47 protein-coding genes (1 of these 47 running past the window's edge) are annotated in these 54,896 nt (G+C 54.3%); 22 read left to right on the plus strand and 25 right to left on the minus strand.

Features of this window, described 5'->3' with window-relative positions; translation table 11 throughout:
* The 4 genes from hmgA to JFC11_RS05040 form a co-directional block, all read right to left on the minus strand.
* Positions 1–945, minus strand: the 5' portion of a protein-coding gene (gene hmgA / locus JFC11_RS05025; protein ID WP_038479123.1) for a homogentisate 1,2-dioxygenase. 363 nt of this gene lie to the left of the window's left edge; only the first 945 of its 1,308 coding nucleotides appear in the window; the start codon lies at positions 943–945; the stop codon falls past the left edge of the window.
* 85 nt (positions 946–1,030) lie between these two features.
* Positions 1,031–1,228, minus strand: a complete 198-nt coding sequence (locus JFC11_RS05030) for a DUF2783 domain-containing protein (RefSeq protein WP_038479120.1) — start codon at positions 1,226–1,228, stop codon at positions 1,031–1,033.
* Positions 1,215–2,945 carry an FAD-dependent oxidoreductase gene (locus JFC11_RS05035; protein ID WP_198348878.1) on the minus strand — a complete coding sequence of 577 codons (1,731 nt, stop codon included), beginning with the start codon at positions 2,943–2,945 and terminating at the stop codon, positions 1,215–1,217. Before JFC11_RS05035 ends, JFC11_RS05030 begins: the two co-directional genes overlap by 14 nt.
* Positions 2,946–3,020: 75 nt before the next feature.
* On the minus strand, positions 3,021–3,989 hold the full coding sequence (locus JFC11_RS05040) for an MBL fold metallo-hydrolase (RefSeq protein ID WP_038479115.1): 969 nt from the start codon (positions 3,987–3,989) through the stop codon (positions 3,021–3,023).
* Between the two features lie 479 nt (positions 3,990–4,468).
* Here JFC11_RS05040 and JFC11_RS05045 point away from each other — a divergent pair, with 479 nt between their 5' ends.
* The 4 genes from JFC11_RS05045 to JFC11_RS05060 all read left to right on the plus strand — a co-directional run bounded on the left by JFC11_RS05045 (position 4,469) and on the right by JFC11_RS05060 (position 8,250).
* Positions 4,469–4,957 (plus strand): MarR family winged helix-turn-helix transcriptional regulator, encoded by a 489-nt coding sequence (locus tag JFC11_RS05045; RefSeq protein WP_038479112.1) that lies wholly within the window; start codon positions 4,469–4,471, stop codon positions 4,955–4,957.
* Positions 4,958–5,315: 358 nt separating this feature from the next.
* Positions 5,316–6,389 (plus strand): TRAP transporter substrate-binding protein, encoded by a 1,074-nt coding sequence (locus JFC11_RS05050; RefSeq protein WP_038479109.1) that lies wholly within the window; start codon positions 5,316–5,318, stop codon positions 6,387–6,389.
* Positions 6,390–6,419: 30 nt separating this feature from the next.
* The gene (locus JFC11_RS05055) at positions 6,420–6,962 is read left to right on the plus strand and encodes a TRAP transporter small permease (protein ID WP_038479106.1); all 543 of its coding nucleotides are present in this window, start codon (positions 6,420–6,422) and stop codon (positions 6,960–6,962) included.
* Positions 6,955–8,250 carry a TRAP transporter large permease gene (locus JFC11_RS05060; protein WP_198348879.1) on the plus strand — a complete coding sequence of 432 codons (1,296 nt, stop codon included), beginning with the start codon at positions 6,955–6,957 and terminating at the stop codon, positions 8,248–8,250. Before JFC11_RS05055 ends, JFC11_RS05060 begins: the two co-directional genes overlap by 8 nt.
* Before the next feature lie 100 nt (positions 8,251–8,350).
* On the opposite strand, the gene paaZ is transcribed toward JFC11_RS05060, so the two are convergent.
* The 12 genes from paaZ to paaF all read right to left on the minus strand — a co-directional run bounded on the left by paaZ (position 8,351) and on the right by paaF (position 20,907).
* Positions 8,351–10,393: a phenylacetic acid degradation bifunctional protein PaaZ gene (gene paaZ, locus JFC11_RS05065; RefSeq protein ID WP_198348880.1), complete on the minus strand. Its 2,043-nt coding sequence runs from the start codon at positions 10,391–10,393 to the stop codon at positions 8,351–8,353.
* 69 nt (positions 10,394–10,462) lie between these two features.
* Positions 10,463–11,545, minus strand: coding sequence for a 1,2-phenylacetyl-CoA epoxidase subunit PaaE (gene paaE, locus JFC11_RS05070; protein ID WP_198348881.1), 1,083 nt, complete (start codon positions 11,543–11,545; stop codon positions 10,463–10,465).
* A 19-nt stretch (positions 11,546–11,564) separates the two neighbouring features.
* Entirely contained in the window at positions 11,565–12,209 is a 645-nt protein-coding gene (paaD, locus tag JFC11_RS05075; protein ID WP_232482776.1) for a 1,2-phenylacetyl-CoA epoxidase subunit PaaD, read from the minus strand.
* Entirely contained in the window at positions 12,193–13,017 is an 825-nt protein-coding gene (gene paaC, locus JFC11_RS05080; protein WP_198348882.1) for a 1,2-phenylacetyl-CoA epoxidase subunit PaaC, read from the minus strand. Before paaC ends, paaD begins: the two co-directional genes overlap by 17 nt.
* An 11-nt stretch (positions 13,018–13,028) precedes the next feature.
* A complete protein-coding gene (gene paaB / locus JFC11_RS05085) occupies positions 13,029–13,310 on the minus strand; it encodes a 1,2-phenylacetyl-CoA epoxidase subunit PaaB (protein WP_009723077.1) in 282 nt (93 codons plus the stop codon).
* A gap of 99 nt (positions 13,311–13,409) precedes the next feature.
* Entirely contained in the window at positions 13,410–14,396 is a 987-nt protein-coding gene (gene paaA, locus JFC11_RS05090; protein ID WP_198348883.1) for a 1,2-phenylacetyl-CoA epoxidase subunit PaaA, read from the minus strand.
* A 306-nt stretch (positions 14,397–14,702) separates the two neighbouring features.
* Positions 14,703–16,016 (minus strand): phenylacetate--CoA ligase PaaK, encoded by a 1,314-nt coding sequence (gene paaK, locus JFC11_RS05095; RefSeq protein WP_198348884.1) that lies wholly within the window; start codon positions 16,014–16,016, stop codon positions 14,703–14,705.
* 95 nt (positions 16,017–16,111) lie between these two features.
* Positions 16,112–17,317 (minus strand): 3-oxoadipyl-CoA thiolase, encoded by a 1,206-nt coding sequence (pcaF, locus tag JFC11_RS05100; RefSeq protein WP_198348885.1) that lies wholly within the window; start codon positions 17,315–17,317, stop codon positions 16,112–16,114.
* Positions 17,314–17,796: a hydroxyphenylacetyl-CoA thioesterase PaaI gene (gene paaI / locus JFC11_RS05105; protein WP_198348886.1), complete on the minus strand. Its 483-nt coding sequence runs from the start codon at positions 17,794–17,796 to the stop codon at positions 17,314–17,316. Before paaI ends, pcaF begins: the two co-directional genes overlap by 4 nt.
* Positions 17,789–19,324: a 3-hydroxyacyl-CoA dehydrogenase PaaH gene (paaH, locus tag JFC11_RS05110; protein ID WP_198348887.1), complete on the minus strand. Its 1,536-nt coding sequence runs from the start codon at positions 19,322–19,324 to the stop codon at positions 17,789–17,791. The genes paaI and paaH overlap by 8 nt, the downstream gene beginning before the upstream one ends.
* Position 19,325: 1 nt before the next feature.
* The gene (gene paaG / locus JFC11_RS05115) at positions 19,326–20,117 is read right to left on the minus strand and encodes a 2-(1,2-epoxy-1,2-dihydrophenyl)acetyl-CoA isomerase PaaG (protein WP_009723071.1); all 792 of its coding nucleotides are present in this window, start codon (positions 20,115–20,117) and stop codon (positions 19,326–19,328) included.
* A 16-nt stretch (positions 20,118–20,133) separates the two neighbouring features.
* Positions 20,134–20,907 (minus strand): 2,3-dehydroadipyl-CoA hydratase PaaF, encoded by a 774-nt coding sequence (paaF, locus tag JFC11_RS05120; RefSeq protein ID WP_038479077.1) that lies wholly within the window; start codon positions 20,905–20,907, stop codon positions 20,134–20,136.
* A 368-nt stretch (positions 20,908–21,275) separates the two neighbouring features.
* Between paaF and paaN the strand changes: the two genes are divergently transcribed.
* The 8 genes from paaN to JFC11_RS05160 all read left to right on the plus strand — a co-directional run bounded on the left by paaN (position 21,276) and on the right by JFC11_RS05160 (position 30,954).
* Positions 21,276–22,952 (plus strand): phenylacetic acid degradation protein PaaN, encoded by a 1,677-nt coding sequence (paaN, locus tag JFC11_RS05125; protein ID WP_095603577.1) that lies wholly within the window; start codon positions 21,276–21,278, stop codon positions 22,950–22,952.
* Between the two features lie 11 nt (positions 22,953–22,963).
* Positions 22,964–23,563 carry a phenylacetic acid degradation protein PaaY gene (gene paaY, locus JFC11_RS05130; protein ID WP_038479071.1) on the plus strand — a complete coding sequence of 200 codons (600 nt, stop codon included), beginning with the start codon at positions 22,964–22,966 and terminating at the stop codon, positions 23,561–23,563.
* 442 nt (positions 23,564–24,005) lie between these two features.
* On the plus strand, positions 24,006–25,568 hold the full coding sequence (peaA, locus tag JFC11_RS05135; protein WP_198348888.1) for a quinohemoprotein amine dehydrogenase subunit alpha: 1,563 nt from the start codon (positions 24,006–24,008) through the stop codon (positions 25,566–25,568).
* A gap of 9 nt (positions 25,569–25,577) precedes the next feature.
* Positions 25,578–27,005, plus strand: coding sequence for a quinohemoprotein amine dehydrogenase maturation protein (gene peaB, locus JFC11_RS05140; protein WP_038479065.1), 1,428 nt, complete (start codon positions 25,578–25,580; stop codon positions 27,003–27,005).
* Positions 27,002–27,355: a quinohemoprotein amine dehydrogenase subunit gamma gene (gene qhpC / locus JFC11_RS05145; protein WP_051626386.1), complete on the plus strand. Its 354-nt coding sequence runs from the start codon at positions 27,002–27,004 to the stop codon at positions 27,353–27,355. The genes peaB and qhpC overlap by 4 nt, the downstream gene beginning before the upstream one ends.
* Complete coding sequence (peaD, locus tag JFC11_RS05150; protein ID WP_038479062.1) at positions 27,355–28,470, plus strand: quinohemoprotein amine dehydrogenase subunit beta; 1,116 nt, start codon at positions 27,355–27,357, stop codon at positions 28,468–28,470. The genes qhpC and peaD overlap by 1 nt, the downstream gene beginning before the upstream one ends.
* Before the next feature lie 97 nt (positions 28,471–28,567).
* Positions 28,568–30,268, plus strand: coding sequence for an ATP-binding cassette domain-containing protein (locus JFC11_RS05155; protein WP_198348889.1), 1,701 nt, complete (start codon positions 28,568–28,570; stop codon positions 30,266–30,268).
* On the plus strand, positions 30,259–30,954 hold the full coding sequence (locus tag JFC11_RS05160) for a S8/S53 family peptidase (RefSeq protein WP_198348890.1): 696 nt from the start codon (positions 30,259–30,261) through the stop codon (positions 30,952–30,954). The genes JFC11_RS05155 and JFC11_RS05160 overlap by 10 nt, the downstream gene beginning before the upstream one ends.
* Here JFC11_RS05160 and qhpG read toward each other — a convergent pair.
* Positions 30,873–32,246, minus strand: coding sequence for a flavin-dependent monooxygenase QhpG (gene qhpG, locus JFC11_RS05165; RefSeq protein WP_051626384.1), 1,374 nt, complete (start codon positions 32,244–32,246; stop codon positions 30,873–30,875). The genes JFC11_RS05160 and qhpG overlap by 82 nt on opposite strands.
* Before the next feature lie 46 nt (positions 32,247–32,292).
* Entirely contained in the window at positions 32,293–33,777 is a 1,485-nt protein-coding gene (locus tag JFC11_RS05170) for an aldehyde dehydrogenase family protein (protein ID WP_038479057.1), read from the minus strand.
* Positions 33,778–34,004: 227 nt separating this feature from the next.
* Between JFC11_RS05170 and JFC11_RS05175 the strand changes: the two genes are divergently transcribed.
* Positions 34,005–35,954, plus strand: a complete 1,950-nt coding sequence (locus JFC11_RS05175) for a sigma-54-dependent Fis family transcriptional regulator (RefSeq protein ID WP_198348891.1) — start codon at positions 34,005–34,007, stop codon at positions 35,952–35,954.
* A 105-nt stretch (positions 35,955–36,059) separates the two neighbouring features.
* Here the strand turns inward: JFC11_RS05175 and paaX are convergent, their stop codons facing one another.
* Positions 36,060–36,986 carry a phenylacetic acid degradation operon negative regulatory protein PaaX gene (gene paaX, locus JFC11_RS05180; protein ID WP_089040475.1) on the minus strand — a complete coding sequence of 309 codons (927 nt, stop codon included), beginning with the start codon at positions 36,984–36,986 and terminating at the stop codon, positions 36,060–36,062.
* Positions 36,987–37,519: 533 nt separating this feature from the next.
* On the opposite strand from paaX, the gene JFC11_RS05185 reads away from it, so the two are divergent.
* From JFC11_RS05185 to ovoA, 4 genes are all read left to right on the plus strand, one after another.
* Complete coding sequence (locus tag JFC11_RS05185; protein WP_095603580.1) at positions 37,520–38,038, plus strand: AmiS/UreI family transporter; 519 nt, start codon at positions 37,520–37,522, stop codon at positions 38,036–38,038.
* A gap of 192 nt (positions 38,039–38,230) precedes the next feature.
* On the plus strand, positions 38,231–38,614 hold the full coding sequence (locus tag JFC11_RS05190; protein ID WP_038479048.1) for a histone-like nucleoid-structuring protein, MvaT/MvaU family: 384 nt from the start codon (positions 38,231–38,233) through the stop codon (positions 38,612–38,614).
* A 136-nt stretch (positions 38,615–38,750) separates the two neighbouring features.
* Positions 38,751–39,161: a DUF1090 domain-containing protein gene (locus JFC11_RS05195; RefSeq protein ID WP_120386177.1), complete on the plus strand. Its 411-nt coding sequence runs from the start codon at positions 38,751–38,753 to the stop codon at positions 39,159–39,161.
* Positions 39,162–39,649: 488 nt separating this feature from the next.
* A complete protein-coding gene (gene ovoA / locus JFC11_RS05200; protein WP_198348892.1) occupies positions 39,650–41,797 on the plus strand; it encodes a 5-histidylcysteine sulfoxide synthase in 2,148 nt (715 codons plus the stop codon).
* 6 nt (positions 41,798–41,803) lie between these two features.
* Here ovoA and JFC11_RS05205 read toward each other — a convergent pair whose 3' ends face one another.
* Entirely contained in the window at positions 41,804–42,883 is a 1,080-nt protein-coding gene (locus tag JFC11_RS05205) for an ADP-ribosylglycohydrolase family protein (protein ID WP_198348893.1), read from the minus strand.
* 213 nt (positions 42,884–43,096) lie between these two features.
* Between JFC11_RS05205 and JFC11_RS05210 the strand changes: the two genes are divergently transcribed.
* Positions 43,097–43,450 (plus strand): hypothetical protein, encoded by a 354-nt coding sequence (locus tag JFC11_RS05210; protein WP_038479037.1) that lies wholly within the window; start codon positions 43,097–43,099, stop codon positions 43,448–43,450.
* A gap of 30 nt (positions 43,451–43,480) precedes the next feature.
* Here the strand turns inward: JFC11_RS05210 and JFC11_RS05215 are convergent, their stop codons facing one another.
* Entirely contained in the window at positions 43,481–43,957 is a 477-nt protein-coding gene (locus JFC11_RS05215) for an NYN domain-containing protein (protein ID WP_038479033.1), read from the minus strand.
* Between the two features lie 33 nt (positions 43,958–43,990).
* The gene (locus tag JFC11_RS05220) at positions 43,991–44,872 is read right to left on the minus strand and encodes a LysR family transcriptional regulator (protein ID WP_120386180.1); all 882 of its coding nucleotides are present in this window, start codon (positions 44,870–44,872) and stop codon (positions 43,991–43,993) included.
* 253 nt (positions 44,873–45,125) lie between these two features.
* Here JFC11_RS05220 and JFC11_RS05225 point away from each other — a divergent pair, with 253 nt between their 5' ends.
* From JFC11_RS05225 to JFC11_RS05235, 3 genes are read left to right on the plus strand one after another with little or no spacing between them, the layout of a single operon-like run.
* Positions 45,126–46,289: a M20 metallopeptidase family protein gene (locus JFC11_RS05225; RefSeq protein ID WP_198348894.1), complete on the plus strand. Its 1,164-nt coding sequence runs from the start codon at positions 45,126–45,128 to the stop codon at positions 46,287–46,289.
* 14 nt (positions 46,290–46,303) lie between these two features.
* On the plus strand, positions 46,304–47,728 hold the full coding sequence (locus tag JFC11_RS05230) for a YfcC family protein (RefSeq protein ID WP_095603588.1): 1,425 nt from the start codon (positions 46,304–46,306) through the stop codon (positions 47,726–47,728).
* A gap of 14 nt (positions 47,729–47,742) precedes the next feature.
* Positions 47,743–48,849, plus strand: coding sequence for a mandelate racemase/muconate lactonizing enzyme family protein (locus JFC11_RS05235; protein ID WP_198348895.1), 1,107 nt, complete (start codon positions 47,743–47,745; stop codon positions 48,847–48,849).
* 240 nt (positions 48,850–49,089) lie between these two features.
* Here JFC11_RS05235 and JFC11_RS05240 read toward each other — a convergent pair whose 3' ends face one another.
* The 3 genes from JFC11_RS05240 to JFC11_RS05250 all read right to left on the minus strand — a co-directional run bounded on the left by JFC11_RS05240 (position 49,090) and on the right by JFC11_RS05250 (position 53,090).
* Positions 49,090–49,977, minus strand: a complete 888-nt coding sequence (locus JFC11_RS05240; RefSeq protein WP_038479019.1) for a LysR substrate-binding domain-containing protein — start codon at positions 49,975–49,977, stop codon at positions 49,090–49,092.
* 74 nt (positions 49,978–50,051) lie between these two features.
* A complete protein-coding gene (locus JFC11_RS05245; protein ID WP_266100146.1) occupies positions 50,052–51,911 on the minus strand; it encodes a TRAP transporter permease in 1,860 nt (619 codons plus the stop codon).
* A gap of 153 nt (positions 51,912–52,064) precedes the next feature.
* Positions 52,065–53,090, minus strand: a complete 1,026-nt coding sequence (locus JFC11_RS05250; RefSeq protein ID WP_198348896.1) for a TAXI family TRAP transporter solute-binding subunit — start codon at positions 53,088–53,090, stop codon at positions 52,065–52,067.
* A gap of 450 nt (positions 53,091–53,540) precedes the next feature.
* Between JFC11_RS05250 and JFC11_RS05255 the strand changes: the two genes are divergently transcribed.
* A complete protein-coding gene (locus tag JFC11_RS05255; protein WP_198348897.1) occupies positions 53,541–54,794 on the plus strand; it encodes a 2-aminoadipate transaminase in 1,254 nt (417 codons plus the stop codon).
* Positions 54,795–54,896 lie beyond the last annotated feature (102 nt).

The raw sequence follows: 54,896 nt of genomic DNA on the forward strand, positions 1-54,896 counted from the left end.
GATCACAAAATCAAGATTGGCCATTCCCGGCGTATCGGAGGGTGACGTTAATACGGTGAAGATTGACGGATCCGGATGGTCGAAGCTCACCGTATTAATGGTGTTAAAGTTGGCGAGATTATATTTATACGGCGCGCAGTTACCGTGCCAAGCCACTACATCTAACGGCGAATGGTTAAGCTTTGTTTCCCAGAAACGGCCAGAGAACTTAGCGACTAAACGGTAATCACCTTCCAGGTCTTCATAAGCTGCCACCGGGCTTTGGAAGTCACGCGGGTTGGCTAAACCGTTAGCCCCGATGGGGCCGAGGCCGGGCAGTTCTAGAGGGCTGCCGTAGTTCTCACAAATATACCCCCGCGCAGCGTCAACACCCTGTGCTTTACGCACTTGGAACTTCACACCGCGAGGAATAACGGCAATCTCACCGTTATCGATCTCGAGTTCACCAAACTCGGTGCGTAGACGAATAGCCCCCATCTGCGGAACGAAGAGCAGTTCCCCGTCAGCGTTGTAGAAAAACCGCTCGGTCATGTCTTTATTGAATGTATAGACATGTACGCCCACGCCAGCTTGGGTTCCCGCATCCCCGTTGACTGCAATGGTAAACAAGCCATCGATAAAATCAGTCGGTGCATCCGGTATCGAAACGGGATCCCAGCGCATTTGGTTAGGGTCCGCTGCGGGCTTGTCTAGCGGGGCTGTGTGTACGTTGTTATTTTCCAGTGGCTGATACGCGCTCTGAACAACCGAAGGGCGAATGCGGTAAAGCCAGCTACGAAAGTTTTGATGCCGGGGCGCAGTGAATGCTGAACCAGTGAGTTGTTCTGCGTATAAGCCGTAAGCGCACTTTTGCGGTGAGTTTTGCCCAATCGGCAGTGCACCCGGCAGCGCTTCGCTTGAAAAGTGATTATGAAAGCCATTTTGATACTTCAATTGTTCAGTCATTGTTAAGACCCGCTTTGTTTGAACGTTACTTAAATAAAGCTATCTTTTTATAGACCTATCTTTTTATAGATCTAAGACGCGGCGATTAATCGCCATCACCAACCGCATGAGAAATCGCTTCTTCAAGCACGGTTTGGTCGCCGATATGATTAGCCAGTAACAGGATCAGGCGCGCATTGATGCGCTCGCTCTCTGCCTCGCTGCGGTCGCGATGTAGCGCGGTGAGCGCAGCGTAAAAGGCGTCCGGATCAGTGAAATTGGGGTTCAGTTCAAGCCTTTGCATGGCAACTTTCCTGGAAAGTAGTGTCAGCGGCACCCGCAAGATAAACGCCCAACGCGCGGTATAATGCGTCTTCAACCTGGTGGGCAGTGATAGCGTGCCAGCGAGCAGCAATGTGCTGGTCAGGACGGATAAGGTATCCACCACCAGCTTTCAGGCCGTAGCGTTGCGTCACTAACCCTTCAACATCATCCACGACGGTAGTGCGCGGTAACGTGCTAAGCACATGTGGCGTGGGGCCAACGATCACTAGGTTTACATCAAGGCAGCGGTCTAGCAGGACACCCAGGTCTTTGAATAATGTGGCGGCATGCTCATCCTCAACGCGGCCGTCAAGCAGTAACGTAAAGTCATTACCAAACTGATTGAGTAGCCAGGCGTTCTGTTCGCTCAATCGAATAGGCGCGTCTTTGGTTGGGCTGCCAGGGCGCACCTCGCTTGGGCCACCATCAGCATCGGGCGTATTAAGCGGTGAGCTGTCATAGCGACACGGCATGGAAAGGCGGCCGCTGTTGACTAGGCTGCGTGCGAAGGCATGTTTCTCCGCCAGTTCCAACGTCACATCGCGGAATACTTGGCTGATATGGCTCTTTGGGGTAATAAAGTCAGTGGCACGGGTAGAGTTAAGCAGGTTTTCTGCCGCGCCGTGCTGGCGCTCGGTGTTATACGTGGACAATAGTACTTTCGGCGCCTGGGCTTTGAGAACGCGCGCCAGTTTCCAGGCTAAGTTTTCCACCCCCTGCAGGGCGCCGTTGGCACCTCTGGCACCAAAGGGGGATACCTGATGAGCGGCGTCGCCCATAAATATCACGCTGTGATGAATGAAGTTATCCATCTTACGGCAGCGGAAGGTGTAGACACTGGCCCACTCAAGCTCAAACTCCACATCCTGGCCAAGCATTGCTTGCACGCGTGGGCGAATGTTCTCTTCTTTCTTTTCTTCTTCCGGGTCAGCGTCCCAGCCTAGCTGGAAGTCGATACGCCACACATTGTCTGGTTCTTTGTGCAGCAGCACCGATTGGTTGGGATGGAAGGGCGGATCAAACCAGAACCAGCGCTCTGTCGGGAAGTCAGCCTTCATCACCACATCAGCGATCAGGAAGCGGTCTTGAAATACTTGGCCTTTGCACTCAAGGCCGAGCATGTCGCGGATGCGACTGTTGGCACCATCCGAGACAAGCAGATAGTCACAGGTCAGCGAGTAATCACCATCCTGAGTCGAGACTGTGAGGGCGGTGCTGTCAGGCTGAGCATCGACATCAATGACCTTATGTTTCCAGCGAAGATCAATTTGCTTAGCAAAGTCGTGGGCGCGGTTGACCAGAAACTCTTCAAAGTAATACTGCTGCAAGTTGATAAAGGCGGGAATGCGGTGGCCATCTTCTGGCAGCAGGTTGAAGTCATAGACCTCACGATCCTGAAAGAAAACGCGGCCATGTTGCCAAGTGACGCCTTTTTCAAGCATCGGCTCGACGCACCCTAAGCGGTCAATAATTTCCAGTGATCGCTTGGCAAAACATAGCGCTCGCGACCCCACGCTAACGGTGTTGTTATCGTCCAGGACAATTGAGTGAATGCCCTGCTTAGCCAAATCGATGGCGGCAGCGAGGCCGCTAGGTCCGGCACCGACAATCACCACTGGGTAATGGCGAACGTCTTGAACATCAAGTTCAGACGGGCGTCGGTAAGGATAGACAGGATTTTTATAGGTTGTTGGCATCTATTGCTCCCCTACAGCGTCGGGTGCATTACACCCGACAGCTGGGCATGATCAGTGGGTGTCTCTAGTAAGCACTTACTGATTTTCGACGGCGTCCTGCAGGGAGTGCCACATAGCGGTATCGCGCTCTGCTGTCCAGATACGTGGATCAGGGTATTCGCCACCTGCTTCGTCATAGCAGCGAGTGATATCGAAAGGCACACAGTGATCGAAGATGACCCAGTGGCCATACTTCGGTTTCAGAACCGCGTAGGTCTCTGCGTAGCACTCGGAGAGTGATTTACCCGCCGCCTTACCGGCTTTGACGCTTCCATACATATCATTCAAGAAGTCGCGGGTGCCTTGAATGGCTTCCTGGCACTGTTCGGCAGTTTGCAGCGCATCGCCACGGCCGGGAACGAGCTTCTGGGGCTGCATGGCCTGTAAGCGATCAAGTGTTGTAGGCCAGTCCTCATGGTAAGCATCGCCGGTGTATGGGGTAGCGCCATACTCAACGAGGTCACCGGCAAACATCACTTTTTCTTTCGGTAACCAGACGATGGTGTCGCCCTTGGTGTGTCCGCGGCCCAGGTGGATGATCTGTACCTCGCGCTCACCCATGAAGACGGTCAGTTTTTCCTGGAAGACAGTAGTTGGCCAGGTTAAACCAGGGACAGAATCGACCCCTTTGAACAGGCGCGGGAAGCGGCCGACTTCTGATTCATAGTCTTGCTGGCCACGCTCGACAATTAGGTCATAGGTATTCTGGCTTGCGTAGATATTCTCAGCGTTATATGCAGAAGCCCCAAGTACACGCACCGCATGGTAGTGGCTCATGACCACATGCTTAATCGGTAGGTCAGTTACCTCGCGGATACGGCGGATAACGTCCTGGGCCATGATGGGGGTTGCCTGGGTGTCGATGACCATTACGCTGTCATCGCCAATCACTATGCCCGTATTGGGGTCACCTTCGGCCGTGTAAGCATAGAGCCCCTCTGCCAGCTTGGTGAAACTGATCTGTTTCTCTTCGGTATCGGCATGGGACGCGAATTTCTTACTCATGGTATCTCCGGTGCTAACAGGGTGGTTCAGGTGTTTATTGGAATGTTGTATGTTAGGAGGATAGTTTCTAATGAAACTAAATGTCCAGTACTCCATAGGCGGACCAGGCGTCCTTATGCATGAATTAGACAATAACTCTCAATAAATCAGACGACTATTGCAAACTAATACCTAAGTATAATAATTAAAATCGGTAAATTAGTTGCATGAGAGAGTATCTGTCGGCACTGTTTTGGCTTATTCTGACAGGGCTAGACCTGAGCGTTGGCAACCTAACGCTGATGACATTTTTGTTTGATAAAGGCGAGTAAACGGTGAGTCGTTTTATTCGAAACAGCGTTATTGGATGGAGCTAAGAGGACTCTCTTCCTCAAGGTGGTCAGTATGATAGGCGCGTTGCTGGTGCCCATATTCCCAGCTATGGTGCTGATTTTTATCATCACCACCCCTGATTAAACGGTGGCTCTAGGAGAAACACAATGACGATGGATAAAGCCGCAAGCGATGCGCCTCAGGAGTCTTCAGCCAGGGCAGAGCTGGATCTCAACCAATTTTTACCCTATCAGCTTAACCGCTTAGCTGACCGCATCAGTCAGGCGTTAGAGAAGCTATATGCCGAGTCTTATGAGCTCAACATTGCCCAGTGGCGTGTACTTGCGTGGCTTAGCCACTGTGATGATTTAACCGCTAAGAAGGTGTGTGCCTACACCAACATGGATAAGGCGCGCGTGTCTCGGGCTATTCAGTCGCTGGAAGAACGTGGACTGATAAGCCGCATGCCATCCCAGCAAGACCAGCGACTGCATGACTTACATCTGACAGATGCAGGGCAAGAGCTGCTTAATAAGTTAGTACCTGAAGCTCAGGCGTGGGAAGCCGATCTGGTATCGACCCTAAGCGTTGGCGAATATCGTGACTTGCTCAATACCATGCGCAAGCTTGAGCGCCAGTTGGAGAGAATTGGTTAAAAGCGAGACACAGGAAAGACCAGCCAAGATAGTAGAAAGTGCCCATATTCCGTCAGAGGCGTGTCATTGATATCAATAATGATGTGATTTTTGTAACAAAACATGGGCTCTAAATGATCTTCTAATAGCCGTTGGTAATGACTTAGGAAGGCGGCCATTTTTTATATAACTATTTGTAAATTAATAATTATATCAAGATTAATACTTAAGTATTAACATCTATTAGTCGATGGGTCGTTGCATGATCCACGTATCTGCAGGCATTGTGATAAATAACGTGATTCACTAGATTTGTAAAAGATAAAAATAAAGTATCATGTTTTGCGCTTCCACTTCGTGACGACCAGAGGAAAGAAAAGTGAATAAAACAACAAACCTGATGATTGGCGCTATCGCCGCTGCAACGCTGAGCACCACCGCCTTGGCGCAAACGACCATCACCGTGAGTACCTGGGCGGGCCCTAATCACGGCATCAACACCATTGTATGGCCTACGTGGAAAGCGTGGATTGAAGAGGCAACAGAAGGTCGCGTAACCGTAGACGTGATACATGATATGGGACCCCCAGCGTCACAAATGGAGATGGTCGCCGATGGTATCGCTGATGCTACCTGGGTTTTTCACGGCTATAACACTGGCCGCTTTCAGTTAACCAAGCTGCCGGAGTTTCCTACCTTTCAAGAGTTCTCATCAGAAAATGCCTCCAGTGCCTATTGGCACACGCACCAAGAGTACCTGGCAGCCGCTGGTGAACATCGTGGTGTAGATGTTGTTGCTGCCGGTGTCCACGGGCCTGGCTGGATCTTCAGCAGCGAGCAGTATGAAACCTTAGAAGACCTTAAAGGTAAGCGCATTCGGGTTGGCGGTGGCGTGATGGGCGATCTCTCCAATGCCCTAGAGCTAACCGGTGTCGCATTGCCGCCCACAGGCGTTTATGAAGCAGGTTCTCAGGGCGTCATCGATGGGGCCATGCTTGTTCCTGAAGGGCTGCGCAGCTTCCGTGTCGCAGAGATTTTCCCCTACACCCTCACGGTAGACGGCGGTTTCTACCGCGGCAGCTTCACTATCGTCGTCAACCCGATGATCTGGGATGAAATGTCGCCCGAAGATCGTGAAGCCGTTGAATCCGTCTCTGGTGAGCGCTTGTCGCGTCTGTTCGGTTACATGATGGATGTCGTGGATGTCCGGGGCGTCGACTTTGCCGAAGAGCTTGGCCATACCTTTACCAAACTCGGTGACGAAGATCTCAATACGCTGAAAAGCATGAGTGACAGCATGATTGCTGAGTGGGCTGAGTCTGTTTCAGAGAACCGTAACGTGGATGCGATGGCCGCTATCGAGTTCTATCGTGAGCAACTCGTTGCTGCAGCGGAAGAAGAGAGCGTTAGCAGTCTAGTGCCAGACGAATTAGTACCAGACGACGCAAAGTAAATCCCCACTGGCGCTAGATGGAGAGTGACCATGCAAACCCAAATGGCACGTGCTACGCGCGTTAGTCGGGTTCTGCAGCTGACATTAGAGGGGGTGGCTGGCGCTACCCTCTTTGGCATGATGCTGTTGACCACTGCTGACGTAGGCGGCCGCTACTTTTTTAATTCCCCCATTCTAGGGGCTGTTGAATTAACCCAGCTAATGCTGGCGGCATTGGTATTTCTCTCGCTGCCAGTCGTTTGCTGGCGTCAAGAGCATGTCAGTGTTGATCTGCTCGATGCGGTATTTCCTGCAAAACTTATCTGGCTACGTGAAGTGATCGTTAACCTGATAGTGACGGCAGCTTTGTGGTTGATGGCGCAGCGTGTATGGGCGCTGGCAGAGCGTGCCTTCTCATGGGGAGATGTGACGGAGTTTCTGCGCATACCGCGGGGCTACCTGATCGGACTGATCGCTATCATGCTCGCGCTTTCAGCACTACTGACCCTTATACGAGCCGGTTTCTATTTGCTTGAGGGGCTTAAGGTAATCGAAAAAGGTGGCCCATTGAGTATAGGAGAGCCCCATGACTGAAGCGTTGTACGGTTTCGCAGTATTGTTAATACTTGTGTTCCTGCGTGTGCCACTGGCGTTCGCGATGGGGATCGTTGGTTTCGCCGGGTTCTATCTATTAACGGGTAACTGGAATGCTGCTGAAGCAATGGCGGCGCGCCGGGTAGTAGACACCGCCATGGATTATGGCCTGTCGGTGATTCCATTATTCATTCTAATGGGTAACTTTGTTTCTCATGCAGGCCTGTCCGATGCCTTGTTTCGAGCATCAAATGGTTTTCTAGGTCACCGTAAGGGTGGTCAGGCAATGGCGACAATTGTCGCTTGCGGTGGTTTTAGCGCGATATGCGGATCGAGCTTAGCGACGTGTGCCACCATGGGCCGAGTCGCCATGCCGCAAATGCGCAAATATGGCTATAAGGATTCACTGGCTGCCGCTTCCATCGCGGCGGGTGGCACCTTGGGTATCTTGATACCACCCAGCGTCATGCTGGTGATTTATGGGATCCTGACCGAAACCAGTATCCGCGAGCTTTTTGCCGCTGGCTTTATCCCCGGCATTCTTGGCATCTTTCTTTATATTGGTGCCATCAAGTGGGTGCTTTGGCGTGACCCCACCGCTGGCCCTGCGGCAGAGAAAGTGCCATGGCCAGAACGGATCAAGGCGCTAAAAAGCGTAGGCAGTACGCTAGCACTGTTTGTACTGGTGATTGGCGGTATTTACCTCGGGGTGTTTACGCCCACTGAGGCGGCCGGTATCGGTGCAATGGGCGCTTTCTTAATCGCGCTAATGCGTCGGGCACTGACCCCACAAGTGTTAATGAACGTGTTAATGGACACCGTGCGCACCACCGCGATGCTGTTTGCCGTGGTACTAACGGCGCTGATTTTCGCCAACTTCATCAACCGTGCGGGGCTGCCTGGCGACCTGCTAGCACTGGTTAATGGCCTGAATGTTGCGCCTTTTGTGGTCATCCTGGTGATTATCGCGATCTATGTCGTACTGGGCTGCGTGTTTGAAAGTATGTCGATGCTGCTGCTCACCGTACCGGTATTTTTCCCGGTAGTGGCGGGGTTAGGTTACGACTTGGTGTGGTTTGGCATTCTGGTCGTTATCGTTATCGAGATTAGCCTGATAACACCTCCCGTGGGTATGAACGTGTTCGTATTGCGAGCCGTATTGCCGGACGTATCCACAGGCACAATCTTCCGTGGCGTCACCCCTTTCTGGGTTGCGGGTACCATACGTGCGTTGTTGGTGCTTATCTTCCCCGCCATCGTGCTGTTCCTACCACGACTGCTGTATTAAAACGGTTTTATTAACTTTCGTACGATACAAAAAGATGACAGGGCGTTTGCCCTGTCATTTTTTTTGCCTTGCTTTTATGTCTGGCTATTAGGCTGAGCCGTTACTGCCGCTTCGCGACCAGCGTTAGAATGTCATAGCTTGCGACCAGCTCATCATGTTGATTGGTCACCGCGACGTCCCACATCACCACGCCTTGCGGGTGTCCGTCGGGAGAAGTTCGTCCCTGATCAATCTTGCGCTTACAGGTGAGGCGAGCGCGGATAGTGTCGCCAACCAGCACCGGTGTAATAAAGCGCAGTGTATCCAAGCCGTAGTTAGCTAGTACCGGGCCTTCACCTGGGTAAACGAACAAGCCAGCGGCTGCCGACAGTACAAAGTAGCCGTGGGCAATGCGTTGGCCAAATTGGGTCTCTTTCGCGGCAATATCGTCGAAGTGCATATAAAAGTGGTCGCCGGAAAGGCAGCCAAAATTGACGATATCGGCTTCAGTGACGGTGCGGCGGTGGGTTAACAGTGACTCGCCAACCTGCAGGTCGTCGAAATGGCGGCGGAACGGGTGGATATCGTTCTCGATCACCTTCGCGCCACGCACATACTCCCCTGTGACGGCCGCGAGCATGGTCGGAGAGCCCTGAATGGCGGTGCGTTGTAGGTAATGGTGAACAGCACGAATACCGCCGAGCTCTTCGCCGCCGCCTGCGCGGCCGGGGCCGCCATGCTTGAGCATCGGTAGCGGAGAGCCGTGACCAGTGGACTCCTTGGCTGCCTGGGCATCCAGAATCTGCAAGCGGCCATGCTGGGCGGCCAGCACGGGGATCATTTTAGCAGCAATGGCGGGGTCTTTGGTGGTCAGCGTGGTTACTAGGCTGCCCTTGCCTTTGGCGGCGATGGTTAAAGCTTCGTCGATGCCGTTGTAGGGCATTAGCGTCGCGACGGGACCGAAAGCTTCGATGTCGTGCGCACCACCGTCGTTCAGTGGGTTGCGGTTGATCAGTAAGTGAGGAGAGATGAACGCGCCGTTTTCCACCTCCTGGCCGACAGGTTTGAAGCTGCCGTCTCTGCCAAAGACGCACTCACTAGTTTCCAGCAGCTGTTCGATCGCATGATTCACGTCTCTCAACTGGTCACGGGAAGAGAGTGCGCCCATGCGCACGCCTTCTTGATGAGGATCACCGACGACGATGTTGGCAAGGCGCGCCGTGATTGTGTCTGCCAATGCATCGAGATGCTCGGCAGGCACTAAAATTCGGCGGATCGCGGTGCATTTCTGGCCTGACTTGGCGGTCATCTCCTTGACCACTTCTTTGGCAAAAATCTCGAACTCTTCGTCTTCAGGACTTACATCTGGCGCCATAATGGCGCTGTTGAGCGAGTCCGCCTCGGCGTTAAACGGAATGCTCTTGGCCATGATGTTAGGGTGGCTTTTCAGCATTAGGGCAGTGCTTGCCGAGCCGGTAAAGGTGACAAAGTCCTGCTCTTCCAGGTGGTCGAGTAGGTCACCGGCTCCACCGATCACTAGTTGCAGCGCACCTTCCGGCAGCAGGCCAGAATCGTTGATGACGCGTACGGCTGCTTCGGTTAAGTAGCTCGTCGCCGTTGCCGGTTTGAAGATACACGGCATGCCTGCCAGAAAGGCGGGCGCGAACTTCTCCAACATACCCCAGATAGGGAAGTTGAACGCATTAATATGCACCGAGACGCCGCGGCGGGGTACCAGAATGTGGGTGCCGTTGAAGTGGTTCTCTTTGCCTAATTGGGTCACTGGGCCTTCGTGGGCCACATTGCCTGAGGGCAGTTCCTTGCGGCCCGTGGAAGCGTAGGTAAACAGGGTGCCGAAACCGCCGTCGATGTCGATCCAGGAGTCGGCCTTGGTGCAGCCGGTGTGGTGAGAGATGGCATAGAGCTCACGCTTACGCTCTTGGATATAGGCGGCCAGCGCCTTAAGAATGGCGGCCCGCTGCTGAAAATCCAGCGCCAGAATGTTCTTCACGCCGGTGTTGCGGGCGTACGCCACCGCTTCGCGGAAATTGATCTCTTCTTGGTGAGTATGCGCAACGGTGGTGCCGTTGATGGCGCTGATAAGGGCTTTGGACTCGGTTTGTCCGAGCCACTGGCCTGCGATGTAACTTTGCAAAACTGGCATTGCGTGTTCTCCCGTACAACATAAACAAAGCCGACGCAGTCGCCGGCTTGGAAGTAGGTGGACTAGGGGTTATACCTCGTCAAAATCGAGCACCACTTTGTCACTGATCGGATAGCACTGGCAGGACAGTACGTAGCCGGCATCTATTTCGTAATCTTCCAAGGCGTAATTGGCGTCCATTTCCACCTCACCTTCGATGACTTTTGATTTGCAGGTGGAACACACGCCCGCCTTGCATGAGAACGGCAGGTCGGCGCCGTGCTCGTTACCCGCGTCCAAAATGTTTTGGGTATTGCGGGACAGGTTATATTCGATGGTGCGGCCGTCGATAATCACCTTGATATGCGAAGTTTCAGCCTCAAGTTGACCAGCTCTGGCTGCCTGGCGGCGCTTGGCGCCCGCTGTCGGCAGCCCAGTGGTGAACAGCTCGAAGTGCACCTTCTCCTTTGGCATTCCATGTTGAGTCAGGACATCACGCACGATCTCGGTCATCTCTTGCGGGCCACAGATAAACGCAGCATCGAGCTTGGGTACGTCTACCCAACGGTCAAACAGGGCATTGCACTTATCGGCATCGATACGACCATTGTAAAGATCGATTTCCTGCTGCTCGCGGCTGAACACGTAAATGATATTAAGGCGTTCGAGATAACGATCCTTGAGATCCTGCAGACGTTCGCGAAACAGCGTGCCCGTGGTAGAGCGGTTGCCATAAATCACGGTAAAACGACTTTTCGGCTCGCTTTCCAACGTAGTGGAAACAATCGACATGATGGGGGTGACGCCACTGCCTGCGGTCACCGCCAGATAGTGCCCTTCACGACTGGGGTCGAGAGGCACGAAGAACTTGCCCTGTGGTGGCATCACTTCCAATTGCTCCCCAGGCTGCAATTGCTGGTTGGCAAAGGTGGAGAAGCTACCACCTGGGACTAGCTTGACGGCGACTCTTAGCTCGTGTTCGTGGACGCCGGTGCAGATTGAATATGAGCGGCGGACATCCTCACCTTCGATGTCGCGGCGCAGTGTCAGGTACTGGCCTTGGGTAAAGCGAAAGGCGTCCAGCAGATCGTCGGGAATATCGAAAGCAATGGAAACGGCATCATGGGTTTCCTTGCGTACATCCTTGACGGTCAAGGCGTGAAATCGGCTCATGGGAAATGGTCTCGTCGTTTTACAGACACTTGAAATAGTCGAAAGGCTCCAGGCAATCGCGGCAGCGGTAGAGCGCCTTGCAAGCCGTAGAGCCGAATTCGCTGACGCGTTCGGTTGTGTTGCTGCCACATAAAGGGCAGGGCACTACCGGGTCAGACTGGCCCGTCAGGCTGCGTTTGCTAGCACTTCCCACCGGCGGCGCGATGCCGTAAGCGCGCAATTTTTCACGCCCGGTGTCGGTCAACCAATCGGTGGTCCAGGCAGGTGAAAGGCGGCGCTGAATCAGCGGGTCTGAGTAACCAGCGGCCACCAACGCTTCATGAATATGCTGTTCGATAACTTCCGTCGCCGGGCAGCCGGAGTAGGTGGGGGTCACATTGACCGCCAGCCGATCGTCCACCCAGTCGATATCGCGCACAATTCCCAGTTCAACCACGCTGACCACCGGCACTTCTGGGTCTGGCACTTGCTCTAAAACTGCCAGCACGGCGTCGATATCGCCTTTTTCACCGGCGGGTGGCAGCCCGCGACGGTCGCTGCCGATCAAGTCACTTGAAGGCCAGTTATCGGTAGGCCTGTTATCGATAGGTCTGTTATCGATAGGTCTGTTATCGATAGGTCCATCAATGACAGGCGCAGGCGGTGGGTTACCAGACGGTCGCATCGGGATATGCCCTCGGCAGGTATTGCATTTCCGCCAACAGAAAGCCCAGGTGCTCGGTGTGATGTCCGACTTTGCCGCCGGTATACATCCAGGCGTCGTAGGAAGGCCGCTCCAGCGTGGCTTCCTCAAGCACCTCTTCCACCGTTGCTTTCCAGCGAGCGGCAATGGTCTCAGGATCAGGCGCGATGCCGGCCTCTATCATGGCCTGATCAATCTCGTCGACCTGCAAGAGCTCGCCGGTGAACTGCCAAAGGTTGTCGAGCGCGCGCTGCATACGCGTGTGGCTTTCTTCGGTGCCATCGCCCAGGCGAATCACCCATTCAGAGGAGCGGCGAAGGTGGTACGTTGCTTCTTTAAGCGATTTAGCAGCCACTTCGGCAATTCGCGGGTCGCTGGACCCAGCCAAGCCATCAAGTAGATGAACGTGCCAAGCATCGAACAGGAACTGACGTCCTATGGTGTCTGCAAAGTCACCGTTGGGCTGCTCGGTGATCAACAGATTACGAAAGTCCTGGGCATCGCGGCGAAAGGCCAGATGATCGGCATCGATATTGTCAGTTACCAGGTCAGCAACCATCAGTTCAGCCGCATAGCCAAGCCAGTTGCGTGCCTGTCCGAAGAGGTCGAGCCCTACATTCATTAAGGCCAGCTCTTCTTCCAACGCTGGAGCTTTGCCACACAGCTGTGCGTGCCGCTGGCCAAGCACCAAGGCGTTGTCGCCAAGGCGTAGCAGGTAATCGGTCAGCGGTGCTTGTGTTTTTTGAGCCATGTTTTTCAGAGCAGTGTTTTTCAGAGCCATGTTTTGCATCACAGCCTCCCTTACATGTGGCCGACTTCTTTCGGCAGTTTGTAGAAGGATGCGTGGCGATAGACCTTATCGTTAGACGGGTCAAACAGCGGCTCTTTCTCATCAGGAGAAGACGCAGTGATTTCGCTGGCCGGAACCACCCAGATGCTCACTCCTTCATTACGACGGGTGTAAAGCTCGCGGGCATTTTCGATTGCCATGCTGCGATCAGCGGCGTGTACGCTGCCGACGTGCTTGTGGTTAAGGCCGTGCTTGCTGCGTATAAAAACTTCGAAGAGGGGCCAGTCAGCCATGAGAGATGCCTCAGTGGTCATAGGAGTCTCGCGAGACTCCCTATTGTTCTAAAAAATAGTGTTTTAAAAGTCGGGTTTTAAAAATAAGACGTTGCCAGCTTAGGCTGCTCGGTGTTGACGCTTGGCGGCATAAGCCACGGCGGCTTCACGCACCCAGGCACCGTTATCAATGGCGCTACGACGTGCTTCAATGCGCTCGCGGTTGCAGGGGCCGTTGCCTTTCACGACGTCGAAAAATTCCTGCCAGTCGATTTCACCGAACTCGTAGTGGCCGGTCTCTTGGTTATATTTGAGATCCGGGTCGGGAGCGGTGCAGCCCAGCAGCTCCAGCTGCGGTACGGTTTGGTCGAGGAAGCGCTGGCGCAACTCATCGTTGCTGTGGCGTTTGATCTTCCAGGCCATCGACTGAGCACTGTTGGGTGAGTTTTCGTCGGATGGCCCGAACATCATTAGCGATGGCCACCAGAAACGGTTGATGGAGTCCTGCACCATGGCTTTCTGGTCGTCAGTGCCCTCTTGCATCATGGTCAACAGAATTTGATAACCCTGGCGCTGATGGAAGCTCTCTTCCTTGCACACGCGAATCATGGCGCGCGCGTAGGGGCCGTAAGAGGTGCGCTGTAGCGGTACCTGATTGACGATGGCTGCGCCGTCGACCAGCCAGCCGATGGTGCCCATGTCAGCCCAGTTTAGCGTTGGGTAGTTGAAGATACTGGAGTACTTGGCGCGGCCATCGTGAAGCTTGTCGATCTCTTCGTCGCGGTCGGCACCCAGAGTTTCCATGGCGCTATAGAGGTACAGGCCATGACCCGCCTCATCCTGAATCTTGGCCATTAGCTGCAGCTTGCGCTTAAGGGTCGGCGCACGTGTCAGCCAGTTACCTTCCGGCAGCATACCGACGATCTCGGAGTGTGCGTGTTGCGAGATCTGACGGATCAACGTCTTGCGATAGGCGTCCGGCATCCAATTCTTAGGTTCTATTTTGATTTCATCATTGATGCGCTCCTGGAACTGGCGTTCCTCAGGACCCATCTCATCAAGCGTTTTAAGTTTTTTAGAACCGGTTTCAACGAGCTGCGCGTACATAGAGACCTCCGCGGCGTCGGACTATCAGGGGGTTGACTTATCTTGCTTAAAGTATAGTGATACAAAATATTTTATCAATAACTATTTTTGTGTGTCGCTTTAAGACTTTATGATTACGGATAAAGCCAGTGTGGTTGGTTTGTAAAGGAAAATGGGGGTAAATTAAGTGATTCTTAATGTTCTATCTTTTTTCATCAAAGCTGGCTGTTTGGGAATAAAAAAGCCCTTGCAAGGGTGCCTGCAAGGGCGTCGTTCTAACGTCTCAGTGTATGGCTAAACCAACCGATTAAGGCGCTAAGGAGTGAATCAGCGAAGGTCCTTGACGCGTCTGGCCTTACCCAGCGAACGCATCACGCTCTCTACCTGACACACTTCAACCTGGGTGCTAATGCCAATGTACGTCTTAATGGCATGCTGAAGCTGTTTTGCTGCTTGCTCACAGGCTACTGGATCGCGGGCGATGTCATGATGGCTCGCCTCGACCCGCACAAGCACCATATCCATATTGCCTTGGCGGCTGACTTCGATCTCGTAGTGGGGCGAAAGCGTCGCAATCTTGAGCAGTTGCTCTTCGATCTGAGTGGGGAACACATTCACGCCGCGGATGATCAGCATGTCGTCGCTGCGACCAGTGATTTTGTCGATGCGGCGCATGGGGCGGGCGGTGCCCGGCAGTAAGCGGGTCAGGTCGCGGGTGCGGTAGCGAATCACCGGCAGGCCTTCTTTGGTTAGGGTGGTGAACACCAACTCGCCGTATTCGCCGTCTGGCAGGACGTCACCGCTGATTGGGTCGATGATCTCGGGGTAGAAATGATCTTCCCAGATGGTCGGGCCATCTTTAGTTTCCAGGCACTCCATGCCCACGCCGGGCCCCATTACTTCAGAGAGGCCGTAAATATCGAGGGCGTCAATGCCCAGGCGCTGCTCTAAGGCCGTGCGCATGCTATCGGTCCAGGGTTCGGCACCGAAAATGCCAGTGCGCAGGGGCAGTGTGCGCGGGTCGATCCCTTGTCGCTCCATCTCGTCTGCGATGTTGAGCATATACGAGGGGGTGACCATGATGATGTCCGGCTGGAAATCACGAATTAACTGAACCTGTTTCTCAGTCTGGCCGCCCGACATGGGGATGACCGCGCAGCCCAGGCGCTCGGCACCGTAATGCGCGCCCAGTCCGCCGGTGAACAGGCCGTAGCCATACGCCACATGTACTTTGTCGTTGCGGCTGCCGCCAGCGGCACGGATCGAGCGCGCCACCACATCGGACCACACATCAATGTCCTTCTGGGTGTAGCCCACCACCGTCGGTTGTCCGGTGGTGCCGCTGGAGGCATGGATGCGAACGATCTCGCTCATCGGGGTGGCCAACATGCCAAATGGGTAGTTGTCGCGCAAATCAGCCTTGGTGGTGAACGGCAGTTTGGCGAGATCTGCCAGCGTCTGAATATCGCCGGGATGTACCCCAGCCTTGTCAAAAGACTGACGGTAGAACGGCACATTGTCGTAAGCGTGCTTCAGACTCCACTTCAGGCGCTTGACCTGAGTGGCGCGCAGCTCGTCGACGCTGGCGGTTTCCAAGGGGTCGAGAGTCGCAGTGTCGATACGCGTAGCGGGCTGATTCATCAGGGTCTCCGGTCAAGCAAATTGTTATTGGGCTAACGTTTTATGAGTGAGCCATGGTTAGGGTAACGATTTGATTAATGGTTTGAATAATGGGCCTATAAGCGCTCGATGATCAGAGCAATGCCCTGTCCGACACCGATACACATGGTGCATAGTGCAAAGCGTCCTTGCCGACGTTCGAGCTCATGCAGTGCCGTGGTGACCAACCGAGCGCCGCTCATACCCAGCGGATGTCCGAGTGCAATGGCGCCCCCATTGGGATTAACATGTTCGGCATCATCGCTAAGGCCCAAGTCGCGCATGACTGCCAACGCCTGAGCAGCAAAGGCTTCATTGAGTTCGATCACGTCCATTTGGTCGAGGGTAAGCCCGGTCTGGGCAAGCACCTTGCGAGTGGCGGGAGAGGGGCCGAACCCCATAATGCGCGGTTCCACACCAGCGGTGGCCATACCCACCACACGAGCGCGTGGCGTGAGGCTGAAACGTTCAGCCTGCTCGGCAGATGCCAACAGCAGCGCACAGGCGCCATCGTTAACCCCCGATGCATTACCTGCTGTTACGCTGCCGCCTTCGCGGAAAGGCGTGGGTAGCTTGGCAAGCTGCTCGGCGGTTGTGGTAGCGCGCGGGTGCTCATCGGTATCCACCACCAGCGGGTCTTGTTTGCGGCGGGGGATTTCGACCGGAACAATCTCTTCGGCCAAGCGGCCAGCCTCGATAGCGGCGGCGGTACGCTGCTGGCTGCGCAGGGCGAAGGCGTCCTGGTCTTCCCGGGAAATGCCAAATTGTTCAGCCACGTTTTCAGCGGTTTCGGGCATTGAGTCCACGCCAAACTGAGCTTTCATGGCGCGATTGATAAAGCGCCAGCCGATGGTGGTGTCGAAAATATCGGCTTGGCGTGAGAAGGCTTGTTCGGCCTTGCCCATCACGAAGGGTGCCCGGGACATCGACTCCACCCCTCCGGCGATCATCAACCCTGCTTCGCCGGTCTTAATTGTGCGGGCGGCATTGCCTATTGCATCCATACCAGACCCGCAAAGCCGGTTAATGGTGGTGCCGGGCACCTCGGCCGGCAGCCCGGCCAGCAGCGCGGACATGCGCGCCACGTTACGGTTATCTTCACCCGCCTGGTTGGCGCAGCCGTAAAAGATATCGTCAATCAGCGACCAATCGACACCTGGGTTGCGTTCCCTCAGGGTGCGCATGGGAATGGCCCCCAGGTCATCGGCACGCATACCCGAAAGCGCGCCGCCGTAGCGACCTATTGGGGTGCGAATGGCATCAATAATCAGCGCGTCTTTCATCGGTTATCTCCAGCAGCAGTATTTTCTGCGTCAGTGTCTTCCAAGCGGCGTACGCTGCCGCGAATTTTGTAGGAACGCCCGCGGAACAAGGCAACGGTATCGCCGTGCTGATTGCGCAGCGTGATGTCATAAATGCCGGTGCGCCCACGGCGGCTGCGCTCTTCGGCGGTGGCGGTCAGTTCGTCACCTAGCTGGCCAGGGCCGAGATAGTCGATGCTGCAGCCTGAGGCTACCGTGGCCTCATCGTAGCTGTTGCAGGCAAACGCAAAGGCGGAATCGGCCAGGGCAAACAGAAACCCGCCATGGCAGTTGCCGTGACCCTGCACCATATCCTGGCGCACGGTCATGGTCAGTTCTGCAAAGCCGGGGGCGACACGGGTAATGCGCATGCCCAACCCTTGGCTGGCATGGTCACGGGCAAACATTGCCTCGGCACAGGCTTCCGCCAGTTGCTGTGGGGTCAGTTGGGAATCACTCATGAAAGCTTTCCTCGCTCAGGGCGTTGCGACGCAGCAGGAACGAGCTGCGATAACGCTCTTCGCCGTAACTCTGCTGTAGATGCGTAAGGGTGCGGTGAACGAAGGGCAGACCCAGTGAGTCTGCCCAGGCCAAGGGGCCGCGGGGATAGTTGACGCCAGCCTGCATGGCCAGGTCGCCATCCTTGGCACTGCAGACACCCTGAAGTACGGCATCGGCAGCTTCATTGGCGAGCATGGCTACGGTGCGCAGTACCACCAGTCCCGGGGTGTCGGTTAGCCAGGCCACGTCCATTCCCATGTGCTGGAAGAATGCCGTTGCTAGTTGGCGGGCCTCGGGCGATGCCGTGTGACTGGCAGCAAGCGCGATGGCGCTAGCGTTGCGGTAGTCCAGGCATAGATCGAACAGTACCAGAGCATCGAGCCCTTCATTGACCGCACGTTCAGCGGCGCAACGACCGTCGCTGAGGGCCAGTACTAGGTCGCCTAGGTATAGGCGAGGGGAGCCGTCTTGCTGTAGCGATTCACGGTACACCACGTTGAGACCAGCTTTTTGAGCGCGTTCCAGCAGTGGCGCGAGAGTGCTGTTGGCACCCTGTACGACAAGTGCTGGTAGCTCCGTATTTGCTGGTTCGGCAAAGGTAGGCTGTGGCTTAGCAGCGCTTTCAGCGTAGTCAAAGAAGCCCTTGCCAGACTTACGTCCCAGGCGCCCGGCTTCCACCAACGCTTGCTGTACTAAGGAGGGCTCGAAACGGGTATCGCCGTAGTAAGCGTCAAACACCGAGCGGGTCACCGCGTAGTTAACGTCATGACCGATCAGATCCATCAGCTCGAAAGGCCCCATGCGGAACCCACCAGCTTGACGCAGCAATGCATCGATAGTGGCGGCATCGCTGGCACCTTCCTGCAGCAGGCGTAGGCCTTCGGCATAAAATGGCCGTGCCACGCGATTAACAATGAACCCAGGAGTGGAGCTGGCGTGCACCGCGACCTTGCCCCAGGCAACGGCGGTGTCATAAAGGGTGTCGGCAACCTCGGTGGTGGTGGCTAGGCCAGACACCACTTCCACCAGTTTCATGATCGGTGCGGGGTTAAAGAAGTGCAGCCCCGCCATGCGCTCAGGACGCTCAAGATTCGCAGCAATAGAAGTGATCGACAGTGACGAAGTGTTGCTGGCGAGCAAGGTGTCCGGCGAACACAAAGCTTCTAGCTGGGCGAACACCTGACGTTTGATCTCAAGGTTTTCGACAATAGCTTCGATAACCAAATGACTGTCGGCCAAGGCATCGATAGCATCGGCAGGCTGTAGGCGAGCAATAATGTTATCCACGTCCCCTTGGATCATCTTACCCTTGGCAACACGCTTTTCCAGCTGACGGCGAATGTTATCGATGCCTGCTTTGGCGGCACCCGGCTGGTTGTCGTGCAGAATGACCGAGTGGCCAGCCTGGGCGGCAACCTGAGCAATACCGGCGCCCATGGCACCTGCGCCAATCACACCAATAACGGCAGACGTGGGAAGGGCTGGCATATCACTCTCCCTTGAAGGTGGGGCGACGTTTCTCGATAAAAGCGCTGACGCCTTCGCGGTAATCTTCCGTGCGTCCGGCAAGGCGCTGCAGGTCGCGTTCCAGGTCGAGCTGCTCGTTGAAACTGTTATCGCTGCTGGCGTGCAGGGCACGTTTGATAAGCGCCAAGCCGCGCGTTGGTTGAGTGGCCAAGTGGCGAGCCATGTTCATGGCTTCTTCCTGAAGCGCCTCATCATCGACGCAGCGCCAGATCATGCCCCACTGTTCGGCAGTCTCGGCGGGCAGCTTGTCGCCAAGCATGGCTAGACCCTTGGCACGCGCCATACCCACCAGATTAGGCAGTGTCCAGGTGCCGCCAGAGTCGGGAATTAATCCAATCTTGCAGAAGGCCTGAATGAAGCTTGCCGAACGAGCAGCCAATACGATGTCGCAGGCCAGGGCGATGTTGGCACCGGCTCCTGCCGCCACACCATTCACCGCACAAATGGTTGGGAACGGCATGTCTTTAAGAGCGCGCAACATAGGGTTGTAGCGTTTTTCAAGCGACTCGCCGAGGTCGGGGGCTTGTTCGCCGGGCGCAACGCTGCGGTCGGAAAGATCCTGACCAGCGCAGAAGCCGCGGCCGTTACCGGTCAATAACAAAGCGCGAACGCTTGAGTCCTGGCGCACGGCTTTTAGCGCCTTGCGCATCTCGGCATGCATCTCTGTATTGAAGCTGTTCAGGCTGTCGGGGCGGTTTAGCGTAATACAGGCAACGCCATCTTCCACGGTGTACAGCAGGGGCGCTTGGCTCATGGGTAATATCCTTGTGTCAGTGCCCTTGAAAAGTGGCAGGTCGTTTTTCTTGGAAGGCGCGAATGCCCTCTTCGCGGTCGGCGGTGCCCGCCAATAAGGTGAACGCATGGCGTTCAAAGCGCAGGCCAGTGGCTAGGTCGGTATCCATCGCCTTGTGTAACGACTCCCTTGCTAAGCGCACGGCCAGCGGTGCCTTGGCGGCAATGCGCGTTGCAATGGCCATGGCGCGCTCAAGGGTTAATTCGGGCTGGGTAATCTCGCTAATCAGGCCTGCTTCAAGGGCGCGGCGAGCAGAAATTGGCTCGCCAGTTAGCACCATTTGGGTAGCCAGTGATTTACCCACCGCTCTAAGCAGACGCTGGGTACCACCAGCACCGGGCATGATGCCCAGATTGATTTCAGGCTGGCCGAACAGGGCACTTTCACCGGCAATAATGATGTCGGCATGCATTGCTAGCTCACAGCCACCGCCCAAGGCGTAGCCGTTAACGGCAGCAATGATTGGTTTGCGGAAACGCGTAATGGTGGCCCAGTGGTGCTGGCGAGGATCTTCCAGCATGCCGACTAGGTCACGTTCAGCCATTTCATTAATATCCGCACCGGCGGCGAATGCTTTCGCACTTCCGGTGATCACCACGGCGCGAACGTTGTCGTCACTATCGGCGCTGTTCAGGGTGTCGGCGAGTTCGCCAAGCAGCTGGGTATTCAGCGCATTCAGTGCTTCAGGGCGATTCAGCGTGATGCATAAAACGCCTTCCAGGGGCGGAGTTATTTTTAGAGTAGTGGGCATTGTTACCTCAGTTCGGCCTGTGGCGCACAGGATGAATATCTGCCGAGTATAGGTTTATTTTGATACACATCAATATTGTTTGACTGTTTTTAGTGTGTCACTTGTTGGTGTTTTTGATAATTTATGTCTTGTTAACAATGACTTGTATGTATTTATAGCGAGTAAGTGATAGTTATTAGACCATGGTATGAAAGGTGGAAAGTTGGCCCGAAAAGTGATCTTTAGCCCGTATATATCGAGTTTATTGATCGTGGTGGGCTAATTCTTAAGCAAGCGGTGCCAGGGAAAGCGTTTGATGTTTTGTTACGGGAAAGATAGTCTTTGTTCTTATAACGTATCAAAAAAATAAGTGAGTGCAGGAGCGCCCCATGACGCAATCAGCGCAGCAGATGTTTGACCTTCACCGTGACATTCTTGACCAGGCTGTCGGCGCCATCTCTAGCCGTAATTTTTGGACGCCCTACCCAGAAAGTATGCGCAAATACCCCGAAGATGCCGTTAAAGCGGCACCATCGAGATTTGAGTCACTGCTTAATCAACCATTTACGCTGAATAGTGTTGGCAGCACTCACCACGTGGGCGGCGAAGTCTCACCTTATGGTTTTGAACTCGGCATTACTTATAACCAGCCAAGCCCCGACGAGCTGATAGTGGCCATGCAAGTAGCAATGCGTGACTGGCGAGATGCTGGGGCGCAAGCGCGCGTGGGGGTGTGTTTGGAAGTCCTGTCGCGCCTTAATGCCATGAGCCCGGAGATCGCCCAGGCGGTGATGCATACTAGTGGTCAGGGGCCGTTGATGGCGTTTCAGGCAGGTGGGCCGCATGCTCAGGATCGCGGCCTTGAAGCCGTGGCCTATGCTTGGCAAGCGATGGCGCAGATTCCTGCTACCGCACAGTGGGTTAAGCCCCAGGGCAAGCATGATCCCATTGTCATGGATAAGCGTTTTCACATCGTGCCACGTGGCATCTCGTTGGTGGTGGCCTGCTCTACTTTTCCCACCTGGAATACTTATCCTGGCTTGTTTGCCAGTCTGGCGACGGGCAACCCCGTCATTCTTAAGCCGCATCCTGGCGCTATTTTGCCTGTGGCGATGACCGCACGGGTTGTTCAACAGGTACTGGAGGAAGCGGGCTTTGACCCTTGTCTGGTTAGCTTGGTACCCGACACTGTCGATGCGCCGCTGACGAAAACGCTGGCGCTTGACCCTGCGGTAAAGCTGATCGATTTCACTGGCTCCAATACCTTTGGCGATTGGCTAATAGATAACGCCACTCAGGCTCAGGTGTTTGCTGAGAAAGCCGGTGTCAACACGGTCATTATCGACAGCGTGGATAACCTTAAAGCGGTCACGGCGAATCTTGCCTTCTCGCTGAGCCTTTATTCCGGGCAGATGTGCACGACCCCTCAGGCTATTTATGTACCCAAAAACGGTATTGAAACAGCGGATGGCCATTTGAGTTTTGACGACGTGGCGGCAGCGCTTGCGAAAGCTGTACAGGCATTTCTGAGTGACAATGACCGCGCCTGCACGGTGTTAGGTGCCCTGCAGTCAGTAGACACGCAAGCACGGATTGATGCGTGCCGTGGCTTGGGCGAAATAGTCCTGGATAGCGAGTCACGAAAACACGCCCAATACTCTGACGCCCGCATTCACACGCCGCTTATCCTCAAGGTAGATGCAGCACAGAAGGCTACCTATGGTGAGGAACGCTTCGGCCCCATCAGCTTTGTTATCGCGACTGAGAACACCGCGCATAGCATTGAACTGGCCCGTGACGTGATCCGGGAAAAGGGCGCGATAACCCTAGGTGGCTATACGACTGATGAGGCAGTGGCCGAGCAGTTCGAAGAGCTGGCGATGGAAGTGGCGACGCCGCTTTCGTTGAACCTGGATGGGGGGATATTCGTCAACCAGTCGGCTGCTTTCAGTGACTTTCACGCCACAGGCGGTAATCCGGCAGCTAATGCCTCGCTATGTAATCAAGCCTTTGTTGCCAGTCGCTTTGTGGTGGTGCAAAGCCGTCGCCACGGCCAACCGAACTAACGGAGAACGTGATGCCTTACTATCGACTTGAAGGGGTGACGCCAGTGGTGCACCCGACCGCTTATGTCCACCCGACCGCAGTGCTCATCGGGGATGTGATTGTTGGCCCCAATTGTTACGTTGGCCCCGGCGCGGTGATGCGCGGTGACTTCGGCCGACTGGTGCTGGAAGAGGGTGCGAACCTGCAGGATACCTGCGTCATGCACGGCTTTCCGGGCTGTGTCACTAAGGTTGAGAAAGATGGCCATATCGGCCACGGCGCGGTTTTGCATGGCTGCGTGGTTGGGCGTGATGCCATGGTCGGCATGAACGCTGTAGTGATGGATGGTGCTCACATAGCGGAGCGCTCTATTGTTGCGGCAGCAGCATTCGTCAAGGCAGGCTTCGAGTGTGAGCCACAGTCGCTGGTGATGGGGGCTCCTGCAAAGGTTAAACGCCCGCTGAGTGATGAGGAGTTTGCTTGGAAGCAGCAGGGTACTCAAGAGTATCAGCGTTTAGTGACCCGTTGCCGTGACAGCTTGGAACCTTGTGAACCGCTGGCAGAGCTCGATGCTGACCGGCCAACCTTGCTAGCCGGTGATACACAACCTAAGCAGCAGAGCATAGCGTAGCAAGGCGATACTTATAGTATGGCTCGCTACCACCGCGCCCCCTGGCGAGCCATCCCCCACCCAACCACAGGTTGGTAGCCTCAAGTGGTCTTTGTAGTCGCCCCATCCCCCCCCTTCCTTCCTGAGCGCCAAGTCTCAAACCTGAGTCGACCGAAACTCCAGGTGCCGTCACGGTCAATGATGATCAAATTTGAAGAGGCAAAGTGTTTCAAGTCCATACGCAACTGTTGCAAGTTGGGGCACCGATTGCTGCCGGTTGATTGAAAATCTAAAAAAACTCAGATAAGTAAATAACTTTAACTACATGAATAAAAAGAAATAGTTGATAGTCGGCGCGGTCAATGCAAGTTGAATGGTACTGGCACACACCTTCTATGTTCGTCCGCGAAGAGAACCGCAGGTGAACATAACGACAACAATAATGCGTGGAGAACCCTCCGTGATGAGACATGCACTTCCTACAGGGCTCTGTAGCCTAGCCCTGCTGCTGCCTACCGGCGCCGTCTTGGCCTCTGCTGGCAGCGAGGCTATCGACAGGCACTGTTCAGCCTGCCATCAGGCCCAAAGTGGCCCCCAGAGCTGGAGTCGCATTAGTGCGCAGCGTAAGACCCCGGAAGGCTGGGACATGACGATCGCGCGCATGCAGACCATGCACGGCCTGGAGCTGCCCCAGGAGGCTCGCCGGGATATCGTCAAGTTCCTCGCTGATACCCGCGGCCTAGCGCCCGAGGAGAGCGCGTCTCAGCGTGAACTGATCGAGCGACGCCTCAACCGTATCGAGTCCTTTGATCATCCTAGCTATCAGGAAATGTGTGCCCGCTGTCATACTGGCGGCCGCGCCCAACTACAGCGCCGTCCCCAGGAAGAGTGGGAGAGACTGGTGCACTTCCATGTGGGCCAGTTCCAGACCACTGAGTACCAGTCCATGGCACGGGATCGTGACTGGTTCGATCTCGCCCTGAACGAGATCGCTCCCTGGCTGGCCGAGTCTCAAAGTCTCGAAAATGAAGCTTGGGAGTCATGGCAGCAGGCCGAACAGACCTCTCCTGAGGGTGACTGGCAGCTCTGGGGGCACTGGCCCGGAGAAGGCGACTTTTATGCCGACGTTACTATTAACACCGATGAAGGCGAGGATGCCTACTCCCTTAGCCTGGACGGCGCTTTCACCAGTGGTCGTCCGCTCAGTGGCGAAGGCCAGGCCATCGTTTATACCGGCTATGAGTGGCGCGCCAACCTGAACCTCAACGGTCGTGATCTCAAGCAGGTACTGGATCTCTCCGGTGCGCATCCCAGCGGGCGCATCTTCGATGATCATGACGATGCTTTTGGAATGATGGTGGAAATGGTGCCTCACGAAGCGGCCGAGTCTGCGGTGTTAGCCAGCCTGCCCGCCTCACTCAAGGCCGGTGAGCGTAGCCGGCTGGTGCTACTGGGCCACGGCCTTGGGGAAGGGGAAATCAGTCTTGGGGAGGGCGTCACCGTGCGTAAGGTGATCGAACGTAGCGACATGCGCCTGGTGCTGGACGTTGAGGCCAGCAACGATCTCACACCCGGCTGGCTGGCTATGCAGATCGGCGAGATCAGTGCCGAGAGGCTGCTGGCTGGCTATCGCACGGTAGATCGTTTGGAGGTAAGTCCAACGCTGGGAGTTGCTCGCATCGGTAACGATAAGACTCCGCCGGTGAGTGGCGTCTTCACCGCCGCCGGATATCTGGACGGGGCTGATGAGACCATCCCGCTGGGGCAGGTACCGGTACGTTGGAGCGTTTCCCCCTGGGACAAGATCGCCGAGCGCGACGAGGATGTCAGGTTTGCGGGCATACTGGACGCCGCCACAGGGATCTTCTCACCTGCCGGGGCTGGGCCCAACCCGCTGCGTCAGTACAACGCCAACAGCGTGGGCAACCTACGGGTGACCGCCAGTGTGGTAGGACAGGAGGCGATACAGGACGAAGCCCAACTGATCGTTACCGTACAACGCTGGAACAACCCGCCGCTTCGCTAGGAGATCACCATGGGAATCTTACAAGCCATACCCGAGAACCTGCATCGGATGGAAGTAGAAGGCCAGCCGTTGTGGTTTCATATCCCCACCACGAGTTTGTTCGCCCCGGACGCACTCAGCGAGGAGCTGCTGGCACTGGCCGGGCGAAAGGAGGGGCTCAATAGCCGGGCGCTGCCGGGCCATCTGATACATCAGGCCAGCGGCGACGATATCCAGGAGCGGCTGCTACAGCTTAAGGCACTGAAGCTGATCACCGATGGTGTTGTCCAGGCCTATAATCCCAGCGTAAAGGTGGAGCAGTTCCCGCTCTCTACTGTGGTGCTCAATGTCAACACTGGCTGCAACCTTAGCTGCAGTTACTGCTACAAGGAAGACCTGGATAACCCCCGGGACGGTAAGAAGATGGATCTGGCCACCGCCCAGGCCTCTATCGAGATGATGATGCGCGAAGCCCCGCAGCGGGATCGCTACAACATCGTCTTCTTTGGCGGCGAGCCGCTCAGCAACATGCCCTTGATCCGCCAGGTGGTGGACTGGGCCGAGGCGCGCATTCATGGGCTTGGTAAGGCAGTAGATTTCACGCTGACCACCAACGCCACGCTACTGAACGAGGAAAAGATCGCTTTCTTCGACGCCCATCGCTTTGGGCTCACGGTGAGCATGGACGGCCCCAAAGCGGTCCACGACAAAAACCGTATTGCGGTCAACGGCCAGGGCACCTATGACCTGGTGGCCAAACGCATTAAGCCGCTGTTGGCCAGCTATCGCTCACGACCGGTGGGAGCCAGGGTGACCCTGACTCGTGGCATCACCGACGTTATCGGTATTCACGATCACCTGGTCAACGAACTGGGCTTCGCCGAGGCGGGCTTCGCCCCAGTCACCTCCGGTGATATGGCTGACTACAATCTTACCAGCGATGAGCTTAAGCGGGTCTTCGACGGTATGGTCGAGCTCGGTGAGCGAGCCGTGGCAGCCGCCATTCAGGGGCGCGATATCGGCTTCGGTAACTTCAACCAACTGCTCACCGATCTTTGGGAAGGGCGCAGCAAGGCGGTGCCCTGTGGGGCTGGCTTAGGGCTGGTTTCGGTGGATCATGCGGGCGATGTGCACCTCTGTCACCGTTTCACCGGCTCCGAGATGCCCACCTTTGGCAGCGTCCAGGAGGGGCTCGATCACGCAGGCCTCAAGCAGTTTATCGAGGCCAGGAGTGATCGCTCCGAGCGTGGCTGCAGCAACTGTCGGATCCGCAACCTTTGCTCCGGCGGTTGCTACCACGAGAGCTACGCCCGCTATGGCGACCCTATGACTCCCACCTACCACTATTGTGACCTGATGCGCGACTGGGTCGATTTCGGCATTCAAGCCTACGCTCGAATCCTGCGTCATAACCCCGATTTTCTCGACGGCCCCCTGGCCGGGAGGCAGACAGCATGACAAATAACAAGAAGAACTTGACCGCACTGGGGTTGGCACCCCTCAACCGCAAGGCCCGCGAAATGGAGCGGGCCGCTAGCCCAGAGGCCCTGGAAGAAGTGCAGGCCATGCAGACCATTGCCGGGTGCACGTCTAGCTTTGACCCGGGCTGGGAAGTGGACCCCTTCGGCGGCGTGGCTTCGCTGTGCCAACCTATGGAAGCGGATCTCTATGGCTGCGCTGACCCCTGCTGGTGGCCTGCTCAGGTGCCGGACACTATGAACACCTACCCCAACTGGGGGGATGGAGCCGACCGCGCTGAGGATGATTGGCGCAAGTTCGATAGTGTCTATCCGGGAGACGATAAGTGATGAATAGCTCAGAAATTAAGCTGCTCAATTTGACCCTAATGGGGCTGCTGGCCTTCGCTGCCCAGCCTCTGGTGGTTAATGCTGCTGTCGCCGATGAAGCCAGCGCTGACGAAGTACGCGAGTATCTGGTGACCATGGTTCGTCCCAACCAGCTCTACGTGATCGATCCGGAGGCCCAGGAGGTGGTGCGTACCTGTGACGTAGAAGGCGCCTTTGGCTCCGGCACCCTGCAGCTATCGCCGGATGAGCGGATCGCCTATGTGCTGCACAACCGCTGGGAAGACGTAGTGGGCATCGACCTCACTAGTTGTGAGGAAGTCTTTCGCGCCAGCGGCTCAGGCAATTCAATACGCGCTAAATCCATCGCTTCCCTTGCCGTGAGCCCCGACGGCAGCCGTCTCTATAGCATTTGGGATCGGGCGCGGCTAGGCCTCGACCACTACGAAGTATTGGAGCCACAGCTAGCGGTCTATGACACCGCAGCAGGTCTAGCTGCCGAGCCCCTGGCTACCTTCCCAGCACCGCGCCAGGTGACGACCATGGGGGCCGCCGAGGACGGTAATCTCTATCTGGCTGGTGCTGATATCTATCGGGTCGACCCGGAAAACGGCGAGACCGAGATCGCCATTGCCAACCGAAATTGGGATCGCCCCAGCTTTAGCCCGCCAGACTCCTTAGCCATGTGGTCGATGGGCGAGGTAGCCAACGAGTTCCTGCGTCCCTACACGGTAGCTGAGCATCCCGGCGAGAAGAACGAAGCTTGGCACTGGGGCATCAGCCGCGTCGACCTAGCCACCGGCGAGACCGAGAACAAGGAGATAGCCCCTTTTGAGTTCATCATCTTTTCCATGGTTTCTGATCCCCGGGAGCGGGACGTCTTTTATGGCGTCTACACTCAGCTCAGCAAGCTGGATGCCCGCACCCAAGAGATAGTGAAGGTGATCGATCTTGATCATACTTACTACAGTGTTAATACTTCCTATGACGGCTCGCGGATCTACCTGGGCGGCGCTTCCAGTGATATCGCCATCTATGATGATGACTTCAATGATCTGGGGCGCATTCGCTTGCCCGGTGATATGAGCACCGCAACGCTGAAGGTGGCACGCTTCTAGATTGCCGCTGCATGATCCTTCTGGCCGGCGCTTGTGAAAGCGGTCGGCCATTTTTGCTGGGGGCAGCCCTTATGGTTGATGAATGAAGAGAGCGTCGATGCGCGAGCCTGACTTCACCCGTGACACAGGGGCGCTGCCCTGGGGCTGGCTCTACCGCCCCCTCAAGGCGCGGCGCATAGCGCTGGCCCGGCTGCTGACGCTGAGCCTAGTGGCGACCCTGCTGGCGCTGTTACCTCCGTTGCTCACCCAGCGTTTGATCGATCACGGCCTTATGCAGGGGGACTTCAGCACCGTCGCTGCCTACGTCGCCGCCTTGGTGGTGTTGGGGCTCTCTACCCTGGCCCTACAGGGGCTAACCCGGCTGCAGCATGTGGCGCTCTCTGCCCGACTATTGCTCTCGCTGCGCCGCTCCTTGCTTCGCCATCTGCTGCGCCTGGCACCGGCCCGTTGGCAGGCGCGAGGGCGAGGCGATCTGATGAGCCGTCTAGATGGCGACCTGTCTATCCTCCAGGGCTTCGCCCTGGACGGCTTGCTTAGCGGACTCTCCAATCTGTTAGGGCTGGTGGGGGCGCTGGCTATGATTGGCCTATTCAGTCCCATGCTAATGGCCCTGGTGGCCGTGCTAGTACCCATCCAATGGCTGTGGCTGCGCGCTTGGCGCCCGGCGCTGACTCTCCGTCAGCAGGCACTCCGTGAACAGAGCGGCGAACTCTCTGGCTTCTGGCAGGATACCCTGGCCCATGGCCCCTGGTTTCAAGGTCAGGCGCTGGAGTCGTCGCGACTCAATCGTCTCCAGGGACTTGGCCACGAGCAGTTGCGACGCCTGTTGGCGGTGCGTCGGGTGGGCTTTCTCAGCGACGTGGGGCCCCAACTGATCCTCTCTCTGGCCCGGGCCGGGGTGCTGCTGTTGGGCGGCTATCTGGTGATTCAGGGGCAGTTGCAACTCGGTGAGCTGGTAGCCCTGTTGGCGTACCTCGGTATGGTGATGGCCCCCATCGGTGGCCTGCTGGGTCTCTATGGGGGGTGGCAGCGGGCCCGGGTCAGCGCTTGCCGCTTGGCCGAGCTCTTCAATGAGCCCGCCATGCGTGATCCCTACCAGGGCGGCCGTCCTGTCGGGCCTGGTGGGCTTTGCTTGGAGGGTGTGCGTTTCCGCCATCCCGGCCAATCCGGTTGGCTTCTGGATGATATTGATCTCGCGCTTCCGCCGAGCAGCAAGGTGCTGATTGCCGGTCCCTCCGGGGCAGGCAAGAGCAGCCTAATCCGTCTGTTGCTAGGGCTGGAGACGCTCGAGTCGGGTGAAATCCGTGTCGATGGCGTGCCGCTTGATGCGCTCTCCCGCCATCATTGGCTCAAGCAGGTTGCTTGGGTGGAACAGCACCCCAGCCTGCTACGCGGCAGCTTGGCCGAGACCCTGCGCGCCCTGGCACCTGAGGCAAGCGATGCCGAGTTGATTGACGCGCTTTCCCGCGTTGGGCTCGCCGACTGGCTGACCGCCCTGCCGGAAGGGTTAGAGAGCGAGTTGGGTGACTTGGGTGGCAAGGTCTCTGGCGGCCAGCGTTCACGCTTGGCCCTGGCTCGGGCACTGCTAAAAAAGCCTCGCTTGGTGCTGCTGGACGAGCCAACTGCGGCGCTGGATCCAGCGGCTGCCCGAACTTTCGATGCCTTGCTTGATGAGGTGCTGGGAGATAGCACTCGGCTGATTATCAGCCACCAAAGCGACCACTTTGGCAATCTGGATGCCTACTATCGGCTCCAGCAAGGGCAACTGGTTGCAGTGGAGGCGTCGTCATGTCTCTAATTCCGGCCAGCAGCCCGACTCTGGGGGTTATCGATAGTGGTGTGCCTCCTGGTTTGCCTCTGACGCGCTTCCACTCGCTCAGTGGTGCTGACCCCGAAGATCACCTTGGTCATGGCCGGGCGATCCTCGCCACCCTGGGCCACTATTTGCCGCTCACGCGGCTTGAAATCGCCTACTACAAGCTATTTGAGGAGCGTCTCACCGCCAATGCTGCTGCCCTGACTGCGGCCTTCGAGTGGCAAGCAGAGGTGCCACCGGTTTGGCTGCTGTGTAGTTTGGGGTTGCCCCGAGCCGACACGCGACTGCAGGAGGCGGTGGAGAGGCTACAGGCCGCAGGCACCCGCATCGTTGCTGCCAGCCCGCGCTTCGGGGCGCCGGTCTACCCAGCCGCTTGGCCCAGGGTGATAGCAGTGAGTGGCGCCGCGGGACTGATGCCGGGCTCGCCACGGCGTGATTGGAATGGCCACTGGTACGCCTGCGTCTGGGCGGGCCGAGATCTCCCCGAGGAAGGCCGAGTTTGGCAGCCCTGGCAGGTGGGGCCACCACCGGTGGAAACTCCTCCTGCACTGGGCGGAGCCAGCTTCGCTGCGGCCCATGCGCTGGGCTATTGGCTGGCGGAGTCAATCGGTGAAAGGGGGGCACCGCCAAGAGAGTGGGGCTCGGGCAGCGCTGGCCAGTCAGGGTGATCGGCCCACCAGCGGATGATCGCCATGGCCGCGGGGCCAGCGGCGGCCAATAGTGCCCGAGCCGCTGCGTGGTCGCCATCCTGCATAGCCTTGACCAGAGGCGCTAGGGAGATTCCCGCCACTGCCTGAATTCCCATTGGCTGGTCCTGGGTAAACACCAGCTCCCGCTCGGCCAAGTGGTTACCAATGATAGCCAGGCCGCGTCTCACTCGTACTTGAGCCCAGGGCTCTGGTAGATGTAGCGGTTGATGATCGGGCCAGTGACAGCGCTCCGTCCAGTAGGGTGCCGGATCGGCGTCTATCGACTCTTGATAGGCAGCCTGACGGTAGAAGTCACGGCCAGCCCGGGCGAAACGCCAGTACTGGGCATCCTGGCGGCGTTGGTGGAAGCGCTCTAGGGGCGCCGCGATGCTGGTTTCCTCAAAGAGACTATTGAGAACTGGTGCTAGGCCGTGGGCTGAGGAGAGCGCATTGAAAATGCCCTGTCCGGAGAGGGGATCGATGGCCATAGCGGCATCCCCGAGGCGCCAGAGGCGCCCCTCTCTCACTTGGGTGCGCCCCAGTAGGCTAGGGCGCTGGTAGTGATGGCAAATCTTGGCTTGGCCCCAGAGCTGTGCCAGGTCGGGCTGGGCGGCTAGCCAGATGTTGGGGTCATGCCGTGCCCGGCGTAGCGTTGCTTCCGGTAGGGCCAACTGCAGATACTGCTGGCCTTTAAGCCGTGACCACCAGGCCCAGCCTCCGCCGGGCAACGACAGGGCAGCGCTGGCAGGGTCTGAGTCGGCGGCCTCGCCGCGTAGGATCCAAGCAGGGGTTGACCAGGGAGCTGCGTCGCGGAACTGGCGCCGCGCCGCCGCCCGGCCCCGGGCCTCCACGCCCCAGGGAGCGGTCAGTATGCGACCATCTGCCAGGCCCAGACGAACTTCACTTTTCTGGCTCTCCAGGAACGTGATCCTCGCTTTGATCATGGGGATACCAGCCTCGTGAAGATCTTCCAGCAGGGCAGCATCGAAGGATGGACGCGGCAGCAGCCATTCGGCGTTGGGTGCCCGAGCCTTACCACCCCAGATAACTCGTCGCGGCAAAGGACCCACCGCGCAAGCGGCAGCCCGGTGCAGCCCCAGGCTTTGTAAGGCCTGGAGGCTGCGCCGGGCAATGCCCTCAATGGCCTGGTAATCGCGGACACGCCCCACCAGGGTGACTCGTCGACCAGCGCGATGCAGCAGCATGGCCAGAGCGGCACCAGCGGGGCCGCTTCCGGCGATCAATATCTCGCTATCCATGTCTTGGCGCATTAGATGAATCCCCTTGGGGCTGGTACGGTGCCAGGACTTGGTTATATCAAACGATCATCACAACCGATTTCTGCTCTGTGTAATGCTCGATCAGTGAATCGCCGAGCTCGCGGCCAATGCCTGACTGTTTGAAGCCGCCGAAGGGCATGCAGGCATCCAACAGGTTGTGGCCGTTGACCCAAATACTACCGGCCTCTATTTCTGGTACCAGGCGATTGACCGCGGCAAGATCGTTGGACCAGATGCTGGCGGCCAGTCCATAAGGAGAGTCGTTGGCCAGTAACACCAGTTCGTTAAGATCGCGGAAGGTCTGGACCACGACCACCGGACCGAAGATCTCCTCTTGCACACAGCGGCTTTCCTGGGCCAAGCCGGTGATCACCGTCGGCTCGACGAAGTAGCCGATTTCACTGCCTTTACCACCGCCGGTGACGATGGTGCCGCCGTCGCTGCGCGCTTGTTCGATATACGCCAGCACCCGGTGCTGCTGTTTAGAGGAGACCAGCGGGCCGAGGGTGCTGGTGGGTTCCCAGCCCGGCGCTAGCGTCAGCTTCTGGGCCTGTTCGGCGAGTTTGGTGACGAAGGTATCGTGGATCGACTCATGTACATAGATCCTCGACCCAGCGGTACACACCTGCCCCTGGTTAAAGAAGATTGCCTGAGCCGCGCCGGTAGCGGCTGCCTCGATATCCGCATCGGCCAGCACCATCACCGGCGATTTGCCGCCCAGTTCCAGGGTGGTACGGGTCAGGTTCTCCATGGCGGAATGCCCGATTTGCTTACCCACGGGGGTCGATCCGGTGAAGGCTATCTTGTTGATTCCTGGGTGGCTGGCCAGCGCTGCTCCAGCGGTGTGCCCCAGACCGGTGACGACGTTGAGAGTGCCAGCCGGGAAGCCTACTTGCTCGGCCAGTTCTGCCAATAATATGGCGGTTAGCGGGGTGTCCTCGGCGGGCTTGAGTACGATACTGCAGCCAGCAGCTAGGGCCGGAGCGACCTTCCAAGTTGCCATCAGCAGTGGGAAATTCCAGGGGATGATGGCACCCACCACGCCTATGGGCTCGCGGCGGGTGTAGGCGATAATGTGCTTGTCTTCGGGCACGAAAGGCATCGAGGGTGTCATGCTACGCCCCTCGATTTTGGTGGCCCAGCCCGCAGTATAACGGATAAAGTCGATGGCGAGAGCTACGTCCATATGCCGCGAAAAGGTCACTGGCTTGCCGTTGTCTAGTGTCTCGAGTAGGGCAAAGTCATCGGCGCGGGCCTCCAGAGCATCGGCAAGATCCAGCAGCAGCTTTTCACGCTGGGCTGGCCGCGACTTGCGCCAGTCACGGAAGGCCTCTCGGGCAGCACCGACTGCAGCATCAATATCGGCGGCATCACCCGCCGGAACCTGACTGATCACTTCCGCGGTGGCGGGATTATAGACATCCAGCATCTGGCCGCTGGCGGCGGTGCGCCACTGGCCGCCAATAAAAAGAGCGTGGCTCTTGTCCAGCCAAGCTTGAATGGCAGTTGAGGGCTGCGTCATGGTTGTGCTCCTGTCAGGCTGATTTATGATTGTTTTGAGTGCGTGCTAAGCATTGCACGCCTCCAATACTCCCTAGCAAGCCCCGTGCCAGCTCAGGGAAATAATATAATCACAACAATATCAGTGAGTTGAAGGTTGGTTATGACGATATTCTTCCGCCGTTTTGTCGCCGGATACGACGGCTGTCGCATTCTGGGACAGCTCGCTAACCTCGCTGGGAGAAGCCCATGATCTCCAAAACAGTCCTGAGAACCCCCGACGTGATTCTCCAGGCCCGTGAACATCTGCTCCGTGGCCAGCAACTACCGATGGGCATGCTCGATGCCAGTATCGACCGTTCTTGGCAGCGCTGCATTGAGCATGGACTGCAGCTTGGTAGCCTACCCGAGTTGCCGCGGCTCGACAGTGGCGAACTCCGCGCTCAGCGCGAGATGCATCGTCGCCTTATTGAACTGGCTGACCCGCTGATCAGGCGAGTGACTGAGGACCTGCGTGGCTGCCAATTGCTGCTGGCCACCCCGGATGCCACCGTGCTCAAGAGCTACGGCCAGCGATTCGTGCTTAATGATCGCTTTCACATCGGGGCTGGCATCAACCTGGATGAACGCTGGTTCGGGACCAATGCACCTGCCCTAGCGCTCATCGAGCGGGCACCGGTGCTGGTCAAGTCCTGCGAGCATCTGCTGTTCCCCGACAACCCTGTTTCCTGTGTAGCCGCCCCGTTGTTTGATCTCAACGGCGACTGTTTAGGATTGATCGACCTTACCTTCGAGGCCAATCACCCTCGACCAGAAATTTTCCTGCGCCGAGTGCAGCAGCTCACGGGGGCGTTGGAGCAACGGCTGTTTTTCCACCACTACCAGCAGCGTTGGGTGCTCCAGGTGCACGCATCGCTGGCTGAGTTGGACGGCGTGAGTTGTGGTCTAGTGGCAATGAACGACTCGGGGCTGATCTTGGCGGTTGATTCTCAGGCCGCCCAATGGCTGGGCGAGGCCTCTGTCTCACTAATTGGTCGCCATATTGAAGAATTATTGGGCAATTCCTGGAAGGAAATCTGTCGTCAATGCGAACGGTGTTCGGTCTTGCTGGGGCTGCCGCTTACCGGCGCCCAACTGGTGGGGCGGCTCAATCCCCCGGATCAGTGGCAGCCGGCAATTTTTAGCGGAGAAGCCACGGTGATGCCGGCGTCACCCGAACCATTCCTCTCTCGTGGGCTTGAGGCGCTGGTGGAGGACTGGCCCATGGCGCTGGCCCGGGAGGCTCGCCGAGCTAGCCGGGCACTGGAAGCGGGTTTGCCTGTACTGCTGCAGGGCAAAACTGGCACCGGAAAAGAGCAGTTGGCTCGAGCACTGCATAGCAGTCTCGGTGAGCAGCGGCCCTTCGTGGCACTTAACTGCGCAGCGCTGCCCGAAAGCCTTATCGAGGCGGAGCTATTCGGCTATGTGGAAGGCGCCTTTACCGGCGCCCGTAAGGGCGGATACAGCGGGCGTCTGGTACAAGCTAATGGTGGCACTTTGATGCTCGACGAGATCGGTGACATGCCGCTGGCGCTGCAGGCCCGTCTGCTGCGGGTGTTGCAGGAGAGAGTGGTGACGCCTCTGGGCGATCACCGCGAGGTACCCATCGACTGCCGAGTAATAGCCGCTAGCCATCGCGATTTGGAAAGTCTGGTGACAACCGGTGACTTCCGCGAAGATCTTTTTTATCGTCTGGCTGGGGTGGTAGTAGAGCTTCCCACGCTGAACGAGCAGGCTGATCTCGCGGGACAGATTCGTCAACACTGGGCCGCGCTATGTCGCCAACATGGCCGCTCTCTGGCGCTGGATGAATCCTTATTAGAGTGTTTGACTGCCTACCTTTGGCCCGGCAACTGGCGGGAACTAATACACTGTTTAGAAGCGGCTCTGGTGGGAGCTGAGCCAGAGTGCCAACGGCTAACCATAGAAAGGCTTTCGCCGCGTTGGCAGCGTAAGCTTGCTCAGCCCATAGAAAGTGGCGTTCGTAATACGGTCACATCGGAGGACCCTGGCAACGGTTGCCAAGAACTGCGAGAAATGGAGCGAACCCATATGGTACGTACGCTCGAAGCCCATGGGGGAAACATGACTGCCGCGGCCCGGACGCTAGGTATCAGCCGCTCGACGCTTTATCGACGGCTGGGGGAAGCGTCACCTTGAGCCGGTGAAGTGCAACCAAGCTGGACGGTCTCTTCCAGCTTGGCCTTATAGGCTGTCTAGCTCAACGGAGGGTAGGTGCCCCCCGCCATAAGACACGTAAGGCGTTCATTCCAATCCACCGAAGCGTTGGTAGAAGCTGGGGCCGGGGGCTGGTAATGGGCCTTCGGCAGTTTCTAGGTGCCTGTCTAGCCAGCGCTCTGCGCGCTCATAGAGCAACCGATAGAGGTTGCGGCAGAGCTGATGGGCGTAGCGGCCTTCCCACGCCGTAGGGAGCAGTTCGTCAGGCAGTAGGGGGTCACGTAGCTGAACCTTGCGATACTCGTGAATCAGCAAGGTACGAGCAATGAAGCACTCTTCCTGCCCTAAATGGTTCTCTGCGTTGAGCGCATTCCACAGTGGGCGAAACTTAACCAGAAAACGCTGGTAAAGCTCGGCGAGTTCGTCGAGGTTCCAGCTGTCTCTGACCTGCAGGCGCAGCGGCTTACTGGTCATAGGCTCCATGGTCTGTGTCTGCATTACGATTGTGTCGTCTGCCGCATCAAGCTCTTGCAAGGCCACCATAGTTTCCGCGCATGACAGCGTGGGATGTGCCAGAACGCCCTGAGCAAAACTACCAAAGCCGAGCCATTCAAGCTCATCACGAATCTGCTGGCGACGGTCGGCTGGCAGCTGCGTCAGCAGCGCCAATGTCCACTGGCCCGACCAGGGTGGCTGGGCACCGTGATAGACACGCTTGAAAGCTTGTTCAAAACGGCGCCGCCCAGGGCCACTTAACCGATAGTAGCTGCGACGACCGACCTTTTCACCGCGAAGCCAGGTTTCATGGGTCAGCCGATAAACCGATGTACGCACCAGACGCTCATTGATGCCGATGGGCTCCACCAGTTTCGATAGACTGCCGAGCCACACAGTACCGCCCCGTGGAACGATAGAGTCGCCATAGACAGTAATAATCAGTGAGCCGGCGCGAATAGGCCGACGCTTCTGGAAGTCATCAATAAGCGTAGCGACGCAGTCTGTAGCTGACGACATGGTGTGTGTTGATTCCCTTGACGATGAAGTTGTCGCAAAACGACAGAAAATATAGCTTTTATAGAAGATTATCGTATCACGTTTTTTTGCGATTTGGCCTGCAGGGTTATCAGTGAATCATGGAGAATGATTTAGTATCGCAAAGGTCGTGGACGCTAGCATTTCGTTGCGGCTTCTTATGAAGATATGACACTAATTTCAATGGTTGCTTACGTAACCCCTGCTATACTCCCCCGGTTTTAAAAATAGAGTTTCTTGGTGCCATTTCGGTCTTTCTTAGCTCGCATGATGTGCTGCTAGACCTTGGTTGTCGTTTGAATAAAAGTGAATCGTTCTATGAAAATAAAATAAAAAGAAGCAGTTACAGGATCACACGTCGACGACCATGTTAATTGGAAGTTACTTTCTTTTTTAAAACGCTGATGTGTCTGGCGAGGAGGTATGTAGATATTTATTAAATATGCAGTGGAGCAGTAGAAAAAGAAAACTAAAAACGCCAGAAAAATTAAAAAATAACTACAGGAATGGTTGTGATGATTTTAGGACTTACCTTGCTATATGTCGGAGCAGTACTGTTTGTGAACGGAATATGGCTGCTAGGAAAGATTGGTGACAAAGAGGTATCTGTTATCAACATCATGGTTGGTGTGTTGAGCTTCATTATTGCTGTCTATTTGATTTTCCGAGAACCGGATAATTCTGCTGCAATTAGCACGGGGGCATTTACCTTGTTATTTGCTTTTACTTATCTTTGGGTTGGAGCTAACCAGTTTTTAAAGGCGGATGGAGCAGGTCTTGGATGGTTCTGCTTTTTTGTTAGTATTACAGCGGCGTTTGTTGGAGCAAGCTCTATCGCCGATATAGGAATTAACTTTGAGCTGTGGAATACATTTAGCTGGTTTGCATGGTCTGCTTTGTGGTTCAGCTTCTTTTGCTTGCTAGCATTAGCGAAAAAAATACAGCATTCAGTTGCAATTTATACACTATTTTGCGCAGTTTTTACGGGTTGGATTCCTGGCGTTCTGATATTATTAGGGATTATTAATGCATAGCTGTTCGTTACTAAACGTAAATAATACTTAAAATTTTTTGAGAACACCTATATTATGAAATCACACGGTATATAATCGTTTAATAATCACACCTGCTCGTGAGTACGCCTGCCATGCTGAAGTAGCACTCTTAACATGTTTTACTGTGCTATCAGTATATGGCAAAGAAATTAAAACTAAGGAGATGAATACATGGCATCAGTATTAAGCGACTACATCAAGAAAGAGCAGATGTTAAAGCAGCTACAGGAAGAGTTGCAAGCGCTTGAAAACAATAGTGAATTGAAAAAAGAGCTGGAGTTCAACGAGAAATTGCAAGCGCTTATGACAGAGCATGGCAAGCTAGCCCGCGATGTATGCGAAATGCTTGACCCATCATATCGCTCCGCATCTGTTAAAGGCACCAAAATAAGCAGTACCGATGGCCGCAAGAAGCGCCCTCTAAAAGTGTACAAGAACCCACACACGGGGGAGGTCGTTGAAACGCGTGGTGGCAACCATAACGTCATTAAAGAGTGGAAAGCTGAATTCGGCAATGAAGAAGTGGTTAGTTGGGTGGTAGAAGAACGCGCCTAATCTGTTCATTCGTCGCTCGCACGGTTCCACCGCGAGCGGCGTATATTTACTAGCTGGAAATGATCTCTATATCTTTATAAGGTCGATATTTTTTTACGCTTACCTTGTAAAGCACGTAGAGCGCTAGGAGCGAGTAATGAAAAAAACATGGCTTTGTTGTTTAAGTTTAGCTGCAACAGCAGGAGTTTTACTGCTGCCAGCAGCGCACGCAACAGAAAGGTTGTGTGAAGATAAAGCGACTGTCCTACGACAACAGCTGGAATACGCTCAAGCACACGATAATCAGCATCGTGTTAGAGGATTGCAGCGTGCATTGCACTCCATCGAAGAGAATTGCACAAATGAGCAAGTGATTACAGAGGCTGCCGAAGAGGTTCGAGAGAGCCAGGAAGAGGTACGTGAGCGTGAGTTAGCACTTGAGGAGGCTCTCAGAGAGGGCGACGAAGACGATATTCAGAAACGGCGTGAAAAATTAGCAGAAGAAGTACGTGAGCTTGAAGAGCACACACAAGAACTGAATTTGCTGCAGCAACGTATTAACGAATAGTCTGCATCAAGACTGAGTGTAAGCTGCAGCGATGCGCTTATTCCAAGCAGCCTCTTTTTACTACCGATGAAAGGAGGCTAACGTTTTTTCATCTGTAACATTACCTTGTATTTATCCCTCCTTCTCTCTCCCTGCATTTTGAATTCTGCATCAATGGCTCAGATCTCTGCATATTGATGCTGGATCAGACCTTGTCATTACTCTTCACGTTCTTAAACAAGCATCTGTTGAAGGCAGTGATGCTTCATTGATAGATGTGTCGCCACCCAGTGTAAAGCCTTCTTTTTATTGAAATGTAAATGTACAAAATGCGCTATGGCTAACTTTTTGTATAGCTAGACTAGCTTTTGTACAAGTTTATGGTTTTTAATGATCATAGGTATCTGCCTCGTGCAAATGCAATTCAGCGGTGGTGATAGAGAGTCCACCATACCTGGGCGGGGTGCGAGAAAACTTATGTTTTTAAAGATAAAAAGGTGCTCCAAGAGATGACTTCCACCAATTCCCAAGCTGGGCTGAAGGAATCGACATCATTCGGCCTTTTCCCCCGCACTGTGACGCTGGCTGGTAATGATCCTGACGCGACACGTCGGGATATTGAGACCTGTTTTACCGCGACGTTTGACCGCTATGAGTCACTTTTTACTACATTAGTGAGCGAGGAAGCGTACGTTCGGAAGTCCATCCCTCTTAGGCATCCACTGATTTTCTACCTCGGACATACCGCGACGTTTTTCGTCAACAAGCTAGTGCTGGCTAAACTCCTGCCCACTCGTATCGATCCCAACATGGAGTCTATTTTTGCTGTTGGCGTCGATGAGATGAGTTGGGATGACCTGAATGATGACCACTATGAGTGGCCGTCAGTCAGTGATGTTATGAGCTACCGCAACAAGGTTCGTGCGGCGGTACTCACCTTGATTCGAGAACTACCGCTTTCGTTGCCAATTGATTGGGACAGCCCGTTTTGGCCCATTGTCATGGGCATTGAGCATGAGCGGATTCACCTGGAAACGTCGTCAGTATTAATCCGTCAGCAGCAGCTTCATCTGGTGACTCCCCAGAGAGAATGGGAGCCAGTGAGCATTAGCGGAGAGCCACCGGAAAACAGCCTGATCACAGTGCCAGGGGGAGGGGTAACCTTAGGCAAGTCCTTTGACGACCCTTGGTACGGCTGGGATAACGAGTACGGCCATCATAAGGCTGAAGTGGATGAGTTCAAGGCTAGCCAGTTCTTGGTGAGTAACAGTGAGTTTCTTGAGTTTGTAGAAGCTGGCGGCTATTTGAGCGATACGTTTTGGTCTGAAGAAGGGTTGAGCTGGCGCAAATTTGCTAAAGCGATGCACCCCACTTTTTGGGTGTGGAAAAACGAATGGTGTCTACGCTTGATGACAGAAGAAGTGGAGATGCCTTGGGATTGGCCTGTTGAAGTCAACTTCCATGAAGCCAAAGCCTTCTGCAACTGGAAAAGTGAGCAGATCGGCCAGCCTGTACGCATGCCAACAGAGGATGAATGGCATCGCTTGGTTGAAGAAGCCGGTGTCACCGAGCTAAATAGTGGTTCGCCCGCTAATGCCAACCTGCATCTGGATCATGGCGCTTCCTCCTGCCCAGTGACTCGTTTTCAGCACGGTCAGTGGTTTGATGTCGTGGGCAACGTCTGGCAATGGGTGGAGACCCCGACCTATCCATTCCCTGGGTTTGATGTTCATCCGCTGTACGATGATTTCACAACACCGACTTTCGACAATCAGCATAATCTGATTAAGGGCGGCTCATGGATATCGTGTGGTAACGAAACGCGCCTTAGTGCACGCTATGCGTTCCGGCGCCATTTTTTTCAGCATGCAGGTTTCCGCTATGTGGTGTCGGATGCAGAGGTTACGCTGCCCAGCGCCTATTATGAAAGCGATGCTCGCATGGCTGAGTATGCAGAGTTTCATTACGGCGATGACTGGTTTGGCGTTGCCAACTTCCCACAAGCATTGGCCAACCGGGCGTTGGACAGCCTGTCGGGCAAGCAGAAGAAGCGCGCCCTCGATCTAGGGTGTGCCAGTGGGCGCTCCAGTTTTGAGCTGGCCCGCGAGTTTGAACACGTTGATGGCGTGGACTTCTCGGCTAACTTTATTCGCCAGGGCGTGGAGATGGCCGAGCAAAAAGTGTTGCGTTATACCCGTGTGGAAGAGGGCGAATTAGTCAGCTACCAGGAGCGTACGTTAGCGAGTCTGGGGCTGGAAGAGTCGGCGAGCCGCGTTAGCTTTCATCAAGGTGATGCTTGCAATCTCAAGCCGCAGTTCAGCAATTATGATCTTGTGCTGGCCGCCAACCTGATCGACCGACTCTACAAGCCTGCACAGTTTCTGCAAACGATCCATCAGCGCATCAATGTAGGCGGTATTTTGATGATCGCCTCGCCTTATACTTGGCTGGAAGAGTACACGCCCAAGGAAGAGTGGATTGGTGGGTTCAAGAAAGATGGTGAAAACGTTAGCACGTTGGATGGCCTTAAAGCGCTGCTTGAACCCAATTTCCGGATGATTAGCGCCCCTGAAAAAGTGCCCTTTGTGATCCGTGAGACCATGCATAAATACCAGCACAGCCTCTCGGAAGTCACGCTATGGGAGCGTCGTGCCTAGCGAGGTTTAAAAAAGACCCTCAATGGCCCGGTTAATCGACGCATGTTCGGTTAACCGGGCAAACAAATCTTCGTCGGCTTCGCCGTTGATCAGCCCCAGTAATACACCTAGTACGGCACCTCTGTGCACGTTGTCACCGCCAATTTCTGCATTGATTTGTAAGGCCTTAAGGGGGTTCTGTTGGTGTTTGCAGGCAAGATATAGCACCGCAGGCCAGGCGTCAGTAATATAACAGGCTGTGGATAAAATACTTCCGACGACTTCGCGTTCGCTATATTGGCTAGCAACGAGTTTTGTCAGATCACGTTTTGATAAGCCACGTGTGCCCTGTAGTAGCATTTCCTGAACCGAGCTTTCGCGTTCGCGGAATAGTAAACCGTCGATCAGTTCAACGTAGGCGTCGCAAACCTCGGCGAGAAAGTTGTCCGGGTGTGTCAGAGCGAGATGCTGTCGGCAAAGCTTACGTGTATCTGTCAGAGAGGTGCCCTTCATACGTTCGCCAATTACCAGCGGGGCAATTGTCACTAAGCCTCCAATGGAAGGCGTATCGTGAGTCACCGCACCACACTGTTTGGGCGGCAATCCCTTTTCAAGATTTGCAAAAAAGCCGCGGTGGTAAGATTCGGCATAGGTATCCGGGTGGGCTGGTGTCTCTGCCGTCATCATGCGGATATAAGCTTGAAGGAAGGTGTCACTATTATAGTGCTGCTCTGGCGCCGTCATGGTTTTCATTAGCGCTAACGCACAGTGTGCATTGAGCGTGTTATCTCCAGGAGCCATGCCCTGGTGATAATGTACATTTGGGCGATCCCAGTACGACTGCTTTCCTTTCAGAATGACACCGCCAACAATCTCAGGCTGTTGACTAATCGCTGCACGTTTGCGACCACCGCCACTGGTAGAGTGCATCGACATAATCGAGGAAGGGTGGAATTTAGGAGGCGCTTCAAATGTTTTTATCCCACCTGGAAAAGCGCTATCGATATCGTGAACGTTATAGAACCAGTGAACGGGCATGGCCAGTGCATCGCCAATAAATAGGTTTTTAAGCGCGGCAGTCGCTCTTGCTAACACAGTGTGGGTCATGGGCTGGCTCTTTAGCGTTATGTTTCGCTGTGAAAATGCAGTATTAAGCAACGCAAGACATAAATTGAGCGTTAACATTACCGCGAGCCATCGCGAATATAAAGTATGTACAAGAAATAGAGAGGATGGCGGGAGTACAGTCCGCCTGCGAAGCTAATACTGGCCACGCCTATAGAGATCAAAAAGACAAACAACAGTGAAGGGAGCATCGCAATGAAATCACTTCAAAAACGCCTTGGCCTTATGGTAGCTATGCTGCTGATGGTAACTCTTGTCAGCGGATGTCGCGGGCAACTAACCGTAACGGTGCCATTGCCCATGCTGGTGAACAACCCAGCTGCCTTTGATGATAGGCAAATCGTGACCCAGGGCGTCGTGCGGCATTTCAACGACCCCCTTCATTATTGGATCGAAGACGAACAGCTTAATCGGGTTGAGATATTTCTCCACCAGGAAATAGCGCCCTATTTAGATGAAAGTGTGGAGGTAGAAGGCCAGTTTCACTTCTCTCCGAATGAGGGGCGGCGGCTTACCCTCACGCGGGTCGATCAGTTACCAGGCGAATAACCTCTGTAGTTAAGCGACGCTATTAGCAACCTAACGTAGCAAGAGCGAACGATCTATCGCTATAAACTCATTGGCCTCATTTATTAATGATGCTGCCGTAAGTTGGGGAACACCATAAACCTCAACTTTTTTACCATGCTTAACGCGTATTTTGTTGACTAAAAGATCAAAGTCTCCATCGCCGGACACTAATACAATAACATCTGCTTGTTCTGCATATTCCATTGCATCGAGAGCAATGCCAACATCCCAGTCACCTTTCGCAGAACCGTCTGAACGTTGGATGAACGGTTTCAGTTTTACATTAAAACCAATTGCTCTGAGTATATTTTGAAACTCCCGTTGCTTTTGGTCACCTCTGTCGATGGCATAGCAAAAAGCAGCCACAACGTCTCTTCCTGCGGTTACTTGTGCCCAAAATTTGTTGTAATCAAAGTTCTTACCATACGCTTCTCGCACGGTGTAATATACGTTTTGGATATCAACAAATATCGCAACTTTGGTCATTAGATATAATCTTTTTTGTCGTTAATGATGAAATCAATGTGATTCTTCGGCGAGCAGGCATAGTGTTTTTACTGCCGCTGGCTGACGCCCCTTTTGCCAAGCAAGCATGAGATCCGTGGCTATTGGCAAGTCGTCTAATTCATAGGCGACAATGTCTTCGTCCCCTAGTGCCATGATGCTCGGCATAATCGCATACCCCATTCCCGTTGCGACCAAACTGCGAATAGTGATGTCATCGCGACACTCCTGAACAGTATTGGGTACGAAGCCTACCTTCTGAAAGCACCTGTCTAACCGGTCGAAGCTGCCAGGTGTTGAGGTTCGACTAAACCGAATGAATGGCGCGTCGTGAAAATCCTTAAGCGAGGTCGGGGTAGTCGCTATGAGAGGGTGGCATCGACTGGTGAAGACCGCCATACGAAAACTGGCTAATGGATAGTAATCTAGCCGTGGCTCATCTTCTCGTTCAATGAATAGAATGCCTGCATCGAGCCGACCCGCCAGAATCGCCTCTGCCTGAGGACCTGACAACATTGATTCCAGCGTTAACTGCGTTGATGGATAGCGTGAGCGAAATCTGCTGATAAGTGCTGTGATGCTAGGAATATAGGGATGTATGGTGCTAATCCCGAGCGAGAGGCTTTCGCGGTAGCCATTGGCAATATCGCGTGTTTTTTTCGCGACACTTTCGAGTTCTGACAGTAGACGCTGCCCGTTGGCATATAGGTAATGCCCCGCTTGGGTCAGAGATACCCCTTTGCGGTCACGATAAAACAGGACTGCTCCGATATCGGCTTCAAGCTGATGTATCTGTCGCGTCAAGGCGGGCTGAGCGATCGGTATCTGCTTGGCTGCAGACGATATCGAACCCGCTTCGACCACCGCCAGGAAGTACCTTAGTTTTTTTGTGTCCATGTCCGCTCCCGGAGACGTCACGATGCGCGTCTCATTTCATACAGAAAATACAACTAAAGCCTCATCTCATAAAGGTATGACGCTATCGGGAAGAAGTATTTTATTCGTACCAAGCGTTACAACATACTCAAAAACAATCTGGCTAAGCGTATAGCGGCGTACGCGGCTCATGTTGCATAAGCATGTGTTATCGCAGACGCCAGATGGCGCATTTCTCCCAGGTTTACCACTTTACAACAAGGTTTTACCTCTCATGACGTTATCAGCCATTGAGCTTGAGAAAATGATCACGTTTCGTAGGGAGCTCCATCAGCACCCAGAGTTATCTGGTCAGGAGTCTATAACCGCTGAGCGTATTGCAATGATGCTACGTGACTTGGGGGTAGATGAGGTGCATGAGAAGATAGGTGGCCACGGTGTGGTCGGCGTCATCCAAGGCACCAGCAAGGGGGCAACCGTTGGGCTTCGAGCCGACTTCGATGCCTTGCCACTCGAGGAAGCTAATCAGTTTTCGCATCGTTCCAGCCAGTCAAATGTAATGCATGCATGTGGGCATGACGGACATACGGCAATGCTGATGGCCGCTGCTGCACAGTTGGTTAACCAGCGCCCAGCTCAGGGAAATATTGTGTTGATTTTTCAACCCGCCGAGGAAATTGGTACTGGTGCTGAAGCGATGCTTGCGGAGGGGCTTCAGGAGAGATTCTCTCTTGATGCAATATTTGGACTGCACAATTGGCCAGGTGTAGATGCCGGGCGTTTTGTTATCCATGACGTCCCTCACATGGCATCAAGCGACGACTTTGAGGTGACGTTCCACTCTACGGGTGGACATGGAGCGATGCCTCATCTCACAACAGACCCCATCGTCGCGGCCAGCCTATTTACAACCGCCATTCAACAGATTGTCAGTCGTAATATTGACCCCCAGGACATCGCTGTTATCAGTCTCGGCAGTCTGCAAAGCGGCCATGCTAGCAATATTATTCCGGCGACTGCTCGGCTGACGGGTACCGCGCGCTGCTTTAAACCCGAGCTACGCAAACGCCTTGAGAAGCGGATTAGCGACGTGGCAGAAGGGGTTTCCAAGGCAACAGGATGCGACGTCACACTCGATTACGTTCCTTCAACACCAGCGGTTGCCAATGACCGCGGTTGTGCCCAACTGTGCCGCGATGTGGTGGTGCAGCGTTGGGGGCATGAACAGCTGGTAGAGCACCCAGTCAGCATGGGAGCTGATGATATGGGAGCTTTTCTTACCCATATTCCTGGTGCCTATGCATGGATTGGCAATGGTTCAGGGCCACAAATACCGAAACTTCACCAGCCTGACTATGACTTTAACGATGCCATTCTGTCGATTGGAAGCGACTTCCTGACAAATGTGGCAATGCAGTTTCTCGATAACCATCAATAAACTGGGGACACCCCATGACACCTCTCGAAAAAACAATGACACACGAGAAGAGTTCACGACCAACATTTCGCTTCCCGCATATTTTTGTCGTGTTATTTAGCTTTATCTGTCTCGCTGCTTTATCAACCCACTTTCTTCAGGCGGGTAGCTATGAGCGTGTAACCAATGAGCAAGGGCGTACGGTTGTAGTGCCAGACAGTTATGCGGCGGTGGAAGCGCAAGAAGCTGGCTGGTTAAGTCCTTTCATGGCGGTCTTTGAGGGTATGGGGGAAGGCAGTAGCATCATCTTCTTTATTTTTATCTCGGGGGGCGCGTTTGGCGTTCTAAAAGCAACCGGGGTCTTACAAAAAGTTGTTGCCAGTATCAGTAATGCGCTTACTGGACGTGATCTCATTCTTATACCTTTACTGATGCTTTTATTTGCGATGGGAGGAGCAACCTTCGGGCTCGCAGAAGAAACAATTGCCTTTATCATTATCCTCGCACCGTTACTGCGTATGCTGGGGTATGACTCTATTACGGCCGCAGCGGTACCACTGGTAGGTGCTGGTGCTGGTTTCTCTGCAGCGTTTATGAATCCTTTTACCGTTGGCGTTGCTCAGGATATCGCTGAACTCCCGATGTTTTCTGGAATGACCCTGCGGGCCTGTTACTGGCTAATATTCGTCAGCGTCAGTATTGCTTTCGTCACTCGCTATGCGGCCAAAGTGAAAGCTCACCCCGAAGCGAGCCCTGTCTTTAATAGCGACCGCCGCCAATTTGGCAAACCGCAAGCCAATGAGGATCCAGGCGCGTTATCGGTTGCCGATAAACTCGTCCTCGCTACTTTTGTAGGCACTATTCTCGTTATTGCCTATGGGGTGATACGCCATGGCTGGTATATCGGTGAGATGTCCGGCGCCTTTCTCTTGATGGCTATTTTAATCGGCGCATTTGCGCGTATGAATCCGAATAAAATTGCCGACCACTTTGTTGAGGGCATTCAGGAGATTGCGATGGGGGCACTGGTAGTGGGCTTTGCCTTTGGCATCCTGGTGATTCTGAGAAATGGGGATATCCTGGATACGATTCTTTATCATCTCGAAGGGCTGCTGAGCGGAATGCCCGCAGTGGTTACTGCGGTATGTATGTTTTTTGTTCAACTTGTCCTGAACTTCTTAGTCCCTTCTGGCAGTGGCCAAGCAGCACTGACAATGCCTCTAATGGTACCTCTTGCAGATCTTGTGGGAGTGACCCGTCAGACAGCTGTTCTTGCGTTTCAGTTTGGTGATGGCATCTCCAATATACTTACTCCAACGTCAGGATATTTCATGGCAGGGCTTGCGGTGGCAGGTGTGTCGTGGAGTAAGTGGATCAAATGGATACTGCCATTAGCGATTCTTCAGCTGGGTATGGCAAGTCTGATGATTACTTTGGCTCAGATCTTTTCCTGGACATAAATAAGGCATCAATAATGCGTATTAACAAAATCACGGTATATGGTGTACGTCTTCCACTTAAGCAACCGTTTAAAATTGCCTATGACACTTATCACGATATCGCCAGCCTGATTGTCAGCATCGAAACTGCTTCTGGCCAGGTTGGCTGGGGTGAAGCCGTGGTAGATCAGCATGTGTCTGGAGAGACGTATCTTGGCGCCCGAGAAATCATCACCCGTGAGCTAGCGCCGTTACTAATGGGCGCCGACGCCAGTGATATTGCGCAATTCCATCATGTCGCCAACCGTAAAATTCGCCATAATCCCTCGGCTAAAGCAGCTCTCGATATTGCGCTTCACGACCTAGTGGCGCGTGAATGCGGAAAGCCGCTTTATGCGCTGCTAGGTGGGCGTAGCCATGCTAGATTGGAACTTCCATACGTTATCAGCATGTTAGCGCCGGAGGAGATGGCGCGTCAGGCGAAAGAGGCTGCTCGACGCGGTTATCAGTCCATCAAAATCAAACTGGGCGATACGCCGGAACATGATGTTGAGCGGATTGCACGGGTTAGAGAAGCACTAGATCGATCGATTGCGCTGCGTGTAGATGCCAATCAAGGATGGAGTGCAAAGCAAGCACTTCAGGTCATTCGGCATGCAGCGCCCTATCAAGTGGATTGGTTTGAACAGCCCGTCGCTATGGAGAACCTCGCCGCCATGGCACGTGTGACTCAGTCAACTGATGCGATGATTATGGCTGATGAGCCTATTCATGGTGTTAAAGAAATGCTGGAGGTGATTCAACTAAACGCCGCTGACATGGTTAACATTAAGTTAATGAAATCCTCTGGCTTACGCCCTGCTATGGCGATGGCAGAGGTCGGAATGGCGGCTGATATACCCTGCCAGATCGGCTCTATGGTGGAGTCCTCGATCGCGACGCTCGCGGGTGCCCACCTAGCGCTGGCGCACCCCAATATTATTGCGAATGACTTGGTGGGGCCCGCCATGATTGGCGAAGATGTTGCGCAGATGCCGGGAGATGAAACGCATATTGTGTTGGACGACTCACCTGGACTTGGCGTGACTATCGACAGGAGTCGAGTGCGGGATCTCAGCGAATTTGTCGATACCATTGACTGAACCAAGATGTACTCTCGGGCAGGAGTGAAGTAAGAAGATGTTCTCTTCTTTGGTGCTTCTGCCCGATAGTTATCAATGCTGTTATAAAATCTCAAGCGTATGAATATATAAACATATTAATAGCGTTAAGCTTTTTATAGGCGTTAAGCTTTTAATAGGGATTAAATGAGGTAATTGTTTGGCAAAAAGCAATGGCTAGTTGTTTAGCTAAACATAGCAGTGCGTAGTATTGTGCCAGTATCAATCACTAAACTGGGTAACATGCTCTACAAAGCGTCGCACTTTGGCGAGTTCCCCCAAGTGTTCAGGGTAAACAAGATAATAAGCACTCTCACTGAGCAATCGATATGGCCAAGCGACTGCCAGTCGGCCACCTTCCAACTCTTCATCGACGGTAAAGTGAGGAACCAGGGCGACCCCACCGCCTGCCATTGCCGTTCGCACCAGCATAGGAAAGGTCTCGAAGCGGGTGCCATGATAGCTACGGTCAGTGATGATCTCTTGGTTTGCAAACCAATGGTGCCATGCGTCAGGGCGTGTCGAGAGATGCAGCAGCGGTAGTTGTGTTAAGTCATCCACTGACTGGATGGGGTGCCGAGCGAGTAATTCAGGGGAGGCAACCGCGACCATATCCTCATCAATAAGCTTATGACAAGCAAGGCTTGGCCAACTGCCATGCCCATAAAACAGAGCAATATCGATATCTTGCTGCTCAAGATCGAAATCTTTTACGCGGTCATGAAACTCCAAACTAATGCCTGGATTGGCGGCTAAAAAGGTGGGCAACTTATTGGCCAACCAGCGGCTACCGAAGCTAGGTAAGGTGGCGATTTTAAGAACCTCGCTATTACCGCTGTAGGTCATTATCGCTTGCGTCGACATCTCAATTTGAGTGAGCACTTTGCGTACGTCACTTAAAAAAATGGCCCCTTCTGGGGTTAGCAGCAAGCTACGTCGCACGCGACGAAATAGCTTGTGTTGCAAGGTGGCTTCGAGGTGCGCGACTTGTTTGCTGACAGCACTTTGGGTGAGGTTTAGCTCGTCTGCTGCGCGAGTAAAGCTCATATGGCGTGCGGCTGCTTCAAAGCATTGCATAGCCGCTGTAGAAGGAAGATTGCGTGATGCCAAACCTGGCGCTCCTGATGACCTGAAAGCCGCCCCGGCGACTAAGCGCCGGGGGGAAGCTAGGCTTTTATAATGGCTCATTGGGCGAGCGTTGCAGCCTCCTGGGATTTATCAGGTCGGCGCGACTGAAGCCAGCCCACTGTCACCATGGCAAGCAAGCCTAAGCCGCTGGTTAGCAACTCGGGAACCACCATGGCAAGCCCTGCGACTAACAGTACCAGACGCTCCCCGAAGAAGGAATCACGCACAAAGTAACCGAGTAGTGCGCTGCTGACGCCCATAATCCCTACGAGTGAAAAGAACAGCGCGCTTAAAAGACCTAGCAGCGTAGGTTCGACTAATACCAGCACAGGATTATAAATGAAGGCATAAGGAATAATAAACGCACCAATCGCCAATTTAACCGCCGTAAAGCCGGTCTTCATTGGGTTGGCTTGTGCAATGCCTGCACCCGCAAACGCGGCTAAACACACGGGAGGCGTAATATCGGCGATGATGCCGAAATAAAAGACAAACAAATGTACTGCCATTGGCGGAAGGCCGAACTCATTAATCAGTGCTGGTGCGGCAATGGTGGCAGTGACCACATAGTTTGCTGTTGTGGGTAATCCCATGCCCAAGACAATACAGGCAATCATTGTGAACAACAGCGCAAGTATCAAAACGCCGTCAGCTAAGCTAATAATGCCAGCAGCAAATTTTGACCCCATTCCTGTCATGCCTACCACGCCAGCGATAATGCCTGCGCAAGCGACCGCTGCGATCACTGGCAGTGCCACGCGCGCCCCTTTTTCAAAAATAACCAATATATCTTTTAACGAAGGGCGTGTTTCTTTGCGAGCCAAACTGACAGCAAACGCACATGCGATACCCAGTAGCGCTGCCCGTTGAGCGGTAAAGCCAACGCTAATAGTCGTAATAATGACGAGTAAAGGCAGCAACATGTAGCCTTTTGACAGTATCAGCTTACGCTTGCTGGGCAATTGATCTTTAGGAAGGCCGAGAATGCGATGACGTTTGGCTTCGAAATGCACCCCGATAAAAATACCCGCAAAATAGAGAATGGCGGGAATCAGCGCCGAAAACATGATTTCGCGGTAAGAGACGCCCACGTACTCCACCATGATAAAAGCCGCAGCACCCATTAAGGGCGGCATGATCTGCCCGCCGGTAGAGGCTGACGCTTCGACTGCTCCTGCTACTTCGGGCTTGAAGCGGGCATTTTTCATCATAGGAATGGTGAAAGAGCCAGAAGCCACGGTGTTGCCGATAGAGCTTCCCGAAATCATACCCTGAAGCGAGCTTGCTATAACGGCGGCTTTGCCAGCCCCACCCGTAAAGCGCCCGGTTAACGCAAAGGCTAAGTCATTAAAGAATCGGCCGACGCCGGTATGCATCAGAACAACGCCGAAAAACAAGAACAAGAAGATAAAGCGCGCCGATATTTGCAGGGGCGTACCAAAAACGCCGCTTTCCCTAAACCATAAGTAGGGAGACACCTGCTCAAGAGAGAAGCCCGGATGAGAAAGCAAAGGGCTAGGGATCAAGTTGCCAAACAGCGCATAGAGAATTGCCAACGTAGCCATGACAACAATTGGCATACCAACAGTACGGCGAGTTGCTTCTAGTACAAACAGTACGCCGAGTGCGGCAATCGTTAGGTCAACGGCTGAATAGCCCGTAACCCTTGCACGCAGGACTTCTTCATAAAATAGGATTTTATAGTAGGCGGCAAAGGTGGCTACGAAGGCGAGTATTACGTCGTACCACGGCACGCCATTACGCCTGCCCGCACCGCGCGTTGCAGGGAATAAGATAAAGATCATCCCCAAGGCAAGCCCTAAGTGGACGGCACCTTGCTGCTGTGACGGTAGCGTACCAAAATAACCGGTATAGAGATGAAAGCAAGTCAGTGATACACCCATTAGGGTGATCAGCCAACCCCACTTGCCTAGCTGTAGTGCAGAACGTACTTGTGACTCACGATCATACTTTTCTAAAAGCGCCGCTTCGTCAGGAGTTTTTTTTTATCCACGATTAAACCTCATACATATAACGCCGCTGGCTTAGCCAGCGGCGAAAGGGAAACATCAATCGGTTAGATCACTTAGGCTGTCAATATTGGAGCGTTCACGGGTCACAATCTGAATGACTTCAGGGTAAATGTGTCCGATAAAGGCAACGTTATCAATCGCGCCACTTTCGAACTCTCCGCGTCCGGCAACGGCATCTTGTGCCGGTGCGTGTACGGTCATCCCGAGATCCATACCGTTATCACGAATGCTCACTAAGTTTTCGATTGAAGCGCCAGTTTCAATATTGGTGAAGTTATAGCTTTCCAGGTAACGGTTCCAAATGGTGGCCATCTCACCGCCTAGAGGGTAGTAAGTGCCGCCTTGGCTACCGGTACCTAAAATAAACTCTTCTTTGGCTTCAGTTTCGCCAAGCTCCGCAACCGGGTTATTTACGGTGAGGCCTTGCTCTTCGTAATATTTTTTAGCACCGGGGTGAATGGGTAGACCTTCTGAACCATTGAGTGCATTTTCAAGGGTAATGAACGCAGACTGGGAGTGCGTGTTTTCTTCAGCATGTTCATGCATTAAACGCGCTAGTTCATAACCCAGGTCTTCATCAATAGTATTTGTGTTACCAACTAAAATGGCATAAGCCGTAATAGTGTTTACATCTTCACTTTGAAAAGCATAGCTATTAGCGGGAATCGTAAAGCGCTTATAGGCACTGTTCTCTTCAATATAGTCAATAGCGTCATCGCTTAAACTAATTAGGCGCGCATCGCCGCTCGAGGCTTGTAAGTTCTCGATACTGCCAGAAGGTAAACCAAGAATACCGATAGAAATATCGATGTTGCCATCTTGCACACCATCGAGTGCAGCACCAAACCCTTCTTGATAGGTATTGTACTTATCGCTACCAATACCGTAGGCATCAAAAAGTAGTTGGGAAACGCCTTGAGTGGTACTGGCAGGGGGGCCAATAGCGATATTAGGTTTGCTGTCGCCACCACAACCCGCCAACAGAAGAGTCGCACCTACGCCGCATAGCACTTTTGTGGATAGCACTTTTGGTGATAGCACTTTAGAAGTAATGTTTTTCATGTTAACTCCTGCTAATTAAATTATTTATAATAAAATTGCTGCTTAGCAATTCTCGCAATCCGACCGTCTGGGGATCGATCAGTGAAAATGGCGCGAAAAAATAGCTGGCTATTGTTCACGTATGCAGCCCGACAGACAAAAGAAATTAAGTTGCGTACGCATTCCATTTTGTCATACCAAAGGCTTTTAAGAAATCCCTTAAGTAACCAGTGGTTTGTGCTTTTTATCTGCATGACCGGCGCGACGTTTTCTTTTTATAGTCTTCCTAGTGGAATATGTGCTAGCAATGAGTGGGCTATGCTGAGCGGCGGATGATTATGCTTCTGATCATGTGTTCACACCTAATGCATTCCTGCTTGGCATGTATTTAGCGTTTTTTTTCGTTTGTGATCTGCCATATGAACCTGTTTGATAAGGGAACACATAGTCATTTCAGGAGCGTTTTCGACGATGGACCTTCCCAACGTCAGCAGTGCATTAGGCATCCTCCATCCCGTTTGCATTACTAAAGGGCGTAATGCAGAGGTATGGGATGAAGCGGGACAGCGTTATATCGACTTTATTGGCGGTATTGGTGTGCTTAACTTGGGGCATGGCCATCCAGCGGTGGTCGAGGCCGTCAAGGCTCAGGTCGATACCCTCATGCATTCAGCGTTTAATGCCTTGCCGCACCGTGGCTACCTCTCTGTCGTAGAGCGACTTGACCAGTTTGTGCCGGTTTCTTATCCGCTGGGATGCATGCTGACGAACAGTGGTGCGGAAGCGACAGAAAATGCTCTGAAAGTTGCCCGTGGTGTCACGGGTCGCCAGGGCGTGATTGCCTTTGACGATGCTTTCCATGGCCGCACCTTGGCCGCGCTCAATTTGAACGGCAAAGTTAAGCCCTACAAAGCCGGTTTAGGCGCGTTGCCTGGCCCGGTTTATCACCTGCCGTTTCCCAGCCAGGATAGTGGGATATCCGCCGAGCAGTCGCTGGCGGTCCTAGAGCGTGTATTTGACGTAGAAATTGCTCCCAGTGAAGTGGCGTGTGTCGTCGTTGAACCCATTCAAGGGGAAGGCGGTTTTCGCTTACTTTGCCCCCAGTTTGCTAAAGCGCTGCGGGCAATCTGCGATCAGCACGGTATTTTATTGATTTGTGACGAAATCCAATCAGGCTTCGGACGAACCGGTAAACGCTTTGGCTTCAGTCACCTCGGCATCGAGCCCGACCTGATTCTGTTAGGAAAAAGCATTGCTTCAGGTCTTCCTCTGGCCGCTTTGGTAGGGCGTAAAGAGTTAATGGATGCCTTACCCAAAGGCGCGTTGGGAGGCACCTATTCAGGCAATGCGGTTGCGTGTGCAGCTGCATTGGCAGTGATGGATATCATGCAAGACGAGGCGCTAAGCGAATGGGGTAATGCCCAAGAAGCGGCGATTGTGAGTGCTTACCAGCGCTGGAAAGCAAGCGAGCGTTTTCCCATGCTAGGAGCCATGACGGGTATTGGCGCGATGCGCGGTATCGTCTTTGAAGATACCGACAATGCTACGGGGGGAGAGCACTTAGCTAACCTCTTGGCTGCGGGGCGTGATGCTGGCGTTTTGCTAATGCCCAGTGGCCGCAAGCGTAATGTCTTACGCTTATTGCCGCCATTGACCACTGAACCAGACGTCATGTCAGAAGGGCTAGGGCTCATCGAGCAGGCGCTGGAGACGCTCAAGGCATGATCGCAATGGTCAGCGAAGTGGCAGTGCGAAGTGGCTATGTGGCGTTTCTCGACGCCTTGCGCGCCCGTGGCTTCGAAGGCGAGATTGCCCCGGACTATGCCA

The sequence above is a fragment of the Vreelandella alkaliphila genome, assembly GCF_016107625.1.
GTDB classification, from domain to species: Bacteria; Pseudomonadota; Gammaproteobacteria; order Pseudomonadales; family Halomonadaceae; genus Vreelandella; species Vreelandella alkaliphila.

Excerpts from the sequence above, each read along its gene's own strand:
- JFC11_RS05030 (WP_038479120.1), bottom strand. The coding sequence starts at position 1,228 with ATGCAAAGGCTTGAACTGAACCCCAATTTCACTGATCCGGACGCCTTT.
- JFC11_RS05035 (WP_198348878.1), bottom strand. The coding sequence starts at position 2,945 with ATGCCAACAACCTATAAAAATCCTGTCTATCCTTACCGACGCCCGTCT.
- JFC11_RS05040 (WP_038479115.1), bottom strand. The coding sequence starts at position 3,989 with ATGAGTAAGAAATTCGCGTCCCATGCCGATACCGAAGAGAAACAGATC.
- JFC11_RS05045 (WP_038479112.1), top strand. The coding sequence starts at position 4,469 with ATGACGATGGATAAAGCCGCAAGCGATGCGCCTCAGGAGTCTTCAGCC.
- JFC11_RS05055 (WP_038479106.1), top strand. The coding sequence starts at position 6,420 with ATGCAAACCCAAATGGCACGTGCTACGCGCGTTAGTCGGGTTCTGCAG.
- JFC11_RS05060 (WP_198348879.1), top strand. The coding sequence starts at position 6,955 with ATGACTGAAGCGTTGTACGGTTTCGCAGTATTGTTAATACTTGTGTTC.
- paaZ (WP_198348880.1), bottom strand. The coding sequence starts at position 10,393 with ATGCCAGTTTTGCAAAGTTACATCGCAGGCCAGTGGCTCGGACAAACC.
- paaE (WP_198348881.1), bottom strand. The coding sequence starts at position 11,545 with ATGAGCCGATTTCACGCCTTGACCGTCAAGGATGTACGCAAGGAAACC.
- paaD (WP_232482776.1), bottom strand. The coding sequence starts at position 12,209 with ATGCGACCGTCTGGTAACCCACCGCCTGCGCCTGTCATTGATGGACCT.
- paaC (WP_198348882.1), bottom strand. The coding sequence starts at position 13,017 with ATGCAAAACATGGCTCTGAAAAACACTGCTCTGAAAAACATGGCTCAA.
- paaB (WP_009723077.1), bottom strand. The coding sequence starts at position 13,310 with ATGGCTGACTGGCCCCTCTTCGAAGTTTTTATACGCAGCAAGCACGGC.
- paaA (WP_198348883.1), bottom strand. The coding sequence starts at position 14,396 with ATGTACGCGCAGCTCGTTGAAACCGGTTCTAAAAAACTTAAAACGCTT.
- paaK (WP_198348884.1), bottom strand. The coding sequence starts at position 16,016 with ATGAATCAGCCCGCTACGCGTATCGACACTGCGACTCTCGACCCCTTG.
- pcaF (WP_198348885.1), bottom strand. The coding sequence starts at position 17,317 with ATGAAAGACGCGCTGATTATTGATGCCATTCGCACCCCAATAGGTCGC.
- paaI (WP_198348886.1), bottom strand. The coding sequence starts at position 17,796 with ATGAGTGATTCCCAACTGACCCCACAGCAACTGGCGGAAGCCTGTGCC.
- paaH (WP_198348887.1), bottom strand. The coding sequence starts at position 19,324 with ATGCCAGCCCTTCCCACGTCTGCCGTTATTGGTGTGATTGGCGCAGGT.
- paaG (WP_009723071.1), bottom strand. The coding sequence starts at position 20,117 with ATGAGCCAAGCGCCCCTGCTGTACACCGTGGAAGATGGCGTTGCCTGT.
- paaF (WP_038479077.1), bottom strand. The coding sequence starts at position 20,907 with ATGCCCACTACTCTAAAAATAACTCCGCCCCTGGAAGGCGTTTTATGC.
- paaN (WP_095603577.1), top strand. The coding sequence starts at position 21,276 with ATGACGCAATCAGCGCAGCAGATGTTTGACCTTCACCGTGACATTCTT.
- paaY (WP_038479071.1), top strand. The coding sequence starts at position 22,964 with ATGCCTTACTATCGACTTGAAGGGGTGACGCCAGTGGTGCACCCGACC.
- peaA (WP_198348888.1), top strand. The coding sequence starts at position 24,006 with ATGAGACATGCACTTCCTACAGGGCTCTGTAGCCTAGCCCTGCTGCTG.
- peaB (WP_038479065.1), top strand. The coding sequence starts at position 25,578 with ATGGGAATCTTACAAGCCATACCCGAGAACCTGCATCGGATGGAAGTA.
- qhpC (WP_051626386.1), top strand. The coding sequence starts at position 27,002 with ATGACAAATAACAAGAAGAACTTGACCGCACTGGGGTTGGCACCCCTC.
- peaD (WP_038479062.1), top strand. The coding sequence starts at position 27,355 with ATGAATAGCTCAGAAATTAAGCTGCTCAATTTGACCCTAATGGGGCTG.
- JFC11_RS05155 (WP_198348889.1), top strand. The coding sequence starts at position 28,568 with ATGCGCGAGCCTGACTTCACCCGTGACACAGGGGCGCTGCCCTGGGGC.
- JFC11_RS05160 (WP_198348890.1), top strand. The coding sequence starts at position 30,259 with ATGTCTCTAATTCCGGCCAGCAGCCCGACTCTGGGGGTTATCGATAGT.
- qhpG (WP_051626384.1), bottom strand. The coding sequence starts at position 32,246 with ATGCGCCAAGACATGGATAGCGAGATATTGATCGCCGGAAGCGGCCCC.
- JFC11_RS05170 (WP_038479057.1), bottom strand. The coding sequence starts at position 33,777 with ATGACGCAGCCCTCAACTGCCATTCAAGCTTGGCTGGACAAGAGCCAC.
- JFC11_RS05175 (WP_198348891.1), top strand. The coding sequence starts at position 34,005 with ATGATCTCCAAAACAGTCCTGAGAACCCCCGACGTGATTCTCCAGGCC.
- paaX (WP_089040475.1), bottom strand. The coding sequence starts at position 36,986 with ATGTCGTCAGCTACAGACTGCGTCGCTACGCTTATTGATGACTTCCAG.
- JFC11_RS05185 (WP_095603580.1), top strand. The coding sequence starts at position 37,520 with ATGATTTTAGGACTTACCTTGCTATATGTCGGAGCAGTACTGTTTGTG.
- JFC11_RS05190 (WP_038479048.1), top strand. The coding sequence starts at position 38,231 with ATGGCATCAGTATTAAGCGACTACATCAAGAAAGAGCAGATGTTAAAG.
- JFC11_RS05195 (WP_120386177.1), top strand. The coding sequence starts at position 38,751 with ATGAAAAAAACATGGCTTTGTTGTTTAAGTTTAGCTGCAACAGCAGGA.
- ovoA (WP_198348892.1), top strand. The coding sequence starts at position 39,650 with ATGACTTCCACCAATTCCCAAGCTGGGCTGAAGGAATCGACATCATTC.
- JFC11_RS05205 (WP_198348893.1), bottom strand. The coding sequence starts at position 42,883 with ATGACCCACACTGTGTTAGCAAGAGCGACTGCCGCGCTTAAAAACCTA.
- JFC11_RS05210 (WP_038479037.1), top strand. The coding sequence starts at position 43,097 with ATGAAATCACTTCAAAAACGCCTTGGCCTTATGGTAGCTATGCTGCTG.
- JFC11_RS05215 (WP_038479033.1), bottom strand. The coding sequence starts at position 43,957 with ATGACCAAAGTTGCGATATTTGTTGATATCCAAAACGTATATTACACC.
- JFC11_RS05220 (WP_120386180.1), bottom strand. The coding sequence starts at position 44,872 with ATGGACACAAAAAAACTAAGGTACTTCCTGGCGGTGGTCGAAGCGGGT.
- JFC11_RS05225 (WP_198348894.1), top strand. The coding sequence starts at position 45,126 with ATGACGTTATCAGCCATTGAGCTTGAGAAAATGATCACGTTTCGTAGG.
- JFC11_RS05230 (WP_095603588.1), top strand. The coding sequence starts at position 46,304 with ATGACACCTCTCGAAAAAACAATGACACACGAGAAGAGTTCACGACCA.
- JFC11_RS05235 (WP_198348895.1), top strand. The coding sequence starts at position 47,743 with ATGCGTATTAACAAAATCACGGTATATGGTGTACGTCTTCCACTTAAG.
- JFC11_RS05250 (WP_198348896.1), bottom strand. The coding sequence starts at position 53,090 with ATGAAAAACATTACTTCTAAAGTGCTATCACCAAAAGTGCTATCCACA.
- JFC11_RS05255 (WP_198348897.1), top strand. The coding sequence starts at position 53,541 with ATGGACCTTCCCAACGTCAGCAGTGCATTAGGCATCCTCCATCCCGTT.